This window comes from Massilia sp. TS11 (genome assembly GCF_022012445.1).
In the GTDB taxonomy this organism is placed as follows: Bacteria; Pseudomonadota; Gammaproteobacteria; order Burkholderiales; family Burkholderiaceae_D; genus Telluria.
The window spans coordinates 1-56,306 of the sequence record NZ_JAKLTS010000004.1 but is presented as its reverse complement, the minus strand read 5'-3'; the positions used below and the strand labels follow the sequence as shown (position 1 = coordinate 56,306).

Here is a 56,306-nt window from a genome sequence, read left to right as displayed (position 1 = left end):
CGGCGAGCTTGAATCGGAGCGGTTCGCACGCGCACGTGTGGTCGCTCGCGCGGGCACTGATGTGGCGGCTCGTTCGGGGCAAGTTCTTGGGCCGTGTCTAACATTTCATTCAACCGGACGCGCTGAAGCGCGCCGGTTACTTCAACGTTATGCCTGAAAGAACCTGGATATGTGGCCCTTCAAAAAACACCTCCCAATAGAAACGCTCGACGATGATAATCACAAGTGGTCGATCGTCGAAGCGAAGGGAAACGGCGGTCCGATGATTGTTCGTTTCAACGAAACGGCAAAGTCATGGGCTAGGCATCCGGCACTTGATATCCGTGTTGGCTTTGCCGTCCCTTTTAAGGCGCCTAATCCGGATGGGCAACCTGTGCCCGAAGAAGATCAGGGGCTCTCCCTCATCGAAGACTCGATTCTTTCCCATGTCCGAAAATTGGGGCCCTCGGTTCAAGTCCTAGCCATTACAACCGGGACTTTTAAGGAATTCGTTTTCTACGTTGGTAACGCCGCGGGCATTGCCGATGTCCACAAACAAATCGTGTCTGATGTAACTTCACATGAAGTTCAATGTGTAGCAGAGCGTGATCCAAAGTGGAGCGTCTATGACGCTTTTGCGAAATCCGCATAACAATTACGTCAACCGGACCGCTACATCGCTGCGCGCTGTAGCGGTCCGGCGGTCCGGTTACACCACACGTTAGAAATCGGATGCCGAAGCTAAAACTGAAACGCTGGGCCTATGTTGTCGCGGTGGTTGCCGCCTCCGCATTGGCGGGCTACGCCTTCGAAACGCGCCTACCTATGGCCGTGCTATTCGCACTCTCTTTGCCGGTCCTTACTTTCCCGCTCGGCATAATCGGCGCGCTGGTTGTCTGGCCGCTCATTTATTTTGGTATTGCTACTCCCGCTGAGGCCCAATTTGTCGCTACTCCATTTTTCGTTGCCGCAGGCGTGCTTCAATGGTTTTACCTCCTTCCGCGGGTGTCTGGCTCTAACCGCCCAGTCAACCCAGACGCGCCGACGCGCGCCGGTTACTGAACTACGTTAACCCTCAACCTCCCACATTGGCAGCAAAACCACATGGCAACTGAAAAGACTGTGTTCGACGACTGGCTGAAGGACAACCTTTGGAGAGACTTGCTTTTCAGAGCTGCGTTTTGGGTCGTTATTGCGTCACTCGGGGCCTACTATTCGCTCGCCATTGATGCGCAGTCGGCGAATGACTACTTGAAGCGGCAGTCGAACTCAGTCTTTCGTTTGGCGAACATCATCGGGACAACAGCGATCTTTTTAGGGCTTGTTGCGATGATGTTTAAAGATCTAGAGCAGCTCTCTCCGAAGCTATGGGGTCGAGCGTCCACCTTGGGGAAAGTAGGTGGCGTATTTCGACGACTCGCAGGCGACATGACTCTCTGGACTCTCGGGGCGCTGGTGTCCACGCTATTTGTTGTCGGGATTGTTGGTTTTCGCTCTACTGGTTCGTGGGGGGGATGGGCATTGTTCACGTTTCTGTATCTGCTGCTTGCCGCCATGTGCTTCATAGTCGCGATGCTCAACGTCTACGTTCGTCGGGCTGAGCCGCTACTTGCTACCAAGTTTAAAAATGTACGTTGTGTGCTAACTGCTTATGTGCTCATGATACTTGGATGCCCACTGTATCTGCACTTGGCGCCGTGAGGGCTGACCTTTCGCTCGAGCCGACTCGCGTCGGCAAGCCGTTGCTCGCGGCTCAGCTTCAACGTTAGGGATCATGAAGAATTTCATAAGCAGAGCGCTTCTGCTGGCGGCAATTGCAGGCCCAATTGTTCTGTTCTTATTGCTCATGCCGCAAGTGCACATCTTCATTGCAGCAGCCGTTTCCGTTGCCATTGGCTGGACATTGAATGTTGCTTGGGCGCGTGCAACTCAAGATCAGAGTAATCGATCAATTGCCGTACGCTTCGGCTGGGCGTGTCCGACCCTGCTAGTTCTCGTCACATGGATAATTCGGCATTTCACCGCGTGAGCCCTAACAAAGCATTCAAGGTGAGCTTAATTCAGACCTTGCTCTATTAAGGACGCATCTTTCCTTGAGCCGCTTTTGGCGATGGCAGTATTGCGCAGGCTCCGGCTGCTCAGGGGCAATTTGCCGATCAGCTTTAGCCACCGGGACGGAAATCGGGCACGCCTGCCAATTCGCCAGAGCAGATGCCATTGATGTGATCTTCAGGATAATCAAATGTCTTTTCAAATCGCTGACTACGAACTCATGGGTAACAAAGGGGGCGGTGAGGATTTTCCAGTCCGAGTCGCACTCTTTAAACCGCAACCCAGTGAAAAGATCGCGTCGGCCTGGTCGTGTACCGTCACCGTCGCCCCTTTGTGGGAGCAGGCCTTCGAGATTTATGGCGAAGGCTCACTTCAGGCACTCTGCTTAGCCGCAAAGCATGCGATCCAGCTGCTCAACGCGTTTGTCGAACAGGGCGGCGTCTTGAAGTACCGCGATGGTGAGGTGTTTGACCCCGCGACTTTCGGGTTCGAACTGCTTCCTGTGGAGAAGGCGCGTAATTGAAAGTGGCACGCTGCGGAGCCAATGCCGCTTCCGGAATGCATGGGGTACGGTTTCAGGGTTCCGAGTCGTAGGTCCTTTTGTACAGGGCAGGGTACATGCGCCGGAAATGCCGGACGTCGTGCTCGAGTGAGGCAATTTGCTGATTCTTGCCACGATTGACGTTGGCCAGGTGCTGCGCCTTCTTACCTTTCGCACTGCCGCGGAACTTGCTCCGCTTGATCTGTTTGATTTGGCTGAATACCGGTCGCAGCTCGTTTTCATAGGCGCCCGCTGCGGTGGATGCGGGCTGGCCGCGGTCGGTATCGTAATCGTGCGCCAGATCGATGGGACCGTTGTAATTCGTCCCGTGCGCTAGGACCTGAATGCGGACGGCGGCGCTGTCGATGTTGTAGGCGCGGTTGAACCAGGTCCCCCAGTTCTGGTATAGCAGGCGGAAGGACAGGGATTTGGTCTGTCCATGCATGTCGAGCGCATAGAAGCGTGAATTCACTTTGAGTGCCATGCCCATTTCGCGCACGGGCACGAAGCGCGCCCCTTCGGCCGCAAATTTGGCGATCGCGTCAAAGCCCTCGTGGTTGGCGGCATTGGTCTGGCCGGCCGCGATGCCGCCAATCTGTGCGCCAACATCGTGATGTTCATCGACACTGTGCGCGGGTGAGAACGCATAGTGCGCGGGATCGGCGGGGATGTTGCCGGCGACGCCCGCGAAGGCCAGCGGCGAGGCCGTGATATGCCCGGTGACGCCGCGCGGGCCGATCTGAATCCGCGTGATGTAGCTGAGTGCCGAATTGGAGAAATTGGTGTCGATCTCCCACGGTGCCCCGTGCAGCGCCTGTGGAATCCGGAGGCGGACGATAAACGGGTCGACCAGGCCGATCTCGGCGCGGTTGCGCAGGGTGTTGCGTTGATTGAGCAGCACCAGGCGTTCGTTGACGGCGGCGGGCCGATTGGCCGCATCGAAGTTGTACGCGTGGGCGGCATCCAGCTCCGCCCAGTTGGTGAGCAGCGTGTTGTAAGCGTCGCGCTGTGCGTTGTTGGCCCAGTTCGCTCCACCCGGAGGATCGGCCAGCCCGCCGGCCTTGTCGAGAAAGTGCAGGGCGCCCCCGATGAAGGCGGGCGCGATGGCGGCGATTTGTCCGATATAGGCATTGAAGACACCGAGCTGGTCGGGCGCTTGCGCCAGGAGGCGCTCATAGATGATGCCGTGGGTCAGGCCGTAACCGCCCGGAATGTTGTAGAGAGCGCCGTCGGCGCCGGCGGCATAGGCGCCCAGCTGGCCGGCCTGCTGAGCTGTGCGGCGCTGGACAATACCAGGCCCGCTGGGCGCTTGTGCCGGCCTGGGCGCCCCGGGCGCCACCTTGCGCTGCAGCGCTTGCTGACCCATCTGGTCGGCCTCGCGTTCGAGGCCCGGATCGACATTCACGGCCATGCCATGCATGCGGGTATCGGCCCGCACTCGGCCGCGCGCTTGCTGAACCACATGCCAGGCTTCGTGCGGCAAATGCTTTTCCTGTCCCGGCGCCAGATGGATGTCGTGCCCCTGCGCAAAGGCGTGCGCCTGCAACTGGGCCGGACGCGATGAGTTGTAGTGGACGCGCACATGATCGAGGCGCATGCCGGACAGCGACTCCATGCTGGCCTGTAAAGCGGGCGGCAGGCCACCGCCGCGTGTGCCTGCGCCTTGCACGGCCTGGCGCTGCGCGCTCATGCGCGGGCTGTCCTGGATGGCGGCGTTCAGCGCGCTGAGCTGACTGACGCGCGGGCTGTGCTTGAGGTCGGCCGCGACGCCATCGGTGATCTGGCTCGGCGCGCCGTGGACCGGGCTTTGGTGGCTGGGCCCGCTGTCCGGGTGCGCTGACGTCTTTTCCTGCAGTGTGGCCTTCATCGTATCCTCCCGCTGCCGAACTAATTGCCCACGATCCTCACGCTCTCAACGAGCAACTGCAAGAGCAGACGCGAGGCGTCGTTGACGCCGACGCCGAGGCTGAAGTCGCCCTGGGCTTCCGCCTTTACGCCGATATAGCCGCCCAGGCCGCCCTCGTGGATCGAGGCGGCCGGATAGTTCGAACTCGACCCTTGCATCTCGACCATGGCGCGATTGGCGCCCCGCCCGGCGCGCGCCACAGCCAGATAGGCGGGGGTGAACATGATGTCGTGGGCGCCCGGCTTCAGGGTGAATTCGACCATCGCGTTCTTCTTCGGCCGGTAGTAGTATTCGGCCTGATCACGGTCGCCCATGTGGTTTCGAACGGGCATGATGCCGATGCCATTCTTCTCGTCGGCGGCTAGTCCGTGGAAGACGCCGGCCTTGGCGCCCCCTTTGGCGATCAAGGCCTCGGTATTGGTCTTCTTGTGCTTGAACCAGTCCATGATGCCCTGGGCTTCCTCGTAGCTCATGGAGCGATAGAGCTTGAGCTGCTCCTTCGATTTGCTGCCGGCCTTCTTCAGATCGTTCAGCAGAGCAGGGCCAACAACGGTCAGGATATCTTCCAGCCGCCGCGGCGCCCCTTTGGCAGAGCCGCCTTTTTCCCAATAGTCATGCGCCTCGATGGCCTGGACCGCGCTGGCGCCTTTGGCTTGCTGCAAGCGGTCGACCCAGTGTTTTTCGGTCAGGCGGTTCTGTACATCGGCCCCTTTGTTGGCCTGCTGAAAGCTGTCGGCGCCATGGATGTGGTTGTAGGCCTCGATCGCGATGGCCATCGCCTCACGCAGTTCTCGGTAAGCGGCAATCGTCTCGTCGGCGTCCCAGGCCTTGGCGCGCGCATCGAGGTAGGCGCGCTTGACGCCATCGAGCTTGTACTGGCCGATCCCGCCCGGCATCTTGGCGAGGATGCCGAATTCGTGATCGATGGCGCCGGCATCGGCGCGTTTGATGGTGTTCAGCTCGTCGGATTTGGCCTCGGCCGCCTGGCGCCGCTCGCCGACCAGCTTCTGGGTCTTGGGGCCGGCGCGTCCGAGATTGCCGAACAAGATCATCTCTTGCAGGTTGTGGTCGATTTCCGCGTCGCTCATGTCGGCAGCCACGCGCCTGCGCATATGCTCGATCTGCGTCGCCATGTTGCGCGGCTGGCGGCCGCGGTTGCGGACTACCAGCAGCGATTCGAACAGGCAATCGCCATGGGGCGCTGTGCGTACCCAGCCGGTCTGCTGGCCGACGGCCATGCCATTGTTCACGCCAGACACGGCCTCGTAGTGATTGCCAAGATGGACGATAGCCCAGGTGCCGACACGCGCGTGGTTGCGGCCCAGAACCTCCACCTGCACGAAGTGGCCGTCGACGATGATGAATACCGGCACCTGCATGTTCATGCGGTTGGCCAGGTGGCTGCCTTCGCCCAGGCTGGCATAGGTGCCCTGAGCCCGGATCTCGTTGCGGTAGTCGGTGCGGTGCTGGGCTGTGATGTTCAGGTCGTACACGGGCTGGTCGGCGGCCGCACCGCCGCCCCCGCTGGCGGCGCGCAGTTCGCGGTCCAGGTGCACGGCTGTATCGCGCAGCAAGCCGGCCTCGGGCGCCTTGGGATTGGCGCTGACATAGGCTTGCACGTGGCGCAAAGACTCGGCGATGTGGGCCGCCGCTTCGTGCTCGCTCTTGCTGAACTTGGACGGGTCGGGCTGCTGCTTCTTCAGCGCTTCAATCGCCTCGGACAGCTTGAGCAGTTCGTCCATGCGCGGCGCGGCCGGCGCCGGCCCTTTGCCTTTTTTGTCCTTGGCGGCCAGCGCCTCGCGCTCCTGGCTGATCTGCTTGACCAGATCCTGCTTGCCGCTTGCATGCAGCTCCAGCAGCAGGACCTGGAGCGCTGCATCGTCGAGCGTTGCGGTGTCCTGGGCCTGCGCCAGTTCGTCCTTGCGTGCCAGACGGTAGCTGCCGTCTTTGACGATGTGGATGCATTGGACCACGGCGGCGCCGGCGGCGGCTGTCCGCAGCGGCTGGGCTGGCGTGTGCAGGGCGCCCGGTTTGTCAGCCTGGTCGTGCCCATCCATCGCCAGGCTCGAGCGCGCCGCCACCCCTTGTTTCGGTACGGTGGACAAACCGCCTTGGGCTTGGACCACGCTGCGCAGCGCGCGCATCCGGGTCTGCCGAGGGCTATCCTGCACGGCTGCGCGCAGGGCTTGCTGCGCCCCGCTGCGCGCGCGCCCGTCGGCCAGCTGTACCGGGAGCGCGTGGCTGGCTGCTTCGGTATCGGTGCTGGACGGAGGGCGGGGGTGGCGAGTGCGGCGCATGGTCGATTGGTCTGTGCATCGCGATGCTAAAACGCGGGCTGCGCCTTGTGCCATTCGCCTATCAACTCTGCTAGGTTTCGCTTTGTCTACATTGAAAAATGCACATCGCCTGACCTAGACTCAGCAAACGAGAGCATTATTGACCTTCATCATTTGACTGGCGCTGCCGGTCCTGGCGACTGAAGCGGCACCTGCCGCGCCAGTCATTCGGCATGTTTTCACAGGGGAGAGCGGAGCGATAATGGGATTACCAACCACGCCGGGCGTATATATCAACGAAATTGACGGCTTTTCCAGCTCCGTCGTCGCCGTGCAAACGGCGGTTCCCGTGTTCATCGGCTACACGGAATACGCACAGAACGGCAATCAAAACCTGACTAATGTGCCGATGCCGATTTCCTCGATGGCGGAGTTTCAGATGTATTTCGCCGATCCGAGCAAATCGACCAATGGCGCGCCGCAGCCGCAATTTACCTATGTGAGCAAGTCGACCGCGACGCCGCCCTACCAGGCGCCGGCCAGCTCGCCGCGCTTCAATCTGTACTATGGCATGCAGATGTTCTTCAATAATGGCGGCGGCAACTGCTACATCCTGTCGATTGGCAGCTATGCCAACGCGATCGCCAATCCGCCCTCGGCCGAGGATTACGCCCAGGTGTTTTCCGTGCTGGAGCAATTCGCCGAGCCGACCATGCTGGTGATGCCCGATGCCATGCTGCTGGACGCGGCCGACTGGGTGCAGATCTCGCAAGAAGCGCTCATGCACTGCAATAAGATGCAGAGCCGGATCACCATCTTCGACGTGCAGAACGGCTACTACCCGCCGAATATGACGAGCACCGATCCGATCCAGGGCGCCGATGGCAAGTCGGGCTTCTACGCGCTCAATGGCCTGGGTGAAGATTTCAACAAGTACGGGGCCGCCTATTACCCGTGGATCAACACGAATGTCGTGTCGAAGAACCAGGTCGACTTCACCTGGTTCACCGATGCCAGCCTCGGCCAGCTGCAGAGCGATCTGCAGGCCGAAGCCCCGACCCTGTTCACCGACCAGAACAAGCTGCAGGCCTATAACCTGATCCTGAATGGGGTGGCGCCGGGACAGACACCGACCGCCGTCAAGAGCACGCACCAGACGGTGTACAACGTCTCGCCCCTGTACCAGCAGACGATCAATAATCTGCTGACGAGCGTGAACCTGATGCCGCCGGCCGCCGCCATGGCCGGTGTCTACACGCGCATCGACAACACCTTCGGCGTGTTCCAGGCGCCGGCCAACACGACGATCATCAATGCCGTGTCGCCGGCCGTGACCCTGTCCGACAGCCAGCAGGGCGCGTTGAATGTGCCCCTCAACGGCCTGGCCGTGAACGCCATCCGCACCTTCCCCAATTACGGCCTGCTGGTCTGGGGCGCGCGTACGATGGCCGGCAACAGCGACGACTGGCGCTACATCAGCGTGCGCCGCACCATGATCATGCTCGAGCAGTCGATCAAGTACGCGATGCAGTCCTACGTGTTCCAGGCGAACGACAGCGTGACCTGGGTGGCCGTGGCGGCGACGATCAACAACTTCCTGAACCTGCAATGGAAGGCCGGCGCCCTGGTCGGCTCCAAGCCGGCCGAGGCCTATTCGGTGGCGGTCGGCCTGGGCCAGACCATGACCGGCCAGGACATCCTCGACGGCGTGATGAATGTGGTGGTCAAGGTGGCGGTGGTGCGCCCGGCCGAATTCATCGTGCTGACCTTCCAGCAGCAGATGCAGACTTCGTGATCGACTAAGGAGAATCAAGCATGGCAGGTGAAACCCAAGATCCGAAGATCTGGCCGCTACCGAAGTTCCAGTTCTCGGTGACCATGAACGGCCAGACCGTCTCGTTCCAGGAGGTGTCCGGCCTGGACATCGAGGCCCAGGTGATCGAATACCGGGCCGGCGACTCGACCAACTGGTCGACCGTCAAAATGCCGGGCATCCGCAAGTTCGGCAATGTGACCCTGAAAAAGGGCATCTTCGTGCACGACAACCGTTTCTGGGCCTGGTTTGACACCATCAAGATGAACACGGTGCCGCGCACGCCGATGACGATCGCCTTGCTCGATCAGACCGGCAACACGACCATGGTCTGGACCCTGGCCAATGCCTGGCCGACCAAGATCACCGGCACCGATCTGAAGGCGGACGGCAACGAAGTGGCGGTCGAGACGATCGAAGTCGCGCACGAAGGCCTGACCATTGCCAACCCCTAAGCCAGGCAGGCGGCGATGAGCGATTACTACCCCCCGGTCAGTTTCTACTTCACGGTCCAGCTGATCGGGCTGGGTACGGACGGCGATTCGAGCTTCCTCGAAGTGCAGGGCCTGACGGCCGAGCGCGACGTGTTCGAACTGAAGGAGGGCGGCGAGAACAGTTTCGTCCATCGCCTGCCCGGGCGCGCCAAGTACGGCAACCTGATCCTCAAGCGCGGGGTCCTGCTGCCCACCTCGGGCCTGGCCAACTGGTGCAAGGGGATCCTGGAGTCGAATCTGGATGCCCCAATCGTCCCCAACGACCTGAGCCTGTCCCTGCTGAACGCCAGCGGCTCGCCCGTGATGTCCTGGCATTTCACGAACGCCTGGCCGGTCAAGTGGACGGTATCGGACATGAGCGCGGAAAAGAACGCGATCGCGATCGAGACGCTGGAACTGGCCTATGCCTATTTCATCAAGGCGCCGGGCGCGGTCCCGCCGCTGCCGGCCGGCTGAAAGGAGAAGCGCATGGCGCTCGAAGTGCGTGAACTGGTGATCCGGGCCAGCGTCAGCCAGCCGCCCGGCGAAACGGTCTCGGCCCTGGCTCTGGCCGAGGCCTTGAAGCGCCTCGAACGCGAGCTGGTGCAGACCTGCCTGGCGCGCGTGATGGACGAGCTGGCGCAAAGGGAGCAGCGTTAAATGTCGCTCAAGAAGTTGACGGTCGTCGCGTATGCGGACAATGCCTTCACCCAGAAGCTGGGCAGCTATACCCTGCAGCTCAATCCCGAGAGCTACCAGCACCAGCATGCGACCCAGTACACGCGTAACGATGCGACCGACGCGGCCGGGGTGACCACCAAGTTCTATACGATCGACCCGGAGACCTTCAGCTGTTCCTTCTACCTGGATGCGAGCGGCGCCGCCCAGCCCGCCATCAGCAGCGTGGCCACCGAGATCGCAAACTTCAAAAGCGTCGCCTACAACTACAACGGCAGCATTCACAGCCCGAATTATCTGGAACTTGTGTGGGGCAGCGGTGCGCAGTTCTATTGCCGCCTGACCAGCCTGGACATCGACTACGAGATGTTCCGCTCGGACGGTACGCCGATCCGCGCCAAACTGACGGCCAAGTTCGAGCAATACCTGTCGCCGAACCAGATCGAGCAGATGGCGAAGAAAAGTTCGCCGGACCTGACCCACGCGCGCACCGTGCTGGCCGGTGACACGCTGCCCGCAATGTGCGCCCGGATTTACGGCGACACCAAATACTATCTGGGAGTGGCGGCCTATAACGGTCTGGCCCATTTTCGCCAGCTCAGGCCTGGTACGACCATTCTGTTTCCGCCTCTGGAGAAGTAGATGGCGCCCGTCTCTCCGCTTGCCGGCAAGACCGACGAGGTCAGCTTCACGGTGCAGGCCAATGGCCAGCCTTTGCCCGACAGCTGTCAGGTGGCGCGGCTGCGCGTGCTCAAGCAGGTGAACCGCATCGCCAGTGCGCGCATCGAACTCTATGATGGCAGCCTGTCCGACGAATCCTTTGCGATCTCGTCCTCGCAGACCCTGGTGCCGGGCGTGCGCATCACGATTGCGGCCGGCTACCACGGCCAGACCAGCGCCATCTTCAGCGGCGTGATTGTGCGCCACGCGATCCAGGTCAAGGCCGACGGCAGGTCCTATCTGGTGCTGACCTGTTTCGATCAGGCGATCAAACTCACGATCGGGCGCAAGAGCGGCTATGTCGGCAAGTCCGACAGCGAGGCCTTCAGCCAGATCATCAGCGGCGCCGGCCTGACGCCCAAGGTCAGCGCCACCACCGCCACCCACGACGAGATCGTGCGCTACTACGCCACCGACTGGGATTTCCTGGTGGCGCGGGCCGAAGTCAATGGCCAGATCGTGCTGGTGGACGACGGCAGCGTGACCGTGCAGGCGCCGGTGGTGGACGGTACGCCGGGTCTGGTGATCAGCTATGGCGATGCGCTCTACGAAATCAATGCCGAGATCGACGCCAGCCTGCAATTGCCGTCAGTGAGCTGCAGCGCCTGGGATTACGCCAACCAGGCGCTGGCCAGCGTCAACGCCAGCGAACCGAGTGTCAACGAGCAGGGCAATCTGAGCGGGCAGGACCTGGCCAAGGCGCTCGGCCTGGCGGGTGTGAATCTGCAAAGCACGGTGCCGGAGCCGGCGCCGGAATTGACCAGCTGGGCCAATGCCCAATTGCTCAAGTCGCGGCTCGCGCGCATCCGCGGCAAAGTGTCCTTCCGCGGCAATGCGACGCCCAAGCCAGGCGGCCTGATCGAGATCGCCGGCTGCGGCGACCGCTTCAATGGCAATGCCTTCATCGCCAGCGTCCAGCACAGCATCGAGGGCGGCAACTGGCGTACCGAAGTCGGCATGGGCCTGTCGCCGCGCTGGTTCGTGGAGGAGGCCGAAGCGGTGGAAGCGGCGCCGGCCTCGGGCCTGCTGCCGGGCGTGGCCGGGCTGGTCACGGGCGTGGTCAAGCAGATCGACCAGGACCCGGACGGCGAAACGCGGGTCCAGGTCGCGGTGCCGGTGATTGCCCAGAATGGCGACTTCATCTGGGCACGCCTGGCCAGCACCTATGCCACCAGCAAGGCCGGGATCTTTTTCGTGCCCGAAGTGGGCGATGAGGTGGTGCTCGGTTTCTTGAACGACGATCCGCGCTTTCCGATTGTGCTGGGCAGCCTGTACAACGCCCAGGCCCATACGCCGCCGTTTGCCGCAGACGCCCAGAACACCAACAAGGCGATCGTGACCAAGAACCAGCTGAAGATCACTTTCGACGACGTCAACAAGGTCATCGTGGTGCGCACGCCGGGCGGGCAGGTGATGACGATGAGCGATCAGGACAACACGATCACCCTGAGCGATTCGAACCAGAACACGATCAAGATGTCCTCGTCCGGCATCAGCCTCGACAGCTGTGCGGCGATCTCGATGAGCGCCAAGACCGAGATCAGCATGACGGCCGACACCAATGTGGCGATCTCCGCCACCAATCAGATGAGCGCCAAGGCCGCCATGCTGAGCGCCAGCGCCAGTGCCAGCCTGTCGCTGCAGGGCGACGCCAGCGCCAAGCTCGCGTCCAGCGGCGAGACGGCCGTGCAGGGCTCGCTGGTCATGATCAATTGAGGTTCCCATGCCCTTTGCCGCGCGCCTGACCGATTTCCACGAATGCCCGATGGCCAGCGGGCCCGTGCCCCATGTGGGCGGGCCGACCATCGGCCCCTGCGTACCGACGGTGTTGATCGGGAAGCTGCCGGCCGCCGTGCTCGGCGACAGCCTCGTCTGTGTTGGCCCGCCGGACACGATCGTGCAGGGATCGAGCACCGTCATGATCGGCGGGAAGCCGGCCGCGCGCATGGGCGACACGACCGCGCACGGCGGCAAGATCCTGCTCGGCTGTTTTACCGTGATCATCGGGGGCTAAATGGCGCGCAGCGCGACGTCCGGCGACTTTCTCGGCCGCGGCTGGAGCTTCCCGCCCAGCTTCGACCGGGCCAGCGGCTGCGTGCGCATGGTGAGCGACGATACCGATATCCAGCAAAGCCTGCAGATCCTGTTCACCACCATGCTCCAGGAGCGGGTCATGCTGCCCGAATATGGCGCCGACCTGGGGCAGTTCGTGTTCGATGCGGCCAGCAGCACCCTGTTCGCGCAGATCAGGACCCGCCTGAACCAGGCCATCCTCAACTGGGAGCCGCGCATCGCCGTCGACGATATCGTGATCGTCGCCTCGGCCCTGATCGACGGCCTGCTGGAGATCGGCCTGACCTACACCATCTTGCAGACCAACACGCGCTCGAACATGGTGTATCCCTTCTATCTGCAAGGGGAGGGCACGAATGTGCGCCCTATCGGCTAAGCCGGCCGGCGGCTGGGGGCTGACCCGCCGCGAGCGGCTGCATCCGGCGCTGGTGCCCGAGAGCGTGCGCCTCGACGAGCGTGGCATGGTCGAGCGGATGGCGCTGGCGCGCCGCTTCGCGCGCCTGCTGGCGTTTATCGAACTCGATGGCAAGGCGCATGGCGACTGGTCGCCTTTTCTCGCCAGCGATCCCTGTTTTCTGATGGCCGAGATCGCGCTCGAAGCGGGGGAACGGCCATCCGGCCCGGACCCGCTGCGCGCCTTTGTCGAGCGCCTCGACAACTGGTATCGTGAACTCGACACCGACAATGGGCGGGCGCTGACGCGCGCGCCGAATGCCGTGTTCACCACCTTGCAGAACCAGATCCGTCAGCACCTGGGGCCGCTGCTGCAGGCGCTGCGCGGCGCCGGCCAGCTGGCCACGGGCTGGGAGCTGGGCGCGCTAGCGGAAGTCTGGCATCCGGATCCGGCAAGCCCGGTCCCGCAGCAGGCCCCCAGCGCGCAGCAGGCGCTGGCCCAATTCGGCGCGTCCGGGCGCCATCTGGCGGCGGCGGCGCGGCGCGCGCTCGAACACAGCCTGACGCAGGACACCCATCCTCCCCACACCGGCCTGCTGCTGGCTTTCCTGCGTGTGCTGGAAGTGGCGCGCCACGATCTGAATCGCTTCACCGCGCGCTATCTCGACTACTACTACCGCGAGATGCTCGGCATCGCCCAGCGTCCGGCGCAGCCCGATCGGGCGCTGATCGTGCTGTCCCTGGCGCCCACCTGCGCTGGCCTGAGGCTGGCGGCGGGCACGCCGTTCAAGGCCGGCCAGGATGCGAATGGCAAGACGATCGTCTACGCCAGCACGCATGCGGCCGACATCAATCAGGCCAGTATCGGCCAGCTGGCCTCGCTGTGTCTGATGCGCGATTCCCAGGGACGGGTGAGCGCGGTGTGCGCCGCGCCGTACGCCGATTCGGCCGACGGCCTGGGCGCACCGCTGGCCGATCCGAGCCTGGGCTGGCCCAGTTTCGGCAATCCGGCCGCACCGGCGGCCATCCTGGGCAGTGTGCTGAGCGCACCGGCCCTGATGCTGAGCGAGGGCACCCGCACCGTGCAGGTTCTGATGACGCTGGCGCCGGGCGCCGATGCCCTGGCCCAGGCCTACCAGCAGGCCGGTGCGACGGACGCCGCGCATCCTTTGCCCTTGGGCGCCGCCTTCACCCTGGCGCTGAGCGGAAGCAAGGGCTGGTTCGCACCGGCGGCCGGATTCACGCTGGCCACGACCGCTGTGGCCGACCAATGGCTGCTGCAGTTCACGCTGGCGCCGAACGAGGCAGCCGTGGTCGCCCATCCGGCTCTGCTGCCTGGCCTGAACAGTCCATGGCCGATGCTGCGCCTGTGCCTCGATCCGCAGGCGCCGCTGTACGCCTACTCCTTCCTCGCGCCCGCGCAGCTGCAGGCGGTGCAGATCACGGTGACGGTGACGGGCCTGCGCAGCCTTGGCTTGGCCAATGGCGCCGGACCGATCGCGGCGGCGCAGCCGTTCCCGATGTTCGGCACGGTGCCGCTGCCCGGCCAGTACCTGCAGATCAGCCATCCGGAATTGGGCGTCAAATCGCTGCAGCAGGCGACGCTCCATGTCAGCTGGCTGAATCTGCCGCTGGTGACGGCTGCGCCGGCACCCGCGCCAGCACCGGCAGCGGCGCCCACGCCTGCGCCGGCCGACCGCTTCACCCAATACTACGCGGGCTACACGCCGTACGCCTTCAGCTACGATGTGTTCACGTTCACGGCCAGCGCCTGCGGCGCGGGAACGCTGCGGCCGTTGGCGCCCCTGAGCAGCGGCGCAACCGCGCCCGCCGCCGGCACGCCGATCCCCGTTTTTGCCAGCCCTGACAGCAGCACCAACAGCTATGCGCTCGATCTGAGTCCGGCGGCCGGCAGCGCGCCGATGGTGGTCGAGTCTCTGCAGCTGGAGCTGGCGGCGCCGGCCTATGGTTTCGGCAGCGCGATCTTTCCGACCCTGTTTGCGCAGCAGGCGATTGCCGCCGCCAGGCAGGAGTTCGATGATCCGGGCATCTTCAGCAAAGCCTGGAACTGGCTCAAGGGATTGTTTGGCAAGGGCGGCACCCCGGCCGGCGTGGCCCTGCCCAATCCACCTTTCATTCCGATGGTGAAGGCGCTCACGCTCGATTACACGGCCAGCGACAGCTTGACGCTGGTGGCCGCGCCGGGCCAGCCAGCCCAGCTTTGCCAGCTTACCCCGTTCGGCCATGTGCTCAATACCCAGGCGGCGCCGGCGCTGTTCCCGTCCGAGAGCGAGGACGGCCATCTCTATCTGGGCATTGCCGGCGCCGCCGGTGCGCAGACCCTGAACCTGTATGTCTCCTTGCGCGAGTCTGCGACGGCCGCTGTCACGCTGACGCGCGACCAGGCGGCCCAGCAGGCCGTGGCCTGGCGCTGGCTGGCCGGCAACGTCTGGGAGGATCTGCCGCCCGACAGCGTGAGCTCGCAGACCTGCGACTTCGGCGCCTCGGGCCTGGTCAGCCTGCGTTTGCCGGCGCTGCCCGATACGGCCAATACGGCCATGCCGGGCGGCTTGTTCTGGCTGGCGGCCAGCGTTGCGCGTGCGCCCGCGGCCTATCCGAACACCGTGGCCATTCTGCCGCAGGCGCTGTTCGTCGCGCGGCAGCTGGACGACGGCGCGAGCGGCGTGCCGCATCCGCTGCTGGCAGCCAGCATCACGGCGCCGCTGACGCCGCAGCCGGCGATCAAATCCGTCAGTCAGCCCTATCCGGGGCAGGGCGGGGCGGCCGCCGAGACCGTCGACGGTTACCGGGCGCGTGTCAGCGAACGGCTGCGCCACAAACAGCGCGCCAGCCAGCTGCGCGACTACGAGCAGCTGGTGTTGGACCAGATCGGCGCCCTGTGGCAGGTCAAGTGCATCGGCGCCAATAACAGCGCTGCCTTTGCTGCGGCCTACCAGGTGCCGGCCGGCCAGGTGATGGTGGCCGTGGCGCCGGATGGCAGCGCCAGTCCGCAGTCTGCGCCGGCGGTCGAACGGGCCGATCTGGCCGCCATCGCGGCGATGCTGCTGCGCTCCTGCAGCGCCGCCATCGATACGGTCTGCGTGCGCAATCTCGCCTATGAAAGCCTGTGCGTGCAGGTCGATGTGCGCTTTGTGGCGGGCGCCGATGCGGCGGCCTGCACGCTCCAGCTGAATGCGACGCTTTGCAGCTTCCTGGCGCCGCAGCCGCCCTATCCGGCGCGCCTCGACATCGGCTGCGGTCTGGTGGCGGTGGACCGGGTGGCGGCGCTGGTGCGGGCCCAGGCCTACGTGGCGCAGGCGGGCCCGGTGACGGTCGCGCAGTCCTTCATGCAAGATGCGGCGGCTGGTGATCCGCTGCTGCTCAAGGAAGGCGAAGTGGCGCGCTCGCGGGCGCCATGGTCGGTGCTGGTGCCGGCGGCCCAGCATCGGATCGGCCAGCTCCAGGCCGCGCCGCTCGCACCCGACGCGGCACCGGCCCAGGCACAGGCGACGGCGGCTGCGCCGGTTTATGCGCTGACGATTCCCTATCCGATGGCGGAGGCAGCATGAGTCTGCTCAGCGACGACCAGCAGATCGTGCGCGCGCCGCCGCCGCTGCCCAGCATGGATTACGCCCAGCTGCTGCAGCAGGGGATCGACGCGGTCCAGGCCCTGGCCGGCGCCAGCTGGACCGACTACAACGAACACGATCCGGGGCGCACCGTGCTGGAGAACCTGTGCTATGCGCTGACCGACCTGGGCTACCGCTGCGACTTCCCGGTGGCCGATGTCCTGGCCGAGCAGGCGCCGACCGAGCGCGCCCGCTACAGCACCTTGTTCCCGGGACCGCGCATCCTCACCTGCAATGCCCTGACGGCCACCGACTACCGCAAGCTGATCATCGACCGCGCGCTCAGCGAGTCGTGGCCGAACTTCCGCAATCTGTGGGTGCTGCCGCAGGACGGGCAGTACACGCTGGCGATCGAGGCCATCGATCCCAGCCAGGATTGCAGCGCGCTGATCTCCAAGTCGCGCCAGTGTTATGCCGAGCAGCGGAATATGGGCGAGGACCTGAGCGGCACGCCCACGCTGCTCGCCCTGTGTCAGGTGGCCGTCAACGCGACCGTTGAGGTCACGCCCGAAGCGGACGCCGACGCGCTGGCGGCAGACCTGTTGTTCGCGCTGCAGGGCTGTCTGGTGCCCTTCCTGCATGCCGTCAGTGTGCAGGCGGCGCAGGCCGCCGGTCTGCCGCCCGAAGCCATCTACGAAGGGCCACCGCTGCAGCTTGGACTGCTGCCCGACAGCCAGCTGCAGCCTTTGCGCACCAGCCTGACCCAGTCCGAGCTGGCCAATGCCATGCTGGGCGTGAGCGGCGTGATGTCGCTGCCGGTCCTGCAGGCGCAGGTCGGCGGCCAGGCGCTGAACGGCAGCGCGGCGATTCCGGCGGGCGCGGTGGCGCGTCTGGCGCCCAGCCTGTTTGCGCCGCTGACGGCGCTGCCCTTCACCCTGGTCTGCCAGGGAGCACCGGTCAGCGTGGATCTGGCGCGCGTGCAGCAGCTGCTTGACCAGCGCCTGGCGAGCAGCGCGCCCACCGCCGGCCTGGCGGTGAGCGAAGCTGGTCTGGCGCCGTATGGCCCGGCGCCTGCCGGGCAGGCGCAGGACATCGCCCGCTACTTTTCAGTGCAGCGCCAGTTCCCCGCCATTTACGGCCTCGGTGAGACCGGCCTGGCGCTGCCGCAGACCACGTCGGCCGATGATGTCGCCGAGCAGACGGCGCGCCTGGCGATGGTCAAGCAGCTCAAAGCCTACCTGCTGTTCTTCGAGCAGTGGCTGGCCGACGCCCAGCAGCAGCTGGCCCGCGCCGGCCGCCTGTTCTCGCTCGATCCCCACCTCGACCGCAGCTATTTCACACAGTCGCTGGCCGGCCCTGAGGGGCCACCAGCGATGGCCGATGTCCTGTGCGCCGTGCCCCAGCCGCCGGCGCGTGCGCCGCTCGGCCAGCCCGCGGCGGCAGCGGCGCGCTACGTGGCGCATCTGCGCGATCCCGATCAGGGCGGGCTGGCGATGCTGCGCAGTTCCGAGTACGGCACCCGCGCCGAGGCCGCAGCGGCAGGGCGCCAGATGCTGGCGCGCGGGGCCGATCCGGCCCATTATCAGGTACGCCAATTGCCCGGCCAGCAGCATCACCTGTGGCTGGAGGACGAACATGGACAGCCGCTGGCTTTCGGTGGCGGACGCCATGCCAGTGCGGCCGAAGCGGGTGAGCGAGTGCAGGCGCTGGCGGCGCTGGTCGCGCGCCTGCAGCAGGCGCCGGACGCAGCCGACCAGGCGCTCGACGTGGCCGAGCGCGGCCACCGCGAAGTGCGCCTGCTCGATACCCAGGGCCAGCTGCTGCTGTCCGGGCGCGAGCTGACGGCAGCCGGACAGGAACGCTGGGTGGTGCTGCTGCTGCGCTATGGCGCGCGCAGGGCCTGCTACCGGGCGCAGGCGCTGCCGGGCCGGCGCTGGCGCCTGGTGTTGGCCGATCTCGATGGCCGTCCGTTTGCCGACGGTGCGCAGGACTTTGCCAGTGCGGCCGAAGCGGAGCAGCAGATTCCTGCCCTGTGCGCGCTGATCCAGGGCCTGTGCTGCGATACAGCGGCGCAGGCGCGCCAGATCCAGCGTCTGCCGGACGACGGGGCTGGCGGTGGCGCGGCCGATGCGGGCGAGGATGCGGAGCGGATCCGCCACTACGCGCTGGGCTGGGCGCGCGCCGTGCGTGACTACGACCCGTTTGAGCTGCGCCGCAACCGCGTGCTGGACCACCTGCTGGCCCAGTTCTGCGAGCGTTTCGATGACCTGGCCCTGGTGCGCCTCGATCCCCGTCCCGGCGACGACAAGCGCGCCATCGGGCGCGATCTGGTGCAGTGGAAGCAGACTTTCCTGACCCGTTATGCGACGCCATTCAAGGAGCCGGAGGCCTCGGCCCGGCACGTGGAACTGGGCGACTGGCTGGGCGGAGCGCGCAGCCGCGGCGAGCAGTCCTCAGTGCAGTCGGGACCCGTGTCGCGCATCTGCCTGCTGCTTGGCATTCCAACGCAGGAGGCGCAGCCGCTTCCATACCACTACCACGATCCCGCCAATGGCAGTGCGCCGGCGGCGCCGCCGGCCGGGCTGCAGTTCACGGCCGACCAGCCGGCCGTGCTGCGCGCACTGCTCGTGCACGGGACCGAAGCCGCCAATTACCGCATCGTGGCGCAGGATGGGGGCCACGCGCTGCAGTTCTGCTGGCCCGGCGCGGCCACACCCAGCACAGTGCATGTGGCGCCCGACCAGGCCGCGGCCGAACGCGCGCAGGCGGCGGCACAGGACTTCTTCCGCGCTTATCCGCTCCAGCACACCTACGCGGGCGAACGCCTGCACGCGATCGAGCACCTGCACCTGAAGACGGGGCGCGGCGAGGATCAGGCCGCACATTTCTACCGCCACCGGGTCAGCCTGGTGCTTCCGGACTGGCCCCTGCGCTTTCAGGACCCGGCGTTTCGCGCGTTTGCCTGGCAGGTCGCGGCCGAGAACTTCCCGGCTCATCTGCAGCTCGATCTGCACTGGCTCGACCAGACAAGCATGCAGACCTTCGACCAACTGCACGGCGCCTGGCTTGCCGCCCGCTGCGGCCCGGCCGATGGCGGGCAGCACGCGCATACCGCGCTGGCCGCCTTCATCGCGGGTCTCAACCGCGCGCAGGAGGACTAGGCCATGGCGATGAGCGTCATAGGTCGAACCGTCTTCGAACTGGACACGCCCAACGTGCTGCTGGCGCGTGCCGCCCAGGAGGCGGTGAGCCGCTTCGCACGGGCGGCGCTGGCCGAGTCGCTGGATGCCGCCGTTGCGGCGCAGCCCGTAACCGAGACGGCGCAGCGCTACTCCAGCATCGTGCTCGATCTGGGCCAGGTGTGTCTTGACCGCATGGAGCACGAACTCGGGCCACGCATTGAAGCGGCCATGCGCAGCTTCCTGCTTGGTCAGCGGGGCCTGCAACGCGAGGCTGCGCAGCTGGTGGCGGCCGAACCGGAACCCCTGACGCGCTTTGCGGCCTGGCTGCATGGCGCGCCGGTACAGGAGCTGGCCGCGCTGTTGCGGGCCGCTCTGGCGCTGCCCGACGCGGCCGCGCTGCTGCGCCGGCACGGGCGCCAGTTCGCGGTCCGGCGCCGGCTGGCCATGCTGGCGCCAGCGCTGCTGGCGGGAGTGCTGGATTGCCTGGAGCCGGAACAGGCAGCAACCGTGCTGGCCGTCGTGACGGAGGTGGTGGCGGCGCACCGGCAGCGGCCACTGGTCGCAGCGGGGCGTGCCGAATTCGCGCTGGCAGTATGGGAATTTGTCTTCAGCTACCTGCTGCTCGAGCGCGGTTCCTACTTCAATACGCGGGCCCTGGCGGCGCACGTCCTGGCCGGCATCGCGAGCCGCTACCGGATCAGCTACCGTGATCTGCTGGGCGCGCTGGTGGCCGTCGCCGCGCGCCCCGGCCTGCCGCAGGCGCGCGGCCTGAGTTTGCCGGTGCTGCTGCAGGATTTGTATGGCGCGCTGGTGCCCGAGGCCGAGCTCACCGCAGCGCCGCCGTCCACGCCGCTGGCAGCCTTGTCGCATGTGCTCTGGCACGGTGTGCTGGCCCCGGCCGAGGCGGGCGTCAGCCTGCTAGGCCTGGGCGATCTGCTCGAGCGCGCCATCGCCGAGCAGCCCGATGCACTGCGCGAGCTGCTGCGCAGCCTGGGCCAGCACGAATCCGTGCGGACGCGGCTCGCCATGCAGGCGGGCGCGCAGCGGCTGCGCGCGGTGGTGCGGGTGCTGGAACCGGAGCAGGACGAGTGGGTGCTCGGCACCGTCGATGCCGTGCAGGCCGCCCAGGACAGACAGCGCCTGGCGCAGGAGGACGGACGCCGCTTCGGCCTGCGCCTGTGGGGGCTGGTGCTGCAGATTCTGCTGGTGGAGCGCGGCTCGCATTTCAATACGCGCGCTTTCGTGCGGCGCCTGATCGAAAGCACTGCGGCTGCCACCGGGCGCCGCTATCGCGACTGGCTCGATGCGCTGTGCACCGCGCCGCAATGGCAGCATGCGGCGGGACGGCGCCCGCGCCTTGCGCGCGTGCTTGAGGAACTGCAGCGCGAGCAGCCGGCCGATGGCCGCGAGGAGACCGCGCAGCGGCAGATGGCGCGTGGCCTGCTGGCGCGCGTGGCGCCGGGACGCCTGCCGACACGCGCGGCCCTGCGCGAACTGGTGCGGCGGCTGGCGCGGCGCCAGGGGCTGGATGTGCACCGGGTGCTGGCCGAACTGGCGCGCGAAGGCGGCAGCCTGGCACAGGCGGCGCTGGCCGAACAAGCGCTGGCCGCCTTGCTGCTGTCGCTGCATGCGCAATGGCTCGGATCCAGCCGGAGCGAGGCCGCCGCGCCCGCGCCAGTCGGCGGCGCTGTCGCAGGCACGCCAACGGCCGGGATGGCGCGTGCGGTGCGCGAATTCGCCGTCCGCAGCCTGGTGCTGGAGCGCGGCTCCTGGTTCAATGATCGCAGCTACGTGGACCATCTGGTGCGCCAGCTGGCGCGCCGCCACGGTCTGGCCTATGCCGATCTGCTGGGCACCCTGGCGGCGGCTGCCAGCGGGCGGATCCTGGCCGCCCAGGACCGCCAGCTGCCAGCCGTTCTGCGCTCGCTGCAGGAGGCGCAGGTGCAGGCCGTGCCGGGTTGGGATTTCCTGGCCAGCGGCAATCCCGGCGGCGCCCAGTGGCGACAGGTGCTGGCCGACGGACCCAGGCTGGCGCCGCCCGCCGCCGTGCTGGCTGCGCTGCGCGCCGACGCCGACGGCCAGCTCGCACAGCGGCTGGCCGATTATCTGCCATTGACATCACTGCGAACTCTGCTGGCCCAACTGGCGCCCGACTGGGCCGGTGCGCTCGCCACCTTGCTGGAGGCGGGCGGCGATGGCGCGGCCGATTGGGGCGCGATGCTGGCTGTGCTCGCGCAGCGGACCCCGGCGCCCGCGCTGCATGATGTGCTGACGGCCTTCGGTGCGCGTCGCGCGGGCGCGGCCAGCGCCTATTGGCGCCGTCTGTGGCGTGTCGCCGCGGCCCGGTGCACCGATCCGCGTTTCGCGGCCCTGGCCGATTTGTGTGAGACCCAGCTGCGCCGCGCCGGCCTCGCGCTGCCGCCACCACCGAGCGCCCCTGCACAAGAGCGGCGCTGGCCGGACCAAGCACCGGCTCGCGTACTGGCCGAGGCGCTTGAGCGCCTGCTGCGACTGGGCCCGAGCGCCTGGCGCGCGCGTTGGCGCGAGGCGCCGGAGACCGGCACGCTGTTGGCCCGCGTGGCGGCGGCGCTGGCGGACCACCCGGCCGTCTTCCTGGCCGTGCTGCGTGCGGCATTGGCCCGCCCGCTGGAGCGTGAACGCCTGGCGCACCTGCTGCCACCCGCGCTGCGCGCGCAGATTTTGCGCAGTCTGCTGGGGCAGCGGGCTGGCCCGCTGCTGTGGTGGCGCGCCGCCATGGCGAGTAGTCTGGCCGCGCTGGCGCCGCGCGTCGCCGCCGATTTCTGGCTGCAGCTGCTGGATGTGGAACTGCTGCGCCAACTCGGGCCCGGCCGGCGCCGTCCCGAACTGGCCGCCTGGCTGCAGGCGGTGGGGCGGCGCGCGTGGCAGGAGGCGCTACTCGATTGGCCGCGCCTGCTGGCCGATTGGCGGCGCCGGGCGGGGCAACTGGCTGCGGCGGAGGGCAGGGCGGCACAGCGCCTGCTGGCGCATTTGGAGCAGCGGCCGCCGCCAGCAGCGCCGCGCCTGCCGCCCGCGCCGCTGGCGGAGGAGGTGCCGATCCAGCTGGCGAATGCCGGCATGGTGCTGCTCTGGCCATTCTTCGGCCATTTGTTTGCGCGCCTGGGGCTGACCGCCGGCGCGGCCTTCCGCGACGAGGCGGCCCAGATGCGCGCCGTGCACCTGCTCGACTACCTGGTCTGGGGCCGCTGGAGCAGCTGCGAAGAGGAGCTGGCCTTGCCCAAGCTGTTGTGCGGTCTGGCGCTGGAGACTGCGCTGCTGCCGTGCGACGGGCCGAGCGAGGATGAACGCAGGCTGTGCGAGGAGATGCTGGCGGCCGTCATCGCGCACTGGGGCCGGCTCGGCAATACCAGTCCGGAGGGCCTGCAGCAGACCTTTCTGCAACGCGCCGGTGAATTACGCCGCAAGGACGGCAACTGGCATGTGCGCGTGCCGGAGCGCCCGTTTGACGTGCTGTTGACGACCTTACCGTGGGCGCTGGGCACGGTCCGCTTGTCGTGGATGAAGGACATCGTGTGGGTGAGCTGGAAATGAGAGACACGCATCCGCCACTGCAGGACAACGCGGCCGTGCTCGAGGCCGAGCTGGCCTGGGCCGCCTCGGTGATCGATGCCGGCATCCGCCTGTACTTCGAGCAGGCCTGCGCTGTCGACAGCGTCTATGCGCTGACGCCGCCGCCCCTGGCCACGGCGCCCGGCAGCTACGCCGAGACCGTGCACGCCCATGGCCTCGGATTTGCCGAGCGTTTTGTGCTGATGCTGGCCATGCTTGGTCATCTGCGCCCGCAGCTGCTCGATCCCTTCCTGATCAAGAACGTCAACACCGAGCGCAGTTTCACCGAGTTTGGCGGCGTGGGCGGGGCGCATGGCGTATTCCAGCCGACCCTGGAAACGGCCGCCTTCGTGCTGGCCGGCGAGCGCTTGGCCGAACGCCTGCAGCTGGCGCGTCTGTTCGAACCCGATCATCGGTTCAGCCGCGCACGCTTGCTTGAGCTGGAGCCCGGCAGTGGCGGCCTGTTCACCAGCATACTGCGGGTGCCGCCGGCACGCCTGCACGCCTTGACCACCGGCGCGCCGTATGCTCCAGTCTTTGGCGCCGAGTTCCCGGCCAGGCGGCTGGAAAGCGCGCTGAGCTGGGATGATCTGGTGACCCCGCCCAGCCTGGCCGAGGCGCTCGAGGAGGTGCATGCCTGGATCGAACAGGGCGCCACGCTGACCGAAGCCTGGGGCCTGGGCAAGCACCTGCGGCCCGGCCTGCGGATTCTGTTCTACGGGCCGCCGGGCACCGGCAAGACGCTGACCGCCTGTCTGCTGGGCAAGCGCAGCGGGCGGGCCGTGTACCGGATCGACCTGTCGCAGGTGGTTTCCAAGTACATCGGCGAGACGGAAAAGAATCTCGGCCGCCTGTTCGCCCAGGCCGAGCACGAGGACTGGATTCTGTTCTTTGACGAGGCCGATGCCCTGTTCGGCAAACGCGGCGCCACCCAGAGCGCGAATGACCGCTACGCCAACCAGGAAGTGGCCTATCTGCTGCAGCGGATCGAGGACTTTCCCGGCATCGCCATTTTGGCCACCAATCTCAAGTCGAATCTGGACGAGGCCTTTGCGCGCCGCTTTCAGGCGGCCATCTATTTCGCCGCGCCCGAGGCCGAGGAAAGGCTGCGTCTGTGGCGCCAGGCCTGCGGCGACGGCAGCCGGCTCGGTCCCGATGTCGACCTGGTGCAGTTGGCCGACAAGTACGAAATCAGCGGCGGCATGGTGGGCAATATCCTGCGCCACGCCCTGCAGGCGGCGCTCCGCCGTGGCGACCAGTCTTTGTGTCAGGCCGATCTGCGCCTGGGGCTGGAGCGCGAGCTGCGCAAGGAAGGACGGCTGATTTGAAGCACGATGTTTTTCTGACCCCGTAGTACTCACCAAGGAGGAGCAACATGGCAATTCCAGCTAAATCGCAAGGCAATCCGCCAAACCAGAATGGCACGCCGTCTGCCGCCCCGACACCGGCGCCCGCCAGTGCTGGCGCCGCGGTCACGCCGAGCACCATCACCGGCACCTTCGCCGGCCCCAAGCCGCCGGCCGTCAATGGGGTCGCCGCGCTGATCGGCGGCGCCCTGCAGAGCTTTACGGCGGCCGCACCGGTGGGCACCGCCTCGAGCGCGATGCCGAAAGGGCTGACGCCCGTGCATCTGGTCGGCGATCTGACCAATGGCGTGGCCGTGGCCGACACCAAGAGCATCTATTTCCTGACCGGGGTGGGCGTGACGGGCGCGGTATGGAACAAGCTGGCCGCGCCTGCCGGCATGAGCAACATCGTCGCCATGTGCGGTGATCTGATGAACGGTCTGGTCGTGACCGACGGCACCAACATCTATGCCTGGTGCTTCAGCGGTACCAGCGCCAACGAGTGGGTGCCCTTGGCCCAGCTGCCGGCGCCCGGCAAGGTGACTGATATGGCGGGTGATCCGACGGCCGGTGTGCTGCTGACGCTGAGCAACGGCAGCGGCCCGTCCAGCCTGTATTTTGGCGGCGCCGGCTGTGCCTGTTCGTGGGTGCCGGTGACCTCGGCCGGCACCAGCCTGCCGACGGCACGTGTGGCCGTGCAGAACCTGTGCGGCAACTACGCGAATGGTTTCGTGCTGTATGGCGAGAACCAGCTGTTCACGCTGACCAGCCTGAAATATCAGGCCGGGACCACGGCCGCGGCTGGCTCGTGCAGCGCGGCGCTGACCAAGATCACCAATGTGCCGCCGTTCACCATTACCGATCTGACGGGCGATCCGGCGAACGGCATTACGGCGCGCAGCGGCGACGTGTTGATTGCCTGGAGCTCGACGCCCTACGCGAGCTGGACCCTGGTGACTGCGGCGCCGCCGCCGGCACCGGCCGCATCGGGCGGCAGTGGCCAGAGTGCAGGCACGCCGGCGCCAACCCAGGCACCGGTCGGCGCCAGCCAGGCACCGGCCCCGGTGCAGGACGAAACGGTGGCCGAAGCGGCCTGATTGCGCTTCGCGGAACGCCGACGGCGGCGTTCCGCATCCCTGAGGAGACACGATGATCGATACTGCGCTGGGTTTCGTACTCACGGAATTGAATACCTATCTCAGCGCCAGTTTCGGCGGTGGCGAGAAGCATGCGGTGCTGGGCAGTGTGGCCTCGCCCGCCGCTGGCGGTCTCGATCCGAATGAGAACCGGGTGGTGCTGTCACTGGTCAACCTCGAACGTGAGACCGCGATCGGCTCCACCGGCTTTGTGGCGGGGGCCGCTGGCGCCTATACCAAGACCAACCCGACGCTGTATCTGAACTTGTACGTGCTGGTGGCGGCGAACTACCCGAACAACTACGACAATGCGCTCAAGATGCTGAGCGCCTGCATGGGCTTCTTTCAGGCGCGCCAGTTGTTCGATCCGCAGAACTCGGCGCGCTTTCCTGCCGATATGGCTCAGCTGACGATGGAAATCGTCAGTCTCAGCCTGGCTGAATTGAGCACCTTGTGGGCGGTTCTGGGCAATAACTATTTACCTTCGGCGGTCTACAAACTGCGCATGATCACCGTCCAGAATGCCTGGACGATCAACGCGATTCCGACCGTGCAGACGCCGGCGGCCTCGCTGGAGAACTGAGATGGCCGCGCCCTGGTGCAGCCTGACGATTTCGCACACGTATTTTGCGAGCGGCACGCCGGCGCCCCTGAAGCTGCGGCCCGATGCGGCGACGGCCGCGCGTCTGGCATGCTGCGGGGTCGCCTGCCTGCCGCAAGCCGGCGCCTGCACGCTGTTTGCGCGCGATGCGGCCTTGGCCGCCACGCTCGAACAGGGACCGCCACTGCTGTTTCTGCTCAGTTGCGACGATGCCTGGTTCTTGAATTACAGCGCCATCGACCAGGGCGCCCTGAGCCTGGGGAGCAGCAGCGGCCTGAGCCTGGAAAACAGCTTGTTCTACGCCGACAACGCCTTGTCCGGCCCAGAATTGCAGCCCGCGTTTGATGCCAGCGCACGTGTGCTGCGTCCACCACAATTTCTGTGGCAGCCGGCGGCGCCGCTCACGGCTGCGCTGCTGAGCGTGGAGGACCGGCGCGGCCAGACGGTGTGGCAGCAGCAGACCGGGCCCGCGGCGCAGAGCGCCGTCGAGCTCGACTTGCGCGGCTTGCCCGATGGCGCCTACCGCCTGCTGCAGGACGGCGCGGCCCAGCTGGACTTCTTCCTCTATCAAGGCGCCAAGGCCAAGCTGTGGGGAGCGCTCGCTCTGTTCGGCCCGTTTGCCGGTCGCTGGACCTGGCAGCTGCAGGCACGGCCCACGATCTGGCGCTACACGATCAGCTGTACGCGGCTCGATCTGGATGGCTGGCAGGTGCAGGGCCAGGCCACCGCCACCAGCGACCCGCCGCCGCCGATTGTCTTCCAGGCGGCAAGTCTGGGCGGCCAGCCGCCGTGCTGGCAATTTACGTCGGCCATCCCGATCGAGCTGGCCGAACGTCCGCTCGATTGGCAGTTCACGCTGTCCAAGCCAGGCGCGCGGGCGGGCGGGGCGATCCGTCTGCCGTTTGCCCGGGGCGATAGTCCGGTGGCCGGCGCGGCACCCGGCATCAGCGAGATTTTTGTTTTTCTTTGAGCTTGCGTTGTTCTTCCTCTTCCTCGGCGAGGGCGGCGTTCAGCAGCGCGAGTTCCTTCCTGGCCGCTGCGGCGCCCGGCTTGCCTTGCTGGATCTGCGCGGCCAGGGCCCGTTGCCGCTGTTGGCGTGGACTGTTGTCCAGCGTAGTGCCCGGCCCATGCTTCGTTGGTTTGTCGGATGTGCCGTGCTGCAAGGCCGGCGTGAGCGTACGCGGTGCACGCTTCATGAGGCCCAGCCAGAGTGAAGGGCCGTGTGCGAGGCCGGGATGTCCACCATCAACGCGACCGCGCGCTCGACACCGATCTGCTGCGGCGGCCCAAAGCGTTCGATGACCAGACCGGCGCGACGCAACATGCGTTCGATGGCCGTAGTGGTGACGGTGACATATTGGGAGATGGCCGCGCGGTAGCCATAATCGATGATCTCGCCGATCGATTGCAGGGCCAGTTCGGAGAAGCCGAACGTCTGAGCCTCGCCCGTCTCGATGGCGAAGCGGCTCAGTTCCCAGACTGTGGGATGGCAGGGCGCCGCTTGCCCATGCAGCAAGGACGGGAAAGTGTCCTTCAGCATATACGGTCCCTCGGTCGGCAGCAGACGCCAGCAGCCGCAGATGACATGGTTATCGGCGCGCATCAGCATGTAGTAGGGATCGATGGCGTCGTAGCCGTCAATTTCCATGCCGCTCATGATCGGCACGTCCCAGCCCATACGATCCCGGAAGACTTTGGCGCGCAGCCGGTGCATGGCCCACAGGTCCGGCTGGCTGAATTGACGGCGTGGGGCAATTTCGATGTGCAGGCTCATGGTAACTCCACATGCGTTAGCGGGAATTCCATGTTTATGCATGACGCATATTTTCGAAACTATCAGAAATACTAGGTTGGGCGGCGAGGCGACAGGTGACAGCGTTAGACTGTCACCATGAACGGGGAACAAATACGTGCGCTGCGCAAATCGCGCTGCGAGACCCAGGCGGACTTCTGGCGCCGCTTTGGCGTGACCCAATCTTGCGGAAGCCGTATCGAGCAAGGCGGCGTGCTTGCGCCCTCGCTGGCGATCCTGATTGCCTTGTATGTGGCCGATGCCGTCAGCGATGCCGATCTGGACGCGGCGCAGCGCCGCAGCATGGAAGGCGACAGTTCAGGCCGGCATTAGCAGGCCGAGTTTGATGGCTTTCACAACCGCCTGCTGGCGCGTTTGAACGTCGAACTTCTTCTTCGTGTTCGACAGGTGAAAATTAATCGTTGCTTCGGAGCGGCGCAGGATACGCGAAATCTCCCACGAGGACTTGCCCAGCATGGCCCAGCGCAGGCATTCAAGCTCGCGTTCGGTCAGATTGATGCCGTCCTGAACCTGATCGGGTTTGGGATCGACAAAGCGCTGGGCCGATTCGAGCGCATAGTCGCGCAGCAAACACAGCATGGCCAACTCCTGCAGATTGCCCTGGCGACCCAGATGTTCGGCGTCGGGCCCGACGAAGCTCAAGACCCCAAATTGGCCGCCCGCCCCATGCAGCGGCAGGCTGACACCCGACCGCAGGCCATAGCCGGCGGCCTGTTCGTAGAGGGCGCACTGACGCTCGCCGAGAAAGATCGACGGCTTCCAGACGATCGGCAAGCTGCTGTGCAGGCAATGGCTGACGGTGGGATCGACGTAATGCAGTTGTTTGCGGTCGTAAGTCTGGCGCCATTCGCTCGGGTAATTGCTGGCGAGGTAGGCCGCATGCAAAGGGGTATTGCGATTGGGGATCACCCCGAACAAAGCATGGTCGAAGCCACATTTGCGCGCCAGCTTGAAGAGCATCTGGCTCCAATGCTGTTCATTGGTTGCACTGAACAAAGCGAGCAGATCATCCATCGTCAACATTGTTTCTCTCCAGTCAACCGAAATAATGCAAATACGAAAATGTTTTCGGTTGTGAAATGTGGTTCTTTAATACAAACTGGAAAGAAAGTTGGGCGACCGGGTTTTGCGGGATTTATTGCCGTGGTTATTCGTGAGATTTGCGGCAAGTGCCTAGCCGGCTTGCCTACAAGGTTAAAAACGCGGCGACATGGGCAATGCCCAAATCTGCTGTGTGGAAACGGCCCGCAATTCTGGCAGCAGAGGAGGAGGGGTGTTTGCGGTATGGCTTTAGGGTGTGATAAATTGAAATCAAATATTAATATTGCTGAAATTGAATTCATTTCCGAGTAGGAGCTACATGCTTTTGTCGGAAAGAACTGCACCGTTTCGGGTAGCTATTACACGTTGGACTGCCGCATGAATCGAAGCACGCTCTCCGGATGGTTACCTGTAGTCGTCTTTGGCACAGCTATCGGATCGTTTTTCGTGCTCGAGACATTTTCGCCATCGCTTTTCTGCGCTCCGGTTAATGATGGCGGGAAAGAGCTCACATGCGGCTCTGGTTACGCGGCGCCCGTGGTTACTACCTTAACAATTACTTTCTATGTCTTGTTCTTTGGGGCCTTGGCTCTAGCGGCACGTCAAGCTTTGCAAAGTAGGCTCTCTAAACTTGGCGCTCTTGGCTTCGGCTTTTCAATGCTAATTGTATTGCTGGGCATCGCTTTAAGTGCCAAGTTCAGCGCAGGAGATTCGCCATGATTTTGTCCAACCATTCAATCAACCGGACGGCTTACGCGCTGCGCGCTCCAGCCGCCGGTTATTGCACACGTTAGCCCTCCACACCTATCGGCTCTCTAACCCTGCTATTGCACATGAACCATGAAGTTTGAAATTGGCGATGAAACAGATCAGGCGCTTACGACAACGCTCGTTCACGAGCTTGTTCTCTGCAAGGACAGCTTTGAACGATTCGCTGCCTTGGCAAAGATGAACATTATGGGGCGCCGCGAAAAGGCCATAAAGATACGGTGCCACGATGCCTATGCCAGTTTTCTTCACCATCTCTATGAGTTCTATGTCGGTTGTATCAAGCGTGACCTCCGAAACACTGAAGATTTACAAGGAAAAGTGCTCGACAAAATATTCAACTGTGAAGTTAAGAAGCTGCTGAAGAACAGAGTTGACACGATCAATGGTGGTTACGCGCCGTCCTGGGAAAATCACATCTCCGTCTATCAAGTGGAAGTCCCTACCGAGTTCGGGACACAGTTCAGAAAGATTAGAAATAGAACGGCTCACGCAAGCACAAAGCGCTCTTCGCCAAAGGACGAGCTACCTCTTGGACAGTTCTATGAGAAGTATCACGGCTTCGCTTACCTCTTGTTCTACTCCGCCCAGGGATGTTGGACCGTCAAAGACATCGAGGCGCACGATTGGAAGTCAATTGAAGAATTCGACCTTGCAGTGCAGGGCTAGCCCTGCGGCGCAGGGGACCAGGCGCATAAAGCCGCGCCCGGCCCCTGACCTTGAACGTTATGCGTATTCATTCCCAGGAGAATTGCCGCATGGATAATCTAGAGGAACTTGGAAAGAAAAAGGAATTTGAAAAATTCCAACAGGCAATTGGGGCAGAGAAAGATCCAATAATGCTTATTCTGCGAGCCCATCTCTTTTCGGAAAACTTACTCGAACGTCTAATTAACTTCCGGCTACCACGTGGAGACAAGGTCATTGAAAATGGGAACCTTAACTACCACCAGAAGTTGGTTCTCGCAGAAGCTCTAGAGTGCCTCTCCGACCCCATAGTTTCGTCCCTTCGGAATCTCAACAAACTTCGGAACCAGTGTGCCCACGAGTTGCACAAGAAGATCACTGAAGGTGATATCACAAGGATTGGCAGCCCTTTAGGAAAGAACTTCACACGCTTTAAGCGCGACGCCAAGTTCGACGAGGCTGCCCTACTTCGCAAGGTTGTTGATTACATCTGTGGCTACATATCGGCAACGTGCTTTGGCGTAGAACATCCAGAGCTAAACGAGCCAAAGGCTACCGAAGCTGAAAAACGCATAACCTCTCGCCCAACACGGACCGCCCACAAGCGGACGTCCGGTTAGCGTGGACATTAGGCCTTAAGAGGGAAATCACCATGAAATGGCTAATGTCTATTGCGCGCATCGTCGGATCTTCACTTCCGTTCGTTCCGACATTGATCCAAATTCAGACTGAGATTGATTCAGCAGCCATCCAGAAGCGGCTGCGTTCGCTCGAAGATCCGATTTCGTCACTTCATCCGCAAATTCGCGAAGTCTCGGAAAACATCTATCGGGCCTTGGTCAATTCCGATACTTCCAGAGTCGTTTTTGACGAAGAGTTTTACTCAAAATACGGCAAGCCGCTTGCTATCCTCGAATCGCAGGGGTATATCGTCGGGTCACACGCAATTGGGGCAAAATACGTCAACGGAATCTCCGTACAAGACCCCAAGTACGTTGTGTATTTGTGCGCACTCTATGAGGACCAAGCGAAGATGGATGCGCTTTTGCAAATGCTAGAAGACTGCAAGCAAGGACAGTGGCTGCGCGGCGAAACAATCTGTGCAGAGCTCCAACTAGCTCGCCCGGTAGTTAAGGCTATCTTTCTACTCTATGAAGCCAGGGGACTTGGTTTTTGTTCCAGGGAAGTCGGGGCCGTGGCGTATGTCGGGAATGCCTAACAACATGTTCAACCTCGCTCGCTTTGCTCGCTGGACACGCCAACGCTGCGCTTTGTCGTGCCGGTTAGCTTGAACATTAGGCGCGAGGAGGCGTTCTGTGAATCTTGACCTCGAAAAAATCGACGACGCGATACTCGCGCTGTTGCAGCTCTGCCTCCACGACGGCGATAGAGTGTGGAAGACTTTTGATTGGGATGCAATGAATCGCCTCCATGCAAAAGGGTTGATTTCCGAGCCCGTCGGAAAGGCGAAATCTGTGGCACTCACTGAACGCGGCATGGCCGAGTCCACTCGATTGCTCGTGCAACTCTTTGGGAGCGGTAATGGCAAGTAATGACGCACCGTGTTTGCCCAACCATGCATTCCAGCCGGCCCCTTCGGCGCGGCTAAATTGAGACGTTGCGCTTTACCATGAGGATTCAATGGAACCGAAACTAACTTGTCCGCATTGCGGGGCTCAAGCAATGTCCAGCTGGAGAAAAATGATGGTGGGTCCCGCCCGATCTGTCACATGCGCTCGTTGCGGGGGGGCTGTTTCAGTGAAGTGGACATCATCGATCGCCATGGTTCCATTTCTTTTGAGTATGGCGATAGGTCCGCACATGGGTTCATTCTTGATGACTATGGCGTTAGCCATGCTCGGTGGGATTGCCATGATTCTGTTGCATTTGTTTTGGGTGCCCATCGCTCCCAGATCACACTAGCTGCCGAGCATGTATAGAAAATTGCCCAACCATTCAATTAATTCGGCCGCGCTAAACCGCGCCGCTTATCCCGTACGTTTGGCCTAAATATGGAGATTAAATTCAAACGCTTGCCCCAAAGTCTATTCATAGCCCTTGGCGCCGCTCTTGGTACGATTTTGTACACCGGCTACATCGGCGCATCGTCAGAGGTCGACTGGTATCGCGCCGGATTTGTTGGCGCTTTCGCTGGCGCAGCGTCAGCTCTTTGGCCTCACAAAAGGTGAGAGCGGATGCCTTTCGTCCAACTTGGATTTCCTGCGGACACCTCCGGCGCTGCTGATTCCATACACTTGCGAACTAATGTCGAATGTTGCCGCATTCGCTGCAGATGCACTGCATAATGCGGCGATGGTTTGCTTGATAGTGACGCCGCCGAAATGGTTGCCGGCCTAATTGTCTCTGTAACGTGACGGGTAGGAGTGATTGCTTATCAGCCGCTCCAAATGACGCAAGCCGAAAGGAACAACATGCAAGCCCACGATCTAGCGATTCCCATTCTGCCCAGCCGGTCGATTGGCGCGACGCTGGCCTTTTACCGGCGGCTCGGCTTTGAAGGTGACGCGCATTCGTTTAACGATGCGTATGCCATTCTGTGCCGCGGCGACATAGAGCTGCACTTTTTCCTGCATAAGGACCTGGTGCCGGAGCATTCCTTCGCGGGCTGCTATCTGCGCGTCGGCGATGTGGAAACCCTGTATCGGGACTTTGCTGCGGCGCAGTTGCCGCGGCGGGGCATCCCGCGTATGGATCTGCTGGAAGATAAACCCTGGGGCCTGCGCGAATTTGCCGTGGTCGACCCGGATGGCAACCTGCTGCGCATCGGCCAGGTCATTCAGAAATAATCTGCGGGAGATCGGAACCCCATGCCTACCACACCGCTTGATCGGCTTCTGTTTGTCCAAGGCGGACGTTGCTTCTTCTGCGATCTGCCGCTTCAGCGGGCCGAGGCCAGCGTTGAGCATTTGCTGGCGTCGGCGCATGGCGGCTCGAATGCGGATGGCAATTGCGTCGCTTGCTGTAAGGCGGTGAATGCGCTCTTGGGCAGCATGTCGCTGAAGGATAAATTTCGCGTCGTGTTGAATCAGCGCGGCGATTTCAAATGTCCTAATCCCTCGCGCGGCGCCGATAGCCCGCCAGCCGCTACGCAAAATCCGCGGCCCGGTCCTGAGGCGAAGTTCCAGCTAGTGGTGGAAAATCTGGTGGCGCGCAAGGCCGCCAAACCGCGCACGCTGAAGACGCTCACCAACAGCATCGCCACGCTGTTTCCCGGAATTGCTTCCGCTGAAGTGGAGGCGATTGTCGCGGCCTTGCAGGCGTCGGGTAAAGTCCAGCTCCACGATTCCAAGGTGAGCTACCAGCTTTAGGTCGTTTGTCACGATTATCCACGCCGCGTGTTTCGTATTCGCCCGCCTTAAAAATCTGCAGCTTGATTAAAAAGTGAACTTTGAGAATGCCGCTGTCTGAAGTCGTCCCCGGGCGCATCTGGTGCTCCGAACAATTGCTTGCCTTTGGTCCCATTCAGCTCGCTACGCGGATGACGCTTGTACGTCTGGCCGACGGCGGACTGTGGGTGCATTCGCCGATTCGCCTGTCCGATGCGCTGCGTGAAGAAGTGGCGCGGCTGGGTGAGGTGCGCTATGTGGTGGCGCCAAACAAGGGCCACCACCTGTTCTTCTCCGCCTTCCTTGCGGCCTTTCCTCATGCCCAGGGCTGGATCGCGCCGGGCCTCGCTGAAAAGCGCCCGGACCTAGCTCATCTCCCGGTGCTGAGGGACGATACGCCGTGGGCGTCGGAATTGGTGCCACAGTTCATTGAAGGGCTGCCGTTGTTGAACGAAACGGTGTGGTTTCATGCACCGAGCGGCAGCTTGATTCTGACGGACCTGCTGTTCTGTGTCGGCCCCAATCCGTCCTGGCTGGTGCGTACGCTGGGGCGCCTGCTTGGAATCTACGGCAAATTGGGCATGTCGGCCACGATGAAGCTCGCAGTCAAAGACCGCGCAGCGCTGGCTGCCTCGGTGGCGCCCTTGCTGCGCTTGCCGGTCGGGCGTGTCATCCTCGCTCACGACCAGATTGTGGTGGACGACGCGAAGGTCCAGCTGTCATCGGCATTCGCGTGGCTAAGCACCGCCCCGCGCTGATCAGCGGATGATCGTCGCGCGTCGTCTGCGTCCCATCAGCCAGGCGAGCAACAGGGCCACGCCACCGCACAGCGACAGCAGGACCGCGCCGCCCAATCCGAACACCAGCTCGCCCAGCAGGACCAACAGGCTGACGCCGGGGGCGTTTTCGCCGCGTGTCTGTGGGATCAGGGTCGAGGGCGAGCCGAGCATCGACTGATAGATCAGGTTCGCGGCGAGGAAGGACAGGCCGGCGACCAGTAACCACAGCCAGCGCCAGGCCTGCGCGCGCGTGGGCAGCAGTGTCCCCAGGACGAAGCTGGCGATGAAGGCCAGCGTTGCCGCCGCAAGCGGTGCAAGTGCGGCGGCGTGCTCGGTCCGATATGCCAGCGCGGCCAAGGTGGCCAGGCCGGCACTCAGGGCCCCGCACACGAGGATCGGCGCCAGCCGATGTTCGTCGCTGATTCGCACAGGGGCTTCCGGTTAGCGGCGCACACAGTCTTCCATGCCGAAGTTCCCGCCCTTGAATTCGGGCTCGTAGTAGAACTTGCGGAAGCTCCATTTGCCGTCCTTGCGTTTGCTGAAGCTCGCAATGCCGGTGCCGTAGTCCTTGGTACTCTGGTCGGTCAGGGCGAAGTGGATGGCCATCTGCTTGCCGTGGGCGGCGGCCTGGCCCGGATAGGCGCCATAGCCGGGCACCTCGAGTTTGAACTGGTAGGCGCCGTATTCGCCTACGCTTTGTGCCGGCACCAGCTGCAGTGTGACGGTGCCGGTGTAATCGCCTTCGTGATCGTCCTTGCCTTTGCAGTCGTAGACTCCGCTGTAATCGGTGCCCGTGAACGCAGGTTTGGCCTGGACGGCGATGGCGGTGGCGGCGGCAAGTACAAATACGATCGACTTCAACACGGCGATTCCTTTCTGTCTTGGTTAAACACGGGGCGCCGCAGCCCGCTGCAGGCGTGCGGCGAAATCACGGAGAAAATCCTGGCGCCAGCGGCTGATGCTGCGCGCGCCCTGGTGCGGGCCTTCGGCCAATTGCGGATCGGGGCTGTCGGTCCACCAGTGCGGGTAGCGCGTGGAAGGCTGCAGCGCCTGGGCCGGCGTGGCCGGGCGCGAGGTGAAGGCGCCGCTTTGCCCATGCAGGCCGGGGTCGGTGCTTTCGACGCGGTAGTGCCAGGTCTTCGATTCCTTGGGCGAGAACAGAAAGCGCCAGCTGCCATCGGCATGCGGATAGCCGTTGAAGCGCTGCTGGTCGACCACCAGCTGCGCCCGCGCGGCTGCCGCCGGTGGGTGCGCCGGCTGGTACACGAGTTCGACGAGCGCGAAGGTCTCGACCACGTCGTCGGCCTGCGGCGGGCGCGTGAAGCGCACGCGTGGCCGGTCCCAGGCGCGCACGAATTGTCCGCCCCAGCTGGGGTGCTCGGGGTGCTCCGGGTCGCCGTGCAGCAGATAGGCGAGGGAAGGGGTGTCACCCATTTTGATCTGGCTGGCGATGCGCGCAAAGTAGTCGCCCAGCGCGCCTTTGCCCTTCACGTGTTGGGCGATGAAGCCGGTGTTGCCCCATTCCCCGCCTTGCTCGCCGCCGGTGAACCAGCCGCGATAGGTGGCGTTATTCTCAATCAGCCAGAGCGTGGGATGGGCCGTGGCCAGATAGTCGTAGGCCTGGGTCGACCATTTTTTGTTTGGCCCGCCGATCATGTAGACGCGTAGCTTGGACGCGATGTCGGGCGCATCGTGCAAGGCCTGGGCCAGGTCTTCGTAGCCGCCCCATAGCAGCACCCAGAGCGGGCGCGGGTCGGGCTGGCGCGCACACTGGATGATCCAGTCCGAGCCTTCGGTCGCTTCGCCCCAGCCGCGCTGGTCGGCCAGGTCCTGGGCGCCTTGCTTGCAGCGCGCACGCAGCTGTTCCGGGGCCGGGTAGGCGGCCGACCAGCTGCGCAGGGCCGGATAGTCGCGCGCATAGGCGTCCACCAGGTCCAGCAGATGGCGCTTGCGCTCACGTGCTTCGCCCCAGGGCGAGGCGATCATGCCCTCCAGGTCGATGACGTCGGTGTACAGCAGCAGGTGCACGAGCGATTGAAAGTCGTCGAAATCGGTGCCGCCGATATCAGTCGACACAATCACACGCGGCCGCAGCGGTGCGGCGCCGGCTTGCGTCCACAGCAGGCTTAAGGGGAGGGCGGCGAGGAGCTGGCGGCGTTTCATGGTGCCAGCATCTTAGCAGCATCGTCGGGCCGCCAGAGCAGGGGCGTCGTCCTTTTGGACAATTGACCGGACGGCCAAAGTCTTCTATTCTGTGATAACTTCGTCAACACTTTATGAAGTTGCAATTCTCTCTGGGGAGTCTATGAAGTTCATGAGCAAGGAACAGAGCCGCGTGCTGGGGGCTGGAATGGGCGTCGGCGTTGCCGTCGGCCTGGCCACGGGCATCGCGTTCGGCTACGTTGGCCTCGGTCTGGCTGGCGGCGCCGTGCTGGGCCTGCCCTTGGGCTGGGCGCTCGTGCGCCGCTGAGAGAAAGCGAGCGCGGCAGGCTATACTATGGGTCCCGTTTGGCCTGGTGACCCCGATGCTGTCCCGCCTTTTGCTTTGCTGTTTGTTGTTGTTATTGACCGGCCCTGTCCCTGCCGCCAGCCTCGATCTCGCGGCGCCGCGCGCGCCGATGCTGCAGTTTAGCGAGCAGGTCGATGTGCTGGAAGATCCCGCCCGTACCTTGCGTCTGGAAGAAGTGCGCGCGCCCGCGCTGGCCCAGCGCTTCCGTCCTGCCCCGCCCAGTGGCGAGGCCCTGTCCTTCGGCTATACCCATTCCGCGTTCTGGCTGCGCTTTGAGTTGAGCAATAGCGCCCCGACGGCGCAGACGGCGATTCTGGAAGTGGCCAATGCCCGCCTGGGCGATCTGACGCTCTACACCGTGCATGCCAATGGCAGCATCGCGCAGGTCCACACGGGCAGCTATCTGCCGTTCGATACGCGCCCGCTGCGCCACCGCTATTTCGCTTTCCCGCTGCAGGTGGCGGGCGGCGAGGTGCAGCAGCTCTACCTGCGCGTGCAGTCGCCCGGGAGCACCCTGGTGCCGCTGCGCCTGTGGCAGCCGCAGGACTTCCGCATCCATCAGGAAGACGATCATCTGGTGCAGGGCACCTACTTCGGCATGGTGCTGGCCATGGCCCTGTTTAATCTGGTGCTGTTCGTGGCGCTGCGTGACCGCGTGTATGCGCTGTACGTGCTGGCCATGGTGACCATGGCCTTTGCCCTGGCCGCGCAGAATGGCCTGGCCAAGCAGTACCTGTGGCCGCAGGCCCTGGCCTGGTCGAACTATGCGGCGGCGGTGGGCTTCTCGCTGGCCGGCGCCTGCTTTGCCATGTTCATGCGGGTGATGCTGGAAATGCGCACGCGTATGCCGCGGCTCGATAAGATCGTCCTTGGCCTGGCTGTGTTCTGCGCGCTGACGCCGCTGGCGGTGGTGCAGTACTACCAGCTGATCGCCCGGCCGATCACCCTGATCTGGGGCCTGTCCTCGCTGTTCCTGCTGGCCGTGTGCGTGCTGGGCGCGTGGCGCCGCCAGCGTGCGGCCTGGTTCTTCCTGGCCGCCTTCGGGCTGGCGTTTTTGGGCAATTCGGCGTCCTCGCTGGCGGCGCTTGGCCTGTTCCCGCATAACGTGGCGTCCAACTATGGCACCCAGATCGGTTCCGCCATCGAGATGATGGTGCTGGCCTTTGCGCTGGCCGACCGCTTCAACACGGTGCGGCGCGAGCGGGCCGAGGCCCAGCGTGCCGCGCTGCGCGCCGAGCATGCGCTGGTGGAGTCGCTCAAGGCCAAGGAACGTGAGCTGGAAGCGCGTGTGGAGGAGCGCACCAGCGCCCTGCAGGCGGCCAATGTGCAGCTGGAGGCGCTCAGCGTGACGGACAGTCTGACCGACCTGGCCAACCGCCGCCAGTTCGACCTGGCGCTCGAATCCGAATGGGCGCGCGCGCTGCGCCTGCAGCAGCCGCTGGCCGTGGGCATGATCGACATCGACGACTTCAAGCGCTACAACGACGCCTACGGCCATCCGGCTGGCGACTACTGCCTGCGCCGTCTGGCTGCGGCGCTGGGCGGCTGCGTGCAGCGCGCGGGCGATCTGGTGGCGCGATACGGCGGCGAGGAATTCGTGTTCATCGCGCCGGCGGCCGATCTCGATGCCTCTCTGGCGCTGGGCGAACGCCTGTGCGAGGCGGTGCGCGCCCTGGCCATTCCGCACGAACGCTCGCGTCTGGGCACAGTCAGCATCAGCGTTGGTGTGGCGGCCTGGGTGCCGGTCGACGCTCAGGGTGCCGCGGCCTTGCTGGCTGCGGCCGACGCAGCCCTTTACCGCGCCAAAACAGCGGGCCGCAACCGCGTGGTGGCCAGCGACACCCGCACCCAGCTCGCGCGCGGCCTATAGAAGAAGCTGCGCCACAGAAAAATGGGGTCTGACCCCATTTTTTCGCGGTGTGTAGAAAAGCTGCGTCACAGAAAAAATGGGGTCAGACCCCATTTTTTCCGTACAAACAAATGGGGTCTGACCCCATTTTTCCGTTAGGACTTGTTGCGTGCCTTGTCGGCCGCGGCCAGCTGCTGGTTCTGGGTGTCCAGCCAGGCTTTCAGCGGCGCGAAGTACTCGAGCAGGGCGCCGCCGTCGATGCGGTCCTCGCCCGTCACGGCCTTCAGCGCTTCCGGCCACGGCTTGGAGGCGCCCATCTGCAGCATCGCCTGGAACTTGGCGCCGGCTTTCTTGTTGTCATAGATCGAGCAGCGGTGCAGCGGGCCGGTGTAGCCGGCTTCGCGGCACAGGGCGCGGTGGAACTGGAACTGCAGCATGTGGGCCAGGAAGTAGCGCGCATACGGGGTGTCGCTGGCGACGTGGAACTTGGCGCCGGCGTCGAAGCCGTTCGCGCTGATCGGCTCCGGCCGCATCATGCCCTGGTATTTTTCACGCAGCGCCCACCAGGCCTTGTCGTAGTCGGCCGGCTTCACCTGGCCGCCGTAGACCTGCCAACGCCAGCTGTCCACCGTGTAGGCGAACGGCAGGAAGGCCACCTTGGCCAGCGCGCGCTGGAGCAGGGGGCCGATGTCCTGGGCCGGGTCCGGGGTCTCGGTCATCAGGCCGATCTTCTGCAGATAGTCGGGCGTGATCGACAGGGCCACGGTGTCGCCGATGGCTTCGTGGAAGCCGTCGTTGGCGCCGTTCTTGAACAGGAACGACTGCTTGCGGTAGCCGAGGTCATAGTAGATGTGGCCGAGCTCGTGGTGGATCACGCTGAATTCTTCGGCCGTCGGGGTGATGCACATCTTGATGCGCACGTCCATGTCGCCGTCGATGTCCCAGGCCGAGGCGTGGCACACCACTTCGCGGTCGCGCGGCTTGGTCAGCAGCGAACGCTCCCAGAAGCTCTTCGGCAGGGTCTCCATACCGAGCGAGGTGTAGAAGCGCTCGGCGTACTTGGTCATGTCGACGGCACTGGTCTTGCGGCTCTCCAGCACCTTGCTCAGGTCATAGCTGGACTGGGCCACGGCGGGCTTCAGCAGCGGATACAGGTTCTCCCAGCTCTGGCTCCACATATTGCCGAACAGGTGGGCCGGAATCGGGCCGCTCGCGGGCACCACCTGCGGGCCATAGGTCTCGCGCAGCTTGTAGCGCGTGTAGGTGTGCAGCGCGTCGTAGAGCGGCTTGACCTGCTGCCAGATGCGCTCCATCTCGCTCGCGAACTGGGCCGGCGGCATGTCGTAGTTGGAGCGCCAGAAGGCGCCGGTGTCGGCAAAGCCCATCTCGCGCGCGCCCTTGTTCGACAGGGCTGTGTACTTCACGTAGTCGTCCTTGTAGGAGGCGGCCTGGTTGTGCCAGCCGAGCCAGACTTCCTTCAAGCGGGCCGGGTCGCGGCTCTCGGCCAGGATCTTTTCCAGTTCGCCCAGGGGCATGCAGGCGTTGCCGTCTTTCGGGCAGTATTTGCCCTTGCCGTAGGCGCCGGTCAGCTTGGCCAGCAGGCGCGTGTAGTCGGCGCGGTCCTCGGCGTTCGAGAACATCAGCGACAGCTGCAGCAGCTTGAGCTTGCGCGCGGTCGCTTCAGGCAGTTTCAGGCCGTTGAACTGGCGCGCCTTCAGGGCCAGTTCGCCGGACAGGGTCAGGTAGCGCTCGCCCGCCTGCGCGGTGATCACTTCGGTGTCGTCGGTGATGAAGTTCTCGGCCACCCATTCGGCGCGGCCGGCGTCGATGGCCAGCTTCTCGAGGCGCGCTTCGGCGTCTTTCACGAACTTCTCCGCATCGGCCACCGTCGGTTTGGCGGCCTGCGCCCAGCCAGCCAGGCTCATGGCCGCGGCGGCGACGAGCACGCGCAGTGTAGCTGCTTGCATACCCACTCTCCTTGTTTTGATAAAAAAATGGAAAGCCGCAGTCTACACCCGGCGCGCAGGCGGCGGTAGCTGCCGGCTGACTGCAATCGGTTGCAAAACCTTTGCTATCGGGGTAGATTGTTCTGAAATCGGTGAAAAGGATGTAAATATCGTGCCCGCTTGTTGCGACGCTTTGGAAATTGGCTGGCATAATCGACTGGTGACTGCGGGTCGCTCATCCCTGCGCCCGGTCGCCTGCGCCTTGCGCGCCCCCACAGGGATGACCATGAAGCTAGTACGACCATCGGCCATGCGAGGCCGGGCATGATGCTGGACCCCGCACTGATCGCCGCGCGCGCCGCGGCCCTGATGCCAAGCGCGGCGGCAATCGCCGAGCAGCTGGCCTTTCTTGAATTCGGTCCGGAGGATGCGGCGCGCCTGCGTGCCGTGCATGATGGTCTGCTGGCGCGTCAGCGCGACTACGTCGACCAGTTCTTCGCCCACCTGATGGCGGTGCCGCGTCTGGCGGCCATGCTGGGTACGCCCGACGAGATCGCGCAAACCGTCCCGCGCCTGCTGCGCCATTTCTCTGACCTGACCCTGGGCGACTATGGCCCGGCCTATGTGCAGCGGCGCCTGAAGGTCGGCGTGGTACACAACCAGATCGGGCTGGAGCCGGGCTGGTATATCGCTGCCTACCGCAAGTATCTGGATGCCGTCACGCCGGTGCTGCGCGCGCTGCTGCCGGACGCCGAGGCCTTTGCCGCCACCCATGCCAGCCTGCTGAAAATTGTGGCCTTCGACATGTCGCTGGCGATCGACACCTATATCGGCGAAGGCCGTGCCGAACTGGCCGACAGCGAGGCGCGCTTTCGCGCCGCATTCGGCCAGGCTGCCGTTGGCCTTTCGCTGCTCGACAGCGCCGGGCGCTGGCTGCGTGTGAACCAGAAGCTGCTCGATATCCTCGGTTATGCCGAGACGGACCTGTTGGGCAGCCACTATCTGGCGTTGGCCTGTCCCGACGATCCGGGCTCGCGCCACGATGCCTTGCAGTTGCTGGAGCCCGGCGGCCAGCAGCACGACGTGCATGAACACTGCTACCTGCACCGCGCCGGCCACCGGGTCTGGGTGCGGGTGACGATCGCACGCATGGAGGCGGGCGACGGCACCCAGCGCTATGTGGCTGTCAGCGAGGACATCTCGCAGCGCAAGGCGGTCGAGCAGCGGCTCGACCACCTGCACCACTACGACGAACTGACCGGCCTGTCCAACCGCGCGCTGATGATCGACCGCCTGTCGCAGGCGATGACCTTTGCCGGGCGCGCCAACCGCCATGTGGGCGTGCTGTTCATCGATCTGGACCGCTTCAAGTACATCAACGACAGTCTCGGGCATGCGGCCGGCGATACCGTCATCATCGAGGCGGCCCAGCGTCTGCGCCGCCATCTGCGCGAAGGCGACACCGTGGCGCGCACCGGCGGCGATGAATTCGTCGTGCTGATGTCGGACGTGGTGCGCGAAGACGAAGTGGCCCTGCAGGCGCAGCGCCTGCTCGACGCCCTGCGCGATCCGATGCACATCTTCGGCCATGAACTGGCGCCGGTGGCCAGCATGGGCATCAGCCTGTATCCGAAAGACGGCGCCGATACCGCCACGCTGCTAATGAACGCCGACGCGGCCCTGTACCGCGCCAAGGACCACGGCCGCAACCAGTTCGCCTTCTATACCGAGGAGATGAATGCGCGCACGCTCGACCGCCTGCGCCTGGAGTCCGGTTTGCGCCAGGCGCTGGCGCGCGGCGAGCTGTATCTGGTCTACCAGCCGCAGATGCACATCGCCTCCGGCCGCATCACCGGCGTCGAGGCCCTGCTGCGCTGGCGCCCGGCCGGGCAGGCCGAGATTCCGCCGTCTGAGTTCATTCCGATCGCCGAGGAGACCGGTCTGATCGAAAGCATCGGCGAATGGGTGCTGCGCACGGCCTGCGCCCAGATGGCGGCCTGGCGCCGCGCCGGCTTGCAGCCGGGCCGGGTGGCCGTCAACCTGTCGGCGCGCCAGTTCCGCCAGCGCGCGCTGCAGGAAAGTGTGGCCAACATCCTGCGCGAGACCGGCTGCCCGCCGCAGGCGCTGGAACTGGAGATCACCGAGAGCGTCATCATGGAGAATCCGGAGATGGCGATCCACGCGCTCGAAGGCCTGTCGCAGATGGGCGTGGCGCTGGCGGTCGACGATTTCGGCACCGGCTATTCGAGCCTGGCCTACCTGAAGCGCTTCCCGATCGACGCGCTGAAGATCGACCGCTCGTTCGTGCGCGACATCACCACCGACATCGAGGATGCGGCCATCGCGCGCGCCGTGATCGTGCTGGCGCACAGCCTGCGCCTGGCGGTGATCGCGGAAGGGGTGGAGACGGCCGAGCAGCTGGCCTACCTGCACGAGCAGCGCTGCGACCAGATCCAGGGCTACTACCTGGCGCGGCCGCTGAGCCCCGAAGCCTTCGCCGACATGGTGCGCGTAAAGACGGCGCAAGCGGTTTGAACCCGCGGCCACAGGGCCAGGAATCCGTGCTAAATTGTGACCCGGCAATTACTGGCCATCTCACAAAAGAAAAGGATTCGACCCATGCGTTTTTCTTTGACTGCGGGCGCCGCTTGCGCCATGTTCGCCTTCGCCGCCGCTGTGCAGGCGGCTCCGGCCACGGTGATTAAGGCGGGCCGCCTGATCGACACCGAAGCTGGCAAGGTGCTCACTGACCAGGTGATCGTGATCGATGGCGACAAGATCGCCGCCGTTGGTCCCGCCGCCAGCACCAAGTTGCCGGCCGGCGCCAAGCTGATCGACCTGTCCAAGGCCACCGTGCTGCCCGGCCTGATCGACGCCCACACCCACCTGACTTCCAATCCGCGCATCCACGGCTATCTGGGCCTGCAGAATTCGGCCATGCGCAATGCCCTGTATGGCGCCCGCGCCGCGCGCGAAACCCTGCAGGCCGGCTTCACGATGGTGCGCAACGTCGGCGCCGACGGCTACGGCGACGTGGCCCTGCGCGACGCGATCAATGACGGCGACATCGTCGGCCCGCGCATGGTGACGGCGGCCTACGCGCTCGGCATCAAGGGCGGCCATTGCGACAATACCCTGCTGCCGCCCGAGTACAAGGATGTCAGCGAAGGCGTGGCCGACGGCCCCTGGAATGCGCGCGCCAAGGTGCGCGAGATGGCCAAGTACGGCGCCGACGTCATCAAGATCTGCGCCACCGGCGGTGTGCTGTCCAAGGGCGACCTGCCGGGCGCGCAGCAGTACACGCTGGAAGAGATGCAGGCGATCGTGCAGGAGGCGCATAAGCTGGGCCGCAAGGTGGCCGCGCACGCGCACGGCACCAGCGGTATCGCCGATGCGATCCGCGCCGGGGTCGACTCGGTCGAGCATGCGAGCCTGATCGACGCCGAGGGCATCAAGCTGGCCAAGGAACACGGCACGGCTCTGGTGATGGACATCTACAACGACGACTACATCCTGTCCGAAGGCGAGAAGGCCGGCTTCCTGCCGGAGTCGCTGGAGAAGGAGCGCCAGATCGGCGCCCTGCAGCGCGAGAACTTCCGCAAGGCCTACCAGGGCGGCGCCAAGATGGTGTTCGGCACCGACGCCGGCGTCTACCCGCACGGCGACAATGCCAAGCAGTTCTTCTACATGGTCAAATTCGGCATGACGCCGATGCAGGCGATCCAGGCAGCGACCATCGACGCCGCCGATCTGCTGGGCTGGAAGGACCGCATCGGCTCGATCAAGGCCGGCAAATACGCCGACATCATCGCCGTGGGCGCCGACCCGCTGGCCGATGTCACCACGCTGACCAAGGTGAAGTTCGTGATGAAGGGCGGCGCCGTGTACAAGGATGAAGCCAAATGAAGCGCAGCCTGATCACCCTGTCCCTGCTGGCCGCGTTTGGCAGCATCGTCCCGGCCGCACCGGCGCTGGCCGCAGCACCGGCCGCCGCCAGCGTGCCCTACGCCGCGTTTGACCAGTGGGCCGAGCGCTTCTCGGCCGACTGGGCGCGCCAGGTGCCGGAAATGGCGACCATCAGCCAGTACTTCAGCGGCAAGGAGCAGCAGGCCCTGGACGGCCAGCTGACGCCGCAGACCCCGGCCGCGCGTGCCGCCCGTGTGGCCCTGGCCAAGCAGGGCCTGGCCGGCCTGGCCAAGTTCGACAAGGCGCCGCTCGACGCCACCCAGCGCATCTCCCAGCAGACCATGCGCTGGACGCTGGAAAACGCGGTCGCCAACGCCGCCTTCGAAGACTTCAACTTCGCCTTCGACCAGTTCCGCGGCGTGCACGTCAATCTGGTGAACTTCCTGTCCAACCAGCACCCGATCCGCAACGCCGACGACATCGCCAATTATCAGAATCGCCTCGAGCAGGTGGCCGAGCGCGTCGACGAAGCCCTGGCCCGGTCGCGCAGCGCCACCGCGCGCGGCATGCTGCCGCCGCGCTTCATTCTGGAGCGCGCCCAGGCCCAGGTGGACGCCTTCCTGAAGCCGGACGCCGTCAATAACGTGCTGGTGTCCTCGCTGGCCGAGCGCAGCGCCAAGGTGCAGGGCCTGGACGCCGCCCAGCGTCAGCTGGCCGTGGCGCGCGCCACCGCCACCGTGGAGCGCAGCGTGCGGCCGGCCTGGCAGCGCATCGCCGCCTACCTGGCCGAGCTGCATCCGAAGACCACGGCCACGGCCGGCATCTCGCGTCTGCCCGGCGGCGACAAGGCCTATGCGCGCGCGCTGGAAAACTACACGAGCACCAAGCTGACGGCCGAACAGATTCACGCGATCGGCCTGCGCGAAGTGGCGCGCCTGGAAGCGGAGATGGACAAGCATCTGCGCAGCCTGGGCCTGACCGAGGGCGATGTCGAAACCCGCATGAACCAGCTCGACGCGCGCCTGTCGCCGCCGGCCTCGCCCGATCCGCGTCCCGAGATCCTGGCCAAGTACAAGGCCTACGTGAAGGACGCGCTGGAGCGCAGCAAGGCCGTGTTCAACCTGATGCCCAAGGCCCCGGTCGACGTGCGCCGCGAACCGGCCATTACCGAGCCGACCGCCGCTGCCCACTACACGGTGCCGGCGCCGGACGGCAGTCTGCCGGGCGTGTTCTGGGTGCCGCTGCGCGGGCCGAGCTTCAATATTCCGCGCATGCGCAGCCTGTCCTACCACGAGGCGGTGCCGGGCCATCACTTCCAGCTGGCCATCGTGCAGGAGGAGAAGGGCCTGCCCAAGTACCGCAGCTCGCGCCTGTTCTCGGGCGGCTCGGCCAACTCGGAAGGCTGGGCGCTGTACGCCGAACGCCTGGCTGTGGAGCAGGGCTGGTACAAGGATGATGTGCCTGGCCTGCTCGGCGCGCTCGGCTCGGAACTGTTCCGCGCCCGCCGCCTGGTGGTCGACACCGGCATCCATGCCAAGGGCTGGACGCGCGAGCAGGGCATCGCGTATGGCATCGGGGCGCAGGAAGTCGAGCGCTACGTGGCCATGCCGGGCCAGGCCTGCGCCTACATGATCGGCATGCTGCGCATCCTGGAACTGCGCGAGAAGGCGCAGAAAGCGCTCGGGGCGAAATTCGACCTCAAGGCCTTCCACGATGTTATCCTGCGCGCCGGGGTGGTGCCGCTCGACGTGCTCTCCGCCACCGTGGAGTCGTGGATCGCCAGCCAAAAAGCGTGATGGGCTGATCCGGGTTTTGCCCGGTTTCGTCGGCTCCTGCGGGCTTTCGTCGCACGATGGCCCGGGTGGGCGCGGGATCTCGCTATCCTGCGCCCATTCCCCAACCACAGGAAGCCATCATGTTCGCAAGCCTCTTCTTCGTCTTCCGCATCCTGCTCGCGTGGGCAGTGGTGTACATCCTCTCCAGCGTGCTGCTGGTGGAAACCGCGATGCAGCACGACCGCCCGAATGGCGGCTACTTCGTGCTGGCCGGCTTCATCATCCATCTGATCATCCTCAGTGGCCTGATCAGCCATGTGCGGCGGGTGCGCCTGATCGCCGGCGCCGTCTCGCTGGACGCCCTGGGCAGCCGTCACCGGCGCCAGATCGAGATTCCGTTCGACGCCAATTTCGCTTTCGGCATGGTGGAAGCGGCGATCCGCGATCTGCCCGGCGCCCACGATATCGAGGCCGCGCCCGACAGCCTGCAGGTGCGCGCCAAGCTGCGCCGCATCGAGCCGTATTCGGCCTTCATGTCGCTCAAGTGGCGCGTGTTCGAGTATTTTGGGTCGGCCCGCAACCAGGTGTATGCCACCATCACGCCGAATGGCGACGCGGCCAGCGTGACCGTGCTGTGCGAGCCGGAGCGCTCGGCCTGGGCCGACCTGTTCCTGGTGGACGACGGCACCAATCTGGAGAACGCCGAGGCCATCATGCGCGCCCTGACGCGGCGCGTGGCCGAGGCGCGGCGCGGCGAAAAGGCCAGCGTCCAGCAGACCATGACGGAAAAGGAGCTGACCGTCGCCAAGCTCAATCTGCTGCATGCCCAGGTCGAACCGCACTTCCTGTATAACACCCTGGCCAATGCCCAGCTGCTGACGCGCAGCGACCCGGCGCGCGCCGACCAGATGCTGGGGAATCTGATCCAGTACCTGCGCCACTCGCTGCCGCGCACCGAGGATTCGCTGTCGACCCTGGGCGAGGAGCTGGAACGGGCGCGCGCCTACCTCGATATCCTGAAGATCCGCATGGGCCCGCGCCTGCATCTGCAGATCGACGTGGCCGAGCCGCTGAAAGCCGTGCTGTTCCCCTCGATGATGCTGCAGACCCTGGTGGAGAACGCCATCAAGCACGGGCTCGAGCCCAAACCGGGCGGCGGCAATGTCTGGATCATCGCGCGCACCATCGACGACAAGCTGGCCGTGACCGTGGCCGACGACGGGCGCGGCTTCTCGGCCGAGACGGGCGGCACCGGCATCGGCCTGCGCAATGTGCGCGAGCGCCTGCGCCTGGCCTACGGGGCCGACGCCAGCTTCGCCATCGTGGCCAACTTCCCGAGCGGGGTGGCGGCCACCATCACCGTTCCCAACGCACCGATCGCCGGAGGCCAGCATGACTAAGTGTGTCGTCGCCGAAGATGAAAGCCTGCTGCGCGAAGACCTGATCCGCCTGCTGGGCGAGGTCTGGCCCGAACTCGAGGTGGTGGCGGCCTGCGAGGATGGCGGCAGCGCGCTCGAGGCGATCGCCGAAGCCCAGCCCGAGGTGGCCTTTCTCGACATCCGCATGCCGGGCCTGAGCGGGATGGAAGTGGCGGCCGCGATGGCCGAGGCCAGCCCGCACACCCAGGTGGTGTTCGTGACCGCCTACGACCAGTATGCGATCGACGCCTTCAACAAGGGCGCGCTCGACTACCTGTTGAAACCGGTGCAGCACGAACGCCTGGCCGAGACCTGCCGCCGCCTGCGCCAGCGCACCACGCCCGGCAGCGCGGCCGGCCTGGCCGATCTGGTGCGCCAGCTGTCCGGCAGCCTGGGGCAGCAGAGCAAGGCGCCGCCCCTGGTCTGGCTGACGGCCAGCGCCGGCAATGAGACGCGCCTGATCCTGATCGAGGATGTGGCCTACTTCCGCTCCGATACCAAGTACACGGTGGTGATGACGGCCGAGGGCGAGGCCCTGCTGCGCAAGCCGCTGCGCGAGCTGCTCGAGGTGCTCGACCCGGCCATCTTCAAGCAGATCCACCGTTCCACCATCGTGAATATGCGGGCGGTGGCCGGGGTCACCCGCGACGAGACCGGGCGTGGTATCGTGCGCCTGAAAAACCGGCCCGAGACCCTCGCGGTCAGCCAGCCGTTCATGTCCCTGTTCCGATCCATGTAAGAAGGAGGGCCGATGCGCCCAGTCTTGTTCATCGCCCTGGCCCTGGCCGCGGGCTGCGCCCATGCCGACGAGCCGGAGATCACGCCTTACCGCCCCTCGGTGTCGAACCCGGCCAATCTGCCGGCGCCGGGCCAGCTCGAACTGGAATTCGGCGGCCTGCGCCAGCGCGATGGCGCCAGCCGGCGCAGCAGCACACCGTATCTGCTGAAGCTGGCCTTCAATGAGGCATGGGGGGTGTTGGTCGGCGGTGAAGCCTGGGTGCGGGCCGACGGGCGCCAGGGCCTGGGCGACACCAGCTTCGTGCTCAAGCGCGCCTTCGTGCTCGACGATGAGCAGGCTTTCGGGCTGGAACTCGGGCGCACCGTGCCGAGCTCGGGCCGTGGGCTCGGCAATGACAAGCCGGACACGACGCTGACCGGCATCTACAGCCAGAACTGGGGCGCCCTGCATGCCGATGTCAATCTGGGCCTGACCCGGGTCGGTGGCATTGCTCCCGGCGAAGGCCGCACCCAGACGGCCTACTCGGCCTCGTTCTCGCATCCGGTGAACGAAAGCTGGGGCCTCGGTGTCGAATGGTCGGGGACGCGCCGCGCGGGGACGGACTCGACTGCGCAGGCCTTGCTGTCGCTCAGCTACAGCCCCCACAAGCGCCTGACGTTCGACATCGGCATGGCGCGCGGTCTGAATGGGGCAAGTGGCGGCACGTCCGTGTTTGGCGGCGTGGTGCTGCCGTTGGCACGTTTCTGGTAGCTGGCCGGCAGCCGATTGCACAAACGGCTACACTTGTCCTGTTTGCCACATCAGCAAGGAGGACGCTGTGCATAGCGAAGTCGTGATCGTCGGTGGTGGGGCAGGGGGGCTGGAGCTCGCCTGTAAGCTGGGGCGCCAGTTCGGGCCGGGGCGTGTGACCCTGGTCGATAGCCGCCTCTACCATATCTGGAAACCTTCTCTGCACGAGGTCGCCGCCGGCACCCTCGATGTCCACCAGGAAGGTCTGTCCTACCAGATGCTGGCGCATGACAATGCCTTTCGCTTTGTCTACGGGCCGCTGACGGCCCTCGATCCGCACACGCGCCGCCTGACGATCGGGGCCGTGCAGGAGGGCGGCCAGCCGGTGCTGCCCGAACGCACGCTCGACGCCGACCATGTCGTCATCGCGGTCGGCTCGGTCGCCAATTATTTCGGCGTGCCGGGCGCGGCCGAACACACGATTGCCCTCAACGCCACCGAGGATGCCGAGCATTTCCGCCTGACCCTGCTGCGCCTGCTGACCGTCAGCGAGAACCAGAGTGCCGACCACCCGCGCGGCCTGGACGTGGTCATCATCGGCGGCGGTGCCACCGGCGTCGAGCTGGCGGCCGAACTGCGCGAAGCCAGCCGCGTGTATGCCGCCTACGGCCTGCGCCCGCTGGTGCCGCAGCGCGACGTGCGCATCACCTTGCTTGAAGGCGCGCCGCGCATCCTCGCGCCGCTGCCGGAGCGGGTGGCCAGCGCCGCCCTCAAGCTGCTCGAACAGCGCGCCGTGCACGTCGTCACCGACTGCCGCGTGACGGAGATCGGCCCCGATCAGGTGAAGGACGGCAAGGGCAATGTCTATCCGGTCGACCTGTGCGTGTGGGCCGCCGGCATCAAGGCGCCGCCGCTCTTGGCCAATCTGGGCCTGCCGCTGCACAAGCACGGGCAGATCGAAGTCGACCGCCAGCTGCGCGTGCCGGGCTTCGAGGGCATCTATGCTCTCGGCGATTGCGCCGCCTGCCCGGGCGAGGACGGCAAACTGGTGCCGCCGCGCGCCCAGGCCGCCCACCAGCAGGCCGACTACCTGTGCCGCGTGCTGCGCGACCAGCTCAAGGGTCATCAGCCGCCGACCACGCCCTACGTCTACCACGACTACGGTTCGCTGGTGTCGTTCGGCACCCAGACCTCGGTTGGCACGCTGATGGGTTCGCTGCGCGGGCTCAGCTGGTTTGTCGAAGGCTTTTTCGCCCGCATCATGTATGCCAGCCTGCATTTGCTGCACCACCGGGCGATTCTGGGCACGCTGCGCACCGGTCTGCTGGCCCTGGCGCGCTTCCTGATCAAACGCTCGACGCCGCTGGTCAAACTACACTGAGGCAGGGCGCGGCACGCGCACGCGCAGCGCCCCGCCGCCGCCGGGCGCATTGTCGAGCTCCATGCTGCCGCCGAGCTGACGTACGCGCTGGCGCAGCAGGCGCAGGCCGAGGCCGGGGCGGGCGCCATCGACGCCGACGCCGTCGTCGCGCACGGTCAGGCAGAGCTGCTCACCCTCGTCGTCGAGCACGATGCTGATGGCCTGGGCGCGCGCGTGGCGCATCGCATTGCGCGCGCCTTCCTCGGCGCAGCGCAGCAGGGTCAGGCCGATGGCGGCCGGGCAGGCGACTTCGTGTTCCGGCAGGCTCAGCAGAAGGCGGCGCTGGTGGCGGCCGTAGAACTGCTCGGCCAGGTCCTGCAGGGCGGCCTTCAGGCCCAGGTATTCGAGCTTGTCGTTCCACAGGCTGTCCTGCAGCGCGCGGTTGGTCTGCACCACCTGGGACAGCAGCTGCTTCATGGTGGCGGCGCGTTCCTGCAGGGCCGGATCGGCCGGCAAATGGCGCTGCAGCAGGCCCAGATGCATGCTCAGGGCCGTCAGCGTGGAGCCGAGGTTGTCGTGCATCTGACGGGCGAGCTCGCGCTTTTCCTGGTCCCAGGCCGCACACAGGTGGGCCAGCAGTTCGGCCAGGTCGGGATCGTCGGGAACGGGGTCCTTGGGTTGCATGGGTCACAAGCAAAGTTTCCCCGATCATACTCCCGCTGCGGGCCCGATGGCGCACCAATCGTGCGTGCGGCAACGCACAGACAATGCAATGTCGTGCTGGCGATACTGGGGCTTCAGACAAGGAGTCCGCATGAATATCGACGCCATCCTCGCCGAAGACTGGCGCGGCAAAACCCTGCATGCGCTCACGCGTGCGCCGGTCTCGGCCCTGCGCGGCCTTGGCGAGCCCGAGGCCGCCGCCCTGGCCAGTATCGGCATCCACACGGTGCGTGAGCTCGCCATGCTGGACGCCGTCCGTTGGGCGCAAGCCATCACCACGCTGGCCGACCAGGAGTGTTCGCCGCCCGACGCCGCCAAGGAAGAACTGCTGGACGACGCCGTGGAAATGAGCTTTCCCGCCAGCGACCCGATTGCCGTGGCATCCAGCATCACGCGCATTGAAGTGCCGCCCGAAAAGGTGGACGCGCAAACTGACCACCAGCACGCCAACCAGATCGACACCCCGTCCGAAGCGCCGCCGGCGCCCGAGCAGGGGCCGGACAAGGGCGGCGCCTAGCGCTGCGTGGCCAGTGCCGCTTGCCCCAGCGGGGCGCTGGCTTGGTGCGGCCGCGCCGCCGCTTCGCCCATTTGCTCGTGCGCCATGGCGTAGCGGTTCTTGCCATTGCGCTTGGCGTCATACAGCGCATAGTCGGCCAGGCAGAGCAGGGTATCGGCCTTGTCCGCATCGTCGGGATACAGGCTGATGCCCAGACTGGTGGACACGCGCACCTGGTGGCCGCAGACCTCGTAGGGCTGGCCGATCACGTCGATCAGCTTGCGGGCCAGGTATTCGACGTCGCGCACGCTGGCAATTTCCACCAGTACGATCACGAACTCATCACCGCCCAGGCGGGCCACCGTGTCTTCCTTGCGGGCCGAGGCCACCAGGCGCTGGGCCACCATTTTTAAGAGTTCGTCGCCGCAGGCATGGCCGTGGGTGTCGTTGATGTCTTTGAAACCATCGAGGTCCAGGTACATGATGCCGGCCTTTTGCTGGTGGCGGCTGGCGTGCTGGACGGCGGTGGCGATGCGGTCCTCGAGCAGGCGGCGGTTGGGCAGGCCCGTCAGTGCGTCGTGCAGGGCCAGTTCGGTCTGGGCCTTGCTGTACTGGGCCAGCTCTTTGTAGAGCAGGCGCACTTCGAGCATGTTGTGGATGCGCTTGTGCACCTCGAGCAGGTCGAAAGGCTTGCTGATGAAGTCGCGCGCGCCGGCCTCGAGGGCAGCGATCTTGAAGCCGGGCTGGGCGGTGAGGGCCAGCACCGGCAGATAGCCGCCTTTCTCGATTTCCTTCAGGCGGCGCATGACCTGGAAGCCGTTCAGGCCCGGCATTTGCAGGTCGAGCAAGATCAGGTCGTAGTGGTGCTCGGCATGGAGCGGGCAGACTTGCTCGGGCGACGTGGTGGCGCTGACGTGCCGGTAGCCCTCGTCCCGCAGGATTTCTTGCATGAGGGCGATGTTGTCGGCCGAGTCATCCACCACCAGGATCTTGGCGTTGAGAATGTCTTCACGGCTGGGCATGGGGTGCCTCGATGATTTGCCTCAGTCTAGCAAGGGAGTCGCCACTTTCTTGTAGGACAGCGCCTTGTGCTTACGTAGGAAGCTTGATAGTACCGTCGTGGCCGACGGCCTCGCGCACGGCTGAGACGAGGTCGGCCGCGTCGACGGGCTTGGCCACATGGGCGGCAAAGCCGGTCGCCAGTGCACGCGCGCGGTCCTCGGGCCGGGCCAGGGCCGTCAGCGCCAGAGCCGGTACGCAGCCCCCCTGGTCCGGCGCCAGGTGGCGGATCTGGGCCAGCAAGGCGAAGCCGTCGACCCCGGGCATGCCGAGGTCGCTGACGAGCAGGTCGGGCGGCTCCCGCTTGAGCAGCAGCAGGGCTTCGGCCGCGCTGGCCGCCGTCTGCACCCGTGCGCCACATTCGACCAGCAGGCGCTGCACAAGTTCACGGGCGTCGGCCTCGTCGTCCACCACCAGGGCGCGCAGGCCGGACAGATCGGCCAGGGCGCCTGCGCTCGGTGTCGGGGCGGCGTTCGGATCGGCGCGCTCAGGGCGCAGCGGGCGCTGGCCGGGCTTGGCCAGCGGCAGCAGCAGGCTGAAGGCGGCACCACAATGTTCGCCATCACTTTCGGCGCGCACGGTGCCGCCATGCTGCTCGACCAGATGCTTGACGATGGCCAGGCCCAGGCCGAGGCCGCCGTGGCGGCGCGCGATCGAGGCGTCGCCCTGGCGGAAGCGCTCGAACACATGGGGCAGGAATTCGGGCCGGATGCCGATGCCGGAATCGGCCACGCTGATCTCGAGATGGTCGGGCAAGGCGCGCACATCGACCCGCACCAGGCCTTCGCGCGGGGTGAATTTGATGGCATTCGACAGCAGATTCCAGACGACTTGCTGCAGCCGGGCCGGGTCGCCAGCGATCAGGCCGGCATCGGGCGCGATGGCCCGCTCGATGCGGATCTGCTTGGCGTCGGCGGCCGGGCGCACGGTCTCGATGGCCGCATCGACGAAGCCGTCCGCGCTCAGCAGTTGCACGTCGAGCAGCACCTTGCCTGCTGTAATCCGGCTCATGTCGAGCAGATCATCGACGAGCTGAGCCTGGACGCGCGCATTGCGCTCGATGGTTTCCAGGCCGCGCTGCCAGTCGGACATTTCGCGCGGCTGGCGCCGCAGCAGCTGGGCCCAGCCGAGGATGGCCGACAGCGGCGTGCGCAATTCGTGCGAGAGCGTGGCCAGAAACTCGTCCTTCATCTGGCTCGTGTGCTCGGCCTCGGCGCGCGCCTGGCGCTCGCGTTCGAGCAGGATGCGGCGCTCGTCTGCGGCCTGCTGGCTCGCTTCGTAGAGGCGCGCATTGTCGATCGCCACGGCGGCCTGGGCGGCGATGCCGGCCACCATGCGCTCGGCGCGCTCGCTGAACACCGAGGGCTCGGGGTGGCCGAACACCAGCACGCCCCAGCCTTGGCCGGCGCGCGAACGCACGGGCACGGCCAGCAGGCTGCGCACCGGCGCATGACCGGGGTAGGCGCGCTGGGCCGCGCCCATGGCTTCGGCGCCGAGGTCGTCGACGCGCAGGCCGTGTGCGCTCTGGCTCAGCGGTTCGCACCATTCGGCAAACGAGGCGCTGCCCTGGCCGGCAACGCTGATCTGCACCGGACGGCCGGCGTCGGCCTTGGTGTAGAAGAAGGCGCCATAGCTGGCCCCCGACAACTGGGTGGCGGCGTCGGTCACCGTCTGGAGCAGGGCGTGCAGGTCGCGTTCGGCGGTCAGGGCCAGGCCCGTGCTGTTGAGTAGCTCGAGCATCTTGGTCTCTTCGCGCAGCGCCTCCTGCGCGCGCTTGACCTGGTCGACATCGGTGTTGGTGCCGAACCAGCGCACGACCAGGCCATAGCGGTCGCGCAGGGGATTGATGCGCGTGAGGAACCAGCGGAATTCGCCGTCGCGCCCGCGCAGCGGAAATTCCATCTCGAACACCGAACCGGTGCGCAGGCAGTCGCGCCAGTGGGCCAGCACGCCCGGCAGATAGGCCGGATCGTGCAGATCGTTCCAGTTCCGGCGGGCACCTTCGGCCGGATCGGCACCGGTGAATTCGTACCAGCGCTGGTTGAACCAGATCGCCTCGCCATTGGCATCGGTCACCCAGGCCAGTTGCGGGATCGAATTGGCCAGCACGCGCAGCATTTCTTCGGACTGGCGCAGCTGGTCCTCGTCATTTTTGCGCTGGGTGATGTCGCGGAAGTAAACGATCAGGCCGGCGGCGGCCGGATAGGTACGCACTTCAAACCAGCTGGCCAGCGGCGGGAAATAGAATTCGAAGGCGACCGGACTGCCGCTGGCCTGGGATTGGCGAAAATGCGGCTCGACGTGGGTGCCGGCCAGCTCGGGAAAGGCCTCCCAGATGGAGCGGCCGAGCAGGTCGGCCTTGCTGCGCTGCATGCGCCCCGTGTATTCGAGCGCGTAGGCATTCAGATAGGTGATGCGCCAGACCGCGTCGAGCGTGATGAAGCCATCAGGCATGCTGTCGAGCAGGGCCATGATCTGGCTGGGACTGGCCTCAGCAAACGGGTGGGCGGCGAGATTGTGAGCTTCATCCATGGGCGGCATCCCCACATCATGCAGTCTAGCCAGTCCGGGCGCGGTGCGGCGCGCGTCTGGCTTAGCCGGCGCTGCGCGCTTGCGGCGCGACCCGCGTCAGCGCCTGGCTCAGCTGGTCGAGGTCGAAGGGTTTCTGCAGGCAGGCATGGGCCAGCGGCGAATGGCGCAGCAGGCTGATGCCGTGGCCGGTGGCAAAGATCACGCGCAGGCCCTCGTGCTGGCTGAGGGCGGCGCGCGCCAGTTCCAGGCCGGATTCGCCCGCCAGGCTGACGTCGGTGATCATCACCTGATGCGGCGCGGCGCCCAGGGCGGTCAGCGCGGCGGCCGCATCGCTGGCGGGCGTGGCCGCGTGGCCGAGGGCGCGCAACATCTCGCACACCAGTTCCCGGGTATCGAGGCTGTCGTCCACAACGAGGATGTGCAAGCGGTTCATGCTTGCAGTTTACTCCAATGTTTCCTCGAATCAAGCCTTTACAGCAGATTTCTTTTGCGCGCCGCAGCGGC

General features: G+C 65.2%; 53 protein-coding genes. 40 read left to right on the top strand and 13 right to left on the bottom strand.

Going from position 1 to position 56,306, the window contains the following annotated elements:
* Positions 1 to 169 precede the first annotated feature (169 nt).
* From LZ005_RS07415 to LZ005_RS07395, 5 genes are all read left to right on the top strand, one after another.
* Positions 170 to 631, top strand: a complete 462-nt coding sequence (locus LZ005_RS07415; RefSeq protein ID WP_237806247.1) for a DUF695 domain-containing protein — start codon at positions 170 to 172, stop codon at positions 629 to 631.
* Positions 632 to 711: 80 nt separating this feature from the next.
* Complete coding sequence (locus LZ005_RS07410; protein ID WP_237806245.1) at positions 712 to 1,041, top strand: hypothetical protein; 330 nt, start codon at positions 712 to 714, stop codon at positions 1,039 to 1,041.
* Between the two features lie 42 nt (positions 1,042 to 1,083).
* On the top strand, positions 1,084 to 1,680 hold the full coding sequence (locus LZ005_RS07405; RefSeq protein ID WP_237806243.1) for a hypothetical protein: 597 nt from the start codon (positions 1,084 to 1,086) through the stop codon (positions 1,678 to 1,680).
* A 73-nt stretch (positions 1,681 to 1,753) separates the two neighbouring features.
* A complete protein-coding gene (locus LZ005_RS07400; RefSeq protein WP_237806241.1) occupies positions 1,754 to 2,008 on the top strand; it encodes a hypothetical protein in 255 nt (84 codons plus the stop codon).
* 213 nt (positions 2,009 to 2,221) lie between these two features.
* Positions 2,222 to 2,554 carry a hypothetical protein gene (locus LZ005_RS07395; RefSeq protein ID WP_237806239.1) on the top strand — a complete coding sequence of 111 codons (333 nt, stop codon included), beginning with the start codon at positions 2,222 to 2,224 and terminating at the stop codon, positions 2,552 to 2,554.
* 52 nt (positions 2,555 to 2,606) lie between these two features.
* Here the strand turns inward: LZ005_RS07395 and LZ005_RS07390 are convergent, their stop codons facing one another.
* Both LZ005_RS07390 and LZ005_RS07385 read right to left on the bottom strand, forming a co-directional pair.
* Positions 2,607 to 4,439, bottom strand: coding sequence for a DUF4157 domain-containing protein (locus LZ005_RS07390; RefSeq protein ID WP_237806228.1), 1,833 nt, complete (start codon positions 4,437 to 4,439; stop codon positions 2,607 to 2,609).
* A gap of 20 nt (positions 4,440 to 4,459) precedes the next feature.
* On the bottom strand, positions 4,460 to 6,775 hold the full coding sequence (locus tag LZ005_RS07385) for a hypothetical protein (protein ID WP_237806226.1): 2,316 nt from the start codon (positions 6,773 to 6,775) through the stop codon (positions 4,460 to 4,462).
* A gap of 241 nt (positions 6,776 to 7,016) precedes the next feature.
* Between LZ005_RS07385 and LZ005_RS07380 the strand changes: the two genes are divergently transcribed.
* The 15 genes from LZ005_RS07380 to LZ005_RS07310 all read left to right on the top strand — a co-directional run bounded on the left by LZ005_RS07380 (position 7,017) and on the right by LZ005_RS07310 (position 27,296).
* Positions 7,017 to 8,549, top strand: coding sequence for a phage tail sheath C-terminal domain-containing protein (locus tag LZ005_RS07380; RefSeq protein WP_237806224.1), 1,533 nt, complete (start codon positions 7,017 to 7,019; stop codon positions 8,547 to 8,549).
* Positions 8,550 to 8,569: 20 nt separating this feature from the next.
* Positions 8,570 to 9,022, top strand: coding sequence for a phage tail protein (locus tag LZ005_RS07375; RefSeq protein ID WP_237806222.1), 453 nt, complete (start codon positions 8,570 to 8,572; stop codon positions 9,020 to 9,022).
* Between the two features lie 15 nt (positions 9,023 to 9,037).
* Positions 9,038 to 9,517, top strand: coding sequence for a phage tail protein (locus LZ005_RS07370; RefSeq protein WP_237806220.1), 480 nt, complete (start codon positions 9,038 to 9,040; stop codon positions 9,515 to 9,517).
* A gap of 12 nt (positions 9,518 to 9,529) precedes the next feature.
* Positions 9,530 to 9,700 carry a DUF5908 family protein gene (locus LZ005_RS07365; protein ID WP_237806218.1) on the top strand — a complete coding sequence of 57 codons (171 nt, stop codon included), beginning with the start codon at positions 9,530 to 9,532 and terminating at the stop codon, positions 9,698 to 9,700.
* A complete protein-coding gene (locus tag LZ005_RS07360; protein ID WP_237806216.1) occupies positions 9,701 to 10,360 on the top strand; it encodes a hypothetical protein in 660 nt (219 codons plus the stop codon). It abuts the gene before it with no gap.
* Positions 10,361 to 12,154, top strand: coding sequence for a type VI secretion system tip protein VgrG (gene vgrG / locus LZ005_RS07355; protein WP_237806214.1), 1,794 nt, complete (start codon positions 10,361 to 10,363; stop codon positions 12,152 to 12,154).
* Positions 12,155 to 12,161: 7 nt separating this feature from the next.
* Positions 12,162 to 12,452 (top strand): PAAR domain-containing protein, encoded by a 291-nt coding sequence (locus tag LZ005_RS07350; RefSeq protein WP_237806212.1) that lies wholly within the window; start codon positions 12,162 to 12,164, stop codon positions 12,450 to 12,452.
* Positions 12,453 to 12,887, top strand: coding sequence for a GPW/gp25 family protein (locus tag LZ005_RS07345; protein WP_237806210.1), 435 nt, complete (start codon positions 12,453 to 12,455; stop codon positions 12,885 to 12,887).
* A complete protein-coding gene (locus LZ005_RS07340; protein WP_237806209.1) occupies positions 12,868 to 16,473 on the top strand; it encodes a baseplate J/gp47 family protein in 3,606 nt (1,201 codons plus the stop codon). The genes LZ005_RS07345 and LZ005_RS07340 overlap by 20 nt, the downstream gene beginning before the upstream one ends.
* Positions 16,470 to 19,634 carry a hypothetical protein gene (locus LZ005_RS07335; protein WP_237806207.1) on the top strand — a complete coding sequence of 1,055 codons (3,165 nt, stop codon included), beginning with the start codon at positions 16,470 to 16,472 and terminating at the stop codon, positions 19,632 to 19,634. The genes LZ005_RS07340 and LZ005_RS07335 overlap by 4 nt, the downstream gene beginning before the upstream one ends.
* Positions 19,635 to 19,832: 198 nt before the next feature.
* Positions 19,833 to 23,225, top strand: coding sequence for a contractile injection system tape measure protein (locus LZ005_RS07330; protein ID WP_373889309.1), 3,393 nt, complete (start codon positions 19,833 to 19,835; stop codon positions 23,223 to 23,225).
* A complete protein-coding gene (locus tag LZ005_RS07325) occupies positions 23,222 to 24,571 on the top strand; it encodes an ATP-binding protein (RefSeq protein ID WP_237806205.1) in 1,350 nt (449 codons plus the stop codon). The genes LZ005_RS07330 and LZ005_RS07325 overlap by 4 nt, the downstream gene beginning before the upstream one ends.
* A 47-nt stretch (positions 24,572 to 24,618) precedes the next feature.
* Complete coding sequence (locus tag LZ005_RS07320) at positions 24,619 to 25,686, top strand: hypothetical protein (protein ID WP_237806203.1); 1,068 nt, start codon at positions 24,619 to 24,621, stop codon at positions 25,684 to 25,686.
* Positions 25,687 to 25,738: 52 nt separating this feature from the next.
* Positions 25,739 to 26,308 (top strand): DUF4255 domain-containing protein, encoded by a 570-nt coding sequence (locus LZ005_RS07315; RefSeq protein WP_237806200.1) that lies wholly within the window; start codon positions 25,739 to 25,741, stop codon positions 26,306 to 26,308.
* A gap of 1 nt (position 26,309) precedes the next feature.
* Positions 26,310 to 27,296: a hypothetical protein gene (locus tag LZ005_RS07310; RefSeq protein ID WP_237806199.1), complete on the top strand. Its 987-nt coding sequence runs from the start codon at positions 26,310 to 26,312 to the stop codon at positions 27,294 to 27,296.
* On the opposite strand, the gene LZ005_RS07305 is transcribed toward LZ005_RS07310, so the two are convergent.
* Both LZ005_RS07305 and LZ005_RS07300 read right to left on the bottom strand, forming a co-directional pair.
* Positions 27,271 to 27,522 carry a hypothetical protein gene (locus tag LZ005_RS07305; protein ID WP_237806197.1) on the bottom strand — a complete coding sequence of 84 codons (252 nt, stop codon included), beginning with the start codon at positions 27,520 to 27,522 and terminating at the stop codon, positions 27,271 to 27,273. The two genes, LZ005_RS07310 and LZ005_RS07305, sit on opposite strands and share 26 nt — an antisense overlap.
* On the bottom strand, positions 27,519 to 28,100 hold the full coding sequence (locus LZ005_RS07300; RefSeq protein WP_307727780.1) for an acyl-homoserine-lactone synthase: 582 nt from the start codon (positions 28,098 to 28,100) through the stop codon (positions 27,519 to 27,521). The genes LZ005_RS07305 and LZ005_RS07300 overlap by 4 nt, the downstream gene beginning before the upstream one ends.
* Before the next feature lie 117 nt (positions 28,101 to 28,217).
* On the opposite strand from LZ005_RS07300, the gene LZ005_RS07295 reads away from it, so the two are divergent.
* A complete protein-coding gene (locus LZ005_RS07295; RefSeq protein WP_237806195.1) occupies positions 28,218 to 28,451 on the top strand; it encodes a DNA-binding transcriptional regulator in 234 nt (77 codons plus the stop codon).
* Here LZ005_RS07295 and LZ005_RS07290 read toward each other — a convergent pair.
* Positions 28,437 to 29,099 carry a LuxR family transcriptional regulator gene (locus tag LZ005_RS07290; RefSeq protein WP_237806193.1) on the bottom strand — a complete coding sequence of 221 codons (663 nt, stop codon included), beginning with the start codon at positions 29,097 to 29,099 and terminating at the stop codon, positions 28,437 to 28,439. The genes LZ005_RS07295 and LZ005_RS07290 overlap by 15 nt on opposite strands.
* Here LZ005_RS07290 and LZ005_RS07285 point away from each other — a divergent pair.
* The 9 genes from LZ005_RS07285 (at position 29,061) to LZ005_RS07245 (ending at position 34,740) form a co-directional block, all read left to right on the top strand.
* Complete coding sequence (locus LZ005_RS07285) at positions 29,061 to 29,492, top strand: hypothetical protein (RefSeq protein ID WP_237806191.1); 432 nt, start codon at positions 29,061 to 29,063, stop codon at positions 29,490 to 29,492. The two genes, LZ005_RS07290 and LZ005_RS07285, sit on opposite strands and share 39 nt — an antisense overlap.
* 66 nt (positions 29,493 to 29,558) lie before the next feature.
* Positions 29,559 to 29,900, top strand: a complete 342-nt coding sequence (locus tag LZ005_RS07280; protein ID WP_237806189.1) for a hypothetical protein — start codon at positions 29,559 to 29,561, stop codon at positions 29,898 to 29,900.
* 120 nt (positions 29,901 to 30,020) lie between these two features.
* Entirely contained in the window at positions 30,021 to 30,617 is a 597-nt protein-coding gene (locus LZ005_RS07275; protein ID WP_237806187.1) for a hypothetical protein, read from the top strand.
* Positions 30,618 to 30,706: 89 nt separating this feature from the next.
* Positions 30,707 to 31,255: a hypothetical protein gene (locus tag LZ005_RS07270; protein WP_237806185.1), complete on the top strand. Its 549-nt coding sequence runs from the start codon at positions 30,707 to 30,709 to the stop codon at positions 31,253 to 31,255.
* Between the two features lie 32 nt (positions 31,256 to 31,287).
* On the top strand, positions 31,288 to 31,854 hold the full coding sequence (locus LZ005_RS07265) for a hypothetical protein (RefSeq protein WP_237806183.1): 567 nt from the start codon (positions 31,288 to 31,290) through the stop codon (positions 31,852 to 31,854).
* 97 nt (positions 31,855 to 31,951) lie between these two features.
* Positions 31,952 to 32,188 (top strand): DUF6429 family protein, encoded by a 237-nt coding sequence (locus tag LZ005_RS07260; RefSeq protein ID WP_237806181.1) that lies wholly within the window; start codon positions 31,952 to 31,954, stop codon positions 32,186 to 32,188.
* Positions 32,189 to 33,067: 879 nt separating this feature from the next.
* Entirely contained in the window at positions 33,068 to 33,442 is a 375-nt protein-coding gene (locus LZ005_RS07255) for a VOC family protein (protein WP_237806179.1), read from the top strand.
* Positions 33,443 to 33,463: 21 nt separating this feature from the next.
* Positions 33,464 to 33,964, top strand: coding sequence for an HNH endonuclease (locus tag LZ005_RS07250; protein ID WP_237806177.1), 501 nt, complete (start codon positions 33,464 to 33,466; stop codon positions 33,962 to 33,964).
* Positions 33,965 to 34,050: 86 nt separating this feature from the next.
* A complete protein-coding gene (locus tag LZ005_RS07245; RefSeq protein WP_237806175.1) occupies positions 34,051 to 34,740 on the top strand; it encodes a DUF4336 domain-containing protein in 690 nt (229 codons plus the stop codon).
* Here the strand turns inward: LZ005_RS07245 and LZ005_RS07240 are convergent, their stop codons facing one another.
* Genes LZ005_RS07240 through LZ005_RS07230 form a run of 3 tightly spaced genes read right to left on the bottom strand, consistent with a single transcriptional unit; the run spans position 34,741 to position 36,924 of the window.
* A complete protein-coding gene (locus LZ005_RS07240) occupies positions 34,741 to 35,190 on the bottom strand; it encodes a hypothetical protein (protein ID WP_237806173.1) in 450 nt (149 codons plus the stop codon). It abuts the gene before it with no gap.
* Positions 35,191 to 35,202: 12 nt separating this feature from the next.
* Positions 35,203 to 35,625, bottom strand: coding sequence for a hypothetical protein (locus LZ005_RS07235; RefSeq protein ID WP_237806171.1), 423 nt, complete (start codon positions 35,623 to 35,625; stop codon positions 35,203 to 35,205).
* Between the two features lie 21 nt (positions 35,626 to 35,646).
* Positions 35,647 to 36,924: a DUF1593 domain-containing protein gene (locus tag LZ005_RS07230; RefSeq protein ID WP_237806169.1), complete on the bottom strand. Its 1,278-nt coding sequence runs from the start codon at positions 36,922 to 36,924 to the stop codon at positions 35,647 to 35,649.
* A 142-nt stretch (positions 36,925 to 37,066) separates the two neighbouring features.
* On the opposite strand from LZ005_RS07230, the gene LZ005_RS07225 reads away from it, so the two are divergent.
* Together LZ005_RS07225 and LZ005_RS07220 are read left to right on the top strand one after the other, a co-directional pair.
* Entirely contained in the window at positions 37,067 to 37,231 is a 165-nt protein-coding gene (locus tag LZ005_RS07225; RefSeq protein ID WP_237806167.1) for a hypothetical protein, read from the top strand.
* A gap of 148 nt (positions 37,232 to 37,379) precedes the next feature.
* A complete protein-coding gene (locus LZ005_RS07220) occupies positions 37,380 to 39,140 on the top strand; it encodes a diguanylate cyclase domain-containing protein (protein ID WP_237806165.1) in 1,761 nt (586 codons plus the stop codon).
* A gap of 134 nt (positions 39,141 to 39,274) precedes the next feature.
* Here the strand turns inward: LZ005_RS07220 and LZ005_RS07215 are convergent, their stop codons facing one another.
* Positions 39,275 to 41,086, bottom strand: coding sequence for a M2 family metallopeptidase (locus LZ005_RS07215; RefSeq protein ID WP_237806163.1), 1,812 nt, complete (start codon positions 41,084 to 41,086; stop codon positions 39,275 to 39,277).
* A 303-nt stretch (positions 41,087 to 41,389) separates the two neighbouring features.
* Between LZ005_RS07215 and LZ005_RS07210 the strand changes: the two genes are divergently transcribed.
* The 7 genes from LZ005_RS07210 (at position 41,390) to LZ005_RS07180 (ending at position 51,013) form a co-directional block, all read left to right on the top strand.
* The gene (locus LZ005_RS07210; protein WP_237806161.1) at positions 41,390 to 43,600 is read left to right on the top strand and encodes a bifunctional diguanylate cyclase/phosphodiesterase; all 2,211 of its coding nucleotides are present in this window, start codon (positions 41,390 to 41,392) and stop codon (positions 43,598 to 43,600) included.
* 84 nt (positions 43,601 to 43,684) lie between these two features.
* Positions 43,685 to 44,971, top strand: a complete 1,287-nt coding sequence (locus tag LZ005_RS07205; protein WP_237806159.1) for an amidohydrolase family protein — start codon at positions 43,685 to 43,687, stop codon at positions 44,969 to 44,971.
* On the top strand, positions 44,968 to 46,767 hold the full coding sequence (locus LZ005_RS07200; protein ID WP_237806157.1) for a DUF885 family protein: 1,800 nt from the start codon (positions 44,968 to 44,970) through the stop codon (positions 46,765 to 46,767). Before LZ005_RS07205 ends, LZ005_RS07200 begins: the two co-directional genes overlap by 4 nt.
* A 119-nt stretch (positions 46,768 to 46,886) precedes the next feature.
* Positions 46,887 to 48,146, top strand: coding sequence for a sensor histidine kinase (locus tag LZ005_RS07195; RefSeq protein ID WP_237806155.1), 1,260 nt, complete (start codon positions 46,887 to 46,889; stop codon positions 48,144 to 48,146).
* Positions 48,139 to 48,903: a LytTR family DNA-binding domain-containing protein gene (locus LZ005_RS07190; RefSeq protein ID WP_237806152.1), complete on the top strand. Its 765-nt coding sequence runs from the start codon at positions 48,139 to 48,141 to the stop codon at positions 48,901 to 48,903. The genes LZ005_RS07195 and LZ005_RS07190 overlap by 8 nt, the downstream gene beginning before the upstream one ends.
* Before the next feature lie 12 nt (positions 48,904 to 48,915).
* Complete coding sequence (locus LZ005_RS07185; protein WP_237806151.1) at positions 48,916 to 49,653, top strand: transporter; 738 nt, start codon at positions 48,916 to 48,918, stop codon at positions 49,651 to 49,653.
* Positions 49,654 to 49,720: 67 nt separating this feature from the next.
* Entirely contained in the window at positions 49,721 to 51,013 is a 1,293-nt protein-coding gene (locus LZ005_RS07180) for an NAD(P)/FAD-dependent oxidoreductase (protein WP_237806149.1), read from the top strand.
* On the opposite strand, the gene LZ005_RS07175 is transcribed toward LZ005_RS07180, so the two are convergent.
* A complete protein-coding gene (locus tag LZ005_RS07175; protein WP_237806147.1) occupies positions 51,005 to 51,676 on the bottom strand; it encodes a sensor histidine kinase in 672 nt (223 codons plus the stop codon). The two genes, LZ005_RS07180 and LZ005_RS07175, sit on opposite strands and share 9 nt — an antisense overlap.
* A 130-nt stretch (positions 51,677 to 51,806) precedes the next feature.
* Here LZ005_RS07175 and LZ005_RS07170 point away from each other — a divergent pair, with 130 nt between their 5' ends.
* Positions 51,807 to 52,232, top strand: a complete 426-nt coding sequence (locus LZ005_RS07170; protein ID WP_237806145.1) for a hypothetical protein — start codon at positions 51,807 to 51,809, stop codon at positions 52,230 to 52,232.
* On the opposite strand, the gene LZ005_RS07165 is transcribed toward LZ005_RS07170, so the two are convergent.
* From LZ005_RS07165 to LZ005_RS07155, 3 genes are all read right to left on the bottom strand, one after another.
* Positions 52,229 to 53,233, bottom strand: a complete 1,005-nt coding sequence (locus LZ005_RS07165; RefSeq protein WP_237806143.1) for a diguanylate cyclase domain-containing protein — start codon at positions 53,231 to 53,233, stop codon at positions 52,229 to 52,231. The genes LZ005_RS07170 and LZ005_RS07165 overlap by 4 nt on opposite strands.
* A 70-nt stretch (positions 53,234 to 53,303) precedes the next feature.
* Positions 53,304 to 55,802, bottom strand: coding sequence for an ATP-binding protein (locus tag LZ005_RS07160; protein WP_237806141.1), 2,499 nt, complete (start codon positions 55,800 to 55,802; stop codon positions 53,304 to 53,306).
* Between the two features lie 61 nt (positions 55,803 to 55,863).
* Positions 55,864 to 56,235: a response regulator gene (locus LZ005_RS07155; protein ID WP_237806139.1), complete on the bottom strand. Its 372-nt coding sequence runs from the start codon at positions 56,233 to 56,235 to the stop codon at positions 55,864 to 55,866.
* Between the last annotated feature and the right edge of the window lie 71 nt (positions 56,236 to 56,306).

Coding starts and splice junctions, on each gene's coding strand:
- LZ005_RS07410 (WP_237806245.1), top strand. CDS start 712: ATGCCGAAGCTAAAACTGAAACGCTGGGCCTATGTTGTCGCGGTGGTT.
- LZ005_RS07255 (WP_237806179.1), top strand. CDS start 33,068: ATGCAAGCCCACGATCTAGCGATTCCCATTCTGCCCAGCCGGTCGATT.
- LZ005_RS07275 (WP_237806187.1), top strand. CDS start 30,021: ATGAAGTTTGAAATTGGCGATGAAACAGATCAGGCGCTTACGACAACG.
- LZ005_RS07370 (WP_237806220.1), top strand. CDS start 9,038: ATGAGCGATTACTACCCCCCGGTCAGTTTCTACTTCACGGTCCAGCTG.
- LZ005_RS07290 (WP_237806193.1), bottom strand. CDS start 29,099: ATGCTCTTCAAGCTGGCGCGCAAATGTGGCTTCGACCATGCTTTGTTC.
- LZ005_RS07190 (WP_237806152.1), top strand. CDS start 48,139: ATGACTAAGTGTGTCGTCGCCGAAGATGAAAGCCTGCTGCGCGAAGAC.
- LZ005_RS07300 (WP_307727780.1), bottom strand. CDS start 28,100: ATGAGCCTGCACATCGAAATTGCCCCACGCCGTCAATTCAGCCAGCCG.
- LZ005_RS07350 (WP_237806212.1), top strand. CDS start 12,162: ATGCCCTTTGCCGCGCGCCTGACCGATTTCCACGAATGCCCGATGGCC.
- vgrG (WP_237806214.1), top strand. CDS start 10,361: ATGGCGCCCGTCTCTCCGCTTGCCGGCAAGACCGACGAGGTCAGCTTC.
- LZ005_RS07305 (WP_237806197.1), bottom strand. CDS start 27,522: ATGAAGCGTGCACCGCGTACGCTCACGCCGGCCTTGCAGCACGGCACA.
- LZ005_RS07200 (WP_237806157.1), top strand. CDS start 44,968: ATGAAGCGCAGCCTGATCACCCTGTCCCTGCTGGCCGCGTTTGGCAGC.
- LZ005_RS07335 (WP_237806207.1), top strand. CDS start 16,470: ATGAGTCTGCTCAGCGACGACCAGCAGATCGTGCGCGCGCCGCCGCCG.
- LZ005_RS07185 (WP_237806151.1), top strand. CDS start 48,916: ATGCGCCCAGTCTTGTTCATCGCCCTGGCCCTGGCCGCGGGCTGCGCC.
- LZ005_RS07225 (WP_237806167.1), top strand. CDS start 37,067: ATGAAGTTCATGAGCAAGGAACAGAGCCGCGTGCTGGGGGCTGGAATG.
- LZ005_RS07210 (WP_237806161.1), top strand. CDS start 41,390: ATGATGCTGGACCCCGCACTGATCGCCGCGCGCGCCGCGGCCCTGATG.
- LZ005_RS07320 (WP_237806203.1), top strand. CDS start 24,619: ATGGCAATTCCAGCTAAATCGCAAGGCAATCCGCCAAACCAGAATGGC.
- LZ005_RS07400 (WP_237806241.1), top strand. CDS start 1,754: ATGAAGAATTTCATAAGCAGAGCGCTTCTGCTGGCGGCAATTGCAGGC.
- LZ005_RS07310 (WP_237806199.1), top strand. CDS start 26,310: ATGGCCGCGCCCTGGTGCAGCCTGACGATTTCGCACACGTATTTTGCG.
- LZ005_RS07360 (WP_237806216.1), top strand. CDS start 9,701: ATGTCGCTCAAGAAGTTGACGGTCGTCGCGTATGCGGACAATGCCTTC.
- LZ005_RS07245 (WP_237806175.1), top strand. CDS start 34,051: ATGCCGCTGTCTGAAGTCGTCCCCGGGCGCATCTGGTGCTCCGAACAA.
- LZ005_RS07165 (WP_237806143.1), bottom strand. CDS start 53,233: ATGCCCAGCCGTGAAGACATTCTCAACGCCAAGATCCTGGTGGTGGAT.
- LZ005_RS07405 (WP_237806243.1), top strand. CDS start 1,084: ATGGCAACTGAAAAGACTGTGTTCGACGACTGGCTGAAGGACAACCTT.
- LZ005_RS07270 (WP_237806185.1), top strand. CDS start 30,707: ATGGATAATCTAGAGGAACTTGGAAAGAAAAAGGAATTTGAAAAATTC.
- LZ005_RS07195 (WP_237806155.1), top strand. CDS start 46,887: ATGTTCGCAAGCCTCTTCTTCGTCTTCCGCATCCTGCTCGCGTGGGCA.
- LZ005_RS07395 (WP_237806239.1), top strand. CDS start 2,222: ATGTCTTTTCAAATCGCTGACTACGAACTCATGGGTAACAAAGGGGGC.
- LZ005_RS07175 (WP_237806147.1), bottom strand. CDS start 51,676: ATGCAACCCAAGGACCCCGTTCCCGACGATCCCGACCTGGCCGAACTG.
- LZ005_RS07345 (WP_237806210.1), top strand. CDS start 12,453: ATGGCGCGCAGCGCGACGTCCGGCGACTTTCTCGGCCGCGGCTGGAGC.
- LZ005_RS07415 (WP_237806247.1), top strand. CDS start 170: ATGTGGCCCTTCAAAAAACACCTCCCAATAGAAACGCTCGACGATGAT.
- LZ005_RS07375 (WP_237806222.1), top strand. CDS start 8,570: ATGGCAGGTGAAACCCAAGATCCGAAGATCTGGCCGCTACCGAAGTTC.
- LZ005_RS07365 (WP_237806218.1), top strand. CDS start 9,530: ATGGCGCTCGAAGTGCGTGAACTGGTGATCCGGGCCAGCGTCAGCCAG.
- LZ005_RS07155 (WP_237806139.1), bottom strand. CDS start 56,235: ATGAACCGCTTGCACATCCTCGTTGTGGACGACAGCCTCGATACCCGG.
- LZ005_RS07220 (WP_237806165.1), top strand. CDS start 37,380: ATGCTGCAGTTTAGCGAGCAGGTCGATGTGCTGGAAGATCCCGCCCGT.
- LZ005_RS07265 (WP_237806183.1), top strand. CDS start 31,288: ATGAAATGGCTAATGTCTATTGCGCGCATCGTCGGATCTTCACTTCCG.
- LZ005_RS07205 (WP_237806159.1), top strand. CDS start 43,685: ATGCGTTTTTCTTTGACTGCGGGCGCCGCTTGCGCCATGTTCGCCTTC.
- LZ005_RS07385 (WP_237806226.1), bottom strand. CDS start 6,775: ATGCGCCGCACTCGCCACCCCCGCCCTCCGTCCAGCACCGATACCGAA.
- LZ005_RS07170 (WP_237806145.1), top strand. CDS start 51,807: ATGAATATCGACGCCATCCTCGCCGAAGACTGGCGCGGCAAAACCCTG.
- LZ005_RS07160 (WP_237806141.1), bottom strand. CDS start 55,802: ATGGATGAAGCTCACAATCTCGCCGCCCACCCGTTTGCTGAGGCCAGT.
- LZ005_RS07215 (WP_237806163.1), bottom strand. CDS start 41,086: ATGCAAGCAGCTACACTGCGCGTGCTCGTCGCCGCCGCGGCCATGAGC.
- LZ005_RS07280 (WP_237806189.1), top strand. CDS start 29,559: ATGAATCGAAGCACGCTCTCCGGATGGTTACCTGTAGTCGTCTTTGGC.
- LZ005_RS07295 (WP_237806195.1), top strand. CDS start 28,218: ATGAACGGGGAACAAATACGTGCGCTGCGCAAATCGCGCTGCGAGACC.
- LZ005_RS07390 (WP_237806228.1), bottom strand. CDS start 4,439: ATGAAGGCCACACTGCAGGAAAAGACGTCAGCGCACCCGGACAGCGGG.
- LZ005_RS07285 (WP_237806191.1), top strand. CDS start 29,061: ATGGTCGAAGCCACATTTGCGCGCCAGCTTGAAGAGCATCTGGCTCCA.
- LZ005_RS07380 (WP_237806224.1), top strand. CDS start 7,017: ATGGGATTACCAACCACGCCGGGCGTATATATCAACGAAATTGACGGC.
- LZ005_RS07315 (WP_237806200.1), top strand. CDS start 25,739: ATGATCGATACTGCGCTGGGTTTCGTACTCACGGAATTGAATACCTAT.
- LZ005_RS07340 (WP_237806209.1), top strand. CDS start 12,868: ATGTGCGCCCTATCGGCTAAGCCGGCCGGCGGCTGGGGGCTGACCCGC.
- LZ005_RS07250 (WP_237806177.1), top strand. CDS start 33,464: ATGCCTACCACACCGCTTGATCGGCTTCTGTTTGTCCAAGGCGGACGT.
- LZ005_RS07325 (WP_237806205.1), top strand. CDS start 23,222: ATGAGAGACACGCATCCGCCACTGCAGGACAACGCGGCCGTGCTCGAG.
- LZ005_RS07230 (WP_237806169.1), bottom strand. CDS start 36,924: ATGAAACGCCGCCAGCTCCTCGCCGCCCTCCCCTTAAGCCTGCTGTGG.